52 protein-coding genes and 3 pseudogenes are annotated in these 55895 nt (G+C 68.7%); 22 read left to right on the top strand and 33 right to left on the bottom strand.

Going from position 1 to position 55895, the window contains the following annotated elements; all coding sequences use genetic code 11:
- The 4 genes from PL79_RS13115 to PL79_RS36610 form a co-directional block, all read right to left on the bottom strand.
- The coding region (locus tag PL79_RS13115; RefSeq protein WP_135801052.1) for an aminotransferase class III-fold pyridoxal phosphate-dependent enzyme at nt 1-783 on the bottom strand (783 nt) is incomplete at its 3' end.
- A gap of 37 nt (nt 784-820) precedes the next feature.
- Entirely contained in the window at nt 821-2158 is a 1338-nt protein-coding gene (locus PL79_RS13120) for a glutamine synthetase family protein (RefSeq protein WP_044849097.1), read from the bottom strand.
- Between the two features lie 29 nt (nt 2159-2187).
- The gene (locus tag PL79_RS13125; RefSeq protein WP_044849096.1) at nt 2188-2973 is read right to left on the bottom strand and encodes a gamma-glutamyl-gamma-aminobutyrate hydrolase family protein; all 786 of its coding nucleotides are present in this window, start codon (nt 2971-2973) and stop codon (nt 2188-2190) included.
- 285 nt (nt 2974-3258) lie between these two features.
- Complete coding sequence (locus tag PL79_RS36610) at nt 3259-3441, bottom strand: hypothetical protein (protein WP_006402789.1); 183 nt, start codon at nt 3439-3441, stop codon at nt 3259-3261.
- Between the two features lie 468 nt (nt 3442-3909).
- On the opposite strand from PL79_RS36610, the gene PL79_RS13135 reads away from it, so the two are divergent.
- Nucleotides 3910-4461 (top strand): cupin domain-containing protein, encoded by a 552-nt coding sequence (locus PL79_RS13135; RefSeq protein WP_044849101.1) that lies wholly within the window; start codon nt 3910-3912, stop codon nt 4459-4461.
- A gap of 89 nt (nt 4462-4550) precedes the next feature.
- Nucleotides 4551-6041, top strand: a complete 1491-nt coding sequence (locus PL79_RS13140) for an aldehyde dehydrogenase (protein WP_044849095.1) — start codon at nt 4551-4553, stop codon at nt 6039-6041.
- 60 nt (nt 6042-6101) lie between these two features.
- Here the strand turns inward: PL79_RS13140 and PL79_RS13145 are convergent, their stop codons facing one another.
- Entirely contained in the window at nt 6102-6302 is a 201-nt protein-coding gene (locus PL79_RS13145; RefSeq protein ID WP_044849094.1) for a heavy-metal-associated domain-containing protein, read from the bottom strand.
- 333 nt (nt 6303-6635) lie between these two features.
- Between PL79_RS13145 and PL79_RS13155 the strand changes: the two genes are divergently transcribed.
- Complete coding sequence (locus PL79_RS13155) at nt 6636-6968, top strand: cupredoxin domain-containing protein (protein WP_011353437.1); 333 nt, start codon at nt 6636-6638, stop codon at nt 6966-6968.
- Between the two features lie 12 nt (nt 6969-6980).
- Nucleotides 6981-7817, top strand: coding sequence for an FTR1 family iron permease (locus PL79_RS13160; RefSeq protein ID WP_044849093.1), 837 nt, complete (start codon nt 6981-6983; stop codon nt 7815-7817).
- 73 nt (nt 7818-7890) lie between these two features.
- On the opposite strand, the gene PL79_RS13165 is transcribed toward PL79_RS13160, so the two are convergent.
- The 9 genes from PL79_RS13165 to PL79_RS13205 form a co-directional block, all read right to left on the bottom strand.
- The gene (locus PL79_RS13165; protein WP_040142345.1) at nt 7891-8109 is read right to left on the bottom strand and encodes a hypothetical protein; all 219 of its coding nucleotides are present in this window, start codon (nt 8107-8109) and stop codon (nt 7891-7893) included.
- Nucleotides 8109-8564: a hypothetical protein gene (locus PL79_RS13170; RefSeq protein WP_044849092.1), complete on the bottom strand. Its 456-nt coding sequence runs from the start codon at nt 8562-8564 to the stop codon at nt 8109-8111. Before PL79_RS13170 ends, PL79_RS13165 begins: the two co-directional genes overlap by 1 nt.
- Before the next feature lie 85 nt (nt 8565-8649).
- Nucleotides 8650-8970 carry a helix-turn-helix domain-containing protein gene (locus PL79_RS13175; protein ID WP_044849091.1) on the bottom strand — a complete coding sequence of 107 codons (321 nt, stop codon included), beginning with the start codon at nt 8968-8970 and terminating at the stop codon, nt 8650-8652.
- Complete coding sequence (locus PL79_RS13180; protein ID WP_044849090.1) at nt 8963-9328, bottom strand: type II toxin-antitoxin system RelE/ParE family toxin; 366 nt, start codon at nt 9326-9328, stop codon at nt 8963-8965. Before PL79_RS13180 ends, PL79_RS13175 begins: the two co-directional genes overlap by 8 nt.
- A gap of 106 nt (nt 9329-9434) precedes the next feature.
- On the bottom strand, nt 9435-11252 hold the full coding sequence (glmS, locus tag PL79_RS13185; protein WP_044849089.1) for a glutamine--fructose-6-phosphate transaminase (isomerizing): 1818 nt from the start codon (nt 11250-11252) through the stop codon (nt 9435-9437).
- Nucleotides 11253-11305: 53 nt separating this feature from the next.
- A complete protein-coding gene (gene glmU / locus PL79_RS13190) occupies nt 11306-12667 on the bottom strand; it encodes a bifunctional UDP-N-acetylglucosamine diphosphorylase/glucosamine-1-phosphate N-acetyltransferase GlmU (protein ID WP_044849088.1) in 1362 nt (453 codons plus the stop codon).
- Between the two features lie 135 nt (nt 12668-12802).
- Nucleotides 12803-13798: a tRNA 2-thiocytidine(32) synthetase TtcA gene (gene ttcA / locus PL79_RS13195; protein ID WP_044849087.1), complete on the bottom strand. Its 996-nt coding sequence runs from the start codon at nt 13796-13798 to the stop codon at nt 12803-12805.
- A complete protein-coding gene (locus PL79_RS13200; RefSeq protein ID WP_044849086.1) occupies nt 13795-14199 on the bottom strand; it encodes a dihydroneopterin aldolase in 405 nt (134 codons plus the stop codon). The genes ttcA and PL79_RS13200 overlap by 4 nt, the downstream gene beginning before the upstream one ends.
- A 78-nt stretch (nt 14200-14277) precedes the next feature.
- Nucleotides 14278-15021: an SDR family oxidoreductase gene (locus PL79_RS13205; RefSeq protein WP_044849085.1), complete on the bottom strand. Its 744-nt coding sequence runs from the start codon at nt 15019-15021 to the stop codon at nt 14278-14280.
- 13 nt (nt 15022-15034) lie between these two features.
- On the opposite strand from PL79_RS13205, the gene PL79_RS13210 reads away from it, so the two are divergent.
- Nucleotides 15035-16225 (top strand): class I SAM-dependent methyltransferase, encoded by a 1191-nt coding sequence (locus tag PL79_RS13210; protein WP_044849084.1) that lies wholly within the window; start codon nt 15035-15037, stop codon nt 16223-16225.
- Between the two features lie 12 nt (nt 16226-16237).
- Nucleotides 16238-16432, top strand: coding sequence for a DUF2905 domain-containing protein (locus PL79_RS13215; protein WP_044849083.1), 195 nt, complete (start codon nt 16238-16240; stop codon nt 16430-16432).
- A gap of 91 nt (nt 16433-16523) precedes the next feature.
- On the opposite strand, the gene PL79_RS13220 is transcribed toward PL79_RS13215, so the two are convergent.
- From PL79_RS13220 to PL79_RS13250, 6 genes and pseudogenes are all read right to left on the bottom strand, one after another.
- Nucleotides 16524-16745 carry a hypothetical protein gene (locus PL79_RS13220; RefSeq protein WP_044849082.1) on the bottom strand — a complete coding sequence of 74 codons (222 nt, stop codon included), beginning with the start codon at nt 16743-16745 and terminating at the stop codon, nt 16524-16526.
- A 98-nt stretch (nt 16746-16843) separates the two neighbouring features.
- A pseudogene (locus tag PL79_RS13225) lies at nt 16844-17751 on the bottom strand (carbohydrate kinase family protein).
- Nucleotides 17748-19028 carry an AGE family epimerase/isomerase gene (locus PL79_RS13230; protein ID WP_044846143.1) on the bottom strand — a complete coding sequence of 427 codons (1281 nt, stop codon included), beginning with the start codon at nt 19026-19028 and terminating at the stop codon, nt 17748-17750. The pseudogene PL79_RS13225 and the gene PL79_RS13230 overlap by 4 nt, the downstream one beginning before the upstream one ends.
- On the bottom strand, nt 19025-20044 hold the full coding sequence (locus PL79_RS13235) for a LacI family DNA-binding transcriptional regulator (protein ID WP_044846144.1): 1020 nt from the start codon (nt 20042-20044) through the stop codon (nt 19025-19027). Before PL79_RS13235 ends, PL79_RS13230 begins: the two co-directional genes overlap by 4 nt.
- 348 nt (nt 20045-20392) lie before the next feature.
- A complete protein-coding gene (locus PL79_RS13240; protein ID WP_044846145.1) occupies nt 20393-22231 on the bottom strand; it encodes an EAL domain-containing protein in 1839 nt (612 codons plus the stop codon).
- 343 nt (nt 22232-22574) lie between these two features.
- A complete protein-coding gene (locus PL79_RS13250; RefSeq protein WP_044846146.1) occupies nt 22575-23618 on the bottom strand; it encodes a bile acid:sodium symporter family protein in 1044 nt (347 codons plus the stop codon).
- Between the two features lie 360 nt (nt 23619-23978).
- Here PL79_RS13250 and PL79_RS13255 point away from each other — a divergent pair, with 360 nt between their 5' ends.
- The 3 genes from PL79_RS13255 (at nt 23979) to PL79_RS13265 (ending at nt 27058) form a co-directional block, all read left to right on the top strand.
- Nucleotides 23979-24476, top strand: a complete 498-nt coding sequence (locus PL79_RS13255) for a hypothetical protein (protein ID WP_044846200.1) — start codon at nt 23979-23981, stop codon at nt 24474-24476.
- Nucleotides 24477-24845: 369 nt separating this feature from the next.
- Nucleotides 24846-25922 carry a porin gene (locus PL79_RS13260; RefSeq protein ID WP_044846147.1) on the top strand — a complete coding sequence of 359 codons (1077 nt, stop codon included), beginning with the start codon at nt 24846-24848 and terminating at the stop codon, nt 25920-25922.
- 173 nt (nt 25923-26095) lie between these two features.
- On the top strand, nt 26096-27058 hold the full coding sequence (locus tag PL79_RS13265; protein ID WP_044846148.1) for a LysR family transcriptional regulator: 963 nt from the start codon (nt 26096-26098) through the stop codon (nt 27056-27058).
- A gap of 112 nt (nt 27059-27170) precedes the next feature.
- On the opposite strand, the gene PL79_RS13270 is transcribed toward PL79_RS13265, so the two are convergent.
- The gene (locus PL79_RS13270) at nt 27171-28130 is read right to left on the bottom strand and encodes an NAD(P)H-dependent flavin oxidoreductase (protein ID WP_044846149.1); all 960 of its coding nucleotides are present in this window, start codon (nt 28128-28130) and stop codon (nt 27171-27173) included.
- A gap of 280 nt (nt 28131-28410) precedes the next feature.
- Here PL79_RS13270 and PL79_RS13275 point away from each other — a divergent pair, with 280 nt between their 5' ends.
- A complete protein-coding gene (locus PL79_RS13275; protein WP_044846150.1) occupies nt 28411-29307 on the top strand; it encodes an alpha/beta fold hydrolase in 897 nt (298 codons plus the stop codon).
- A gap of 62 nt (nt 29308-29369) precedes the next feature.
- On the opposite strand, the gene PL79_RS13280 is transcribed toward PL79_RS13275, so the two are convergent.
- The gene (locus PL79_RS13280) at nt 29370-29861 is read right to left on the bottom strand and encodes an Lrp/AsnC family transcriptional regulator (RefSeq protein ID WP_034177375.1); all 492 of its coding nucleotides are present in this window, start codon (nt 29859-29861) and stop codon (nt 29370-29372) included.
- A 112-nt stretch (nt 29862-29973) separates the two neighbouring features.
- On the opposite strand from PL79_RS13280, the gene PL79_RS13285 reads away from it, so the two are divergent.
- Nucleotides 29974-30876, top strand: coding sequence for a DMT family transporter (locus PL79_RS13285; RefSeq protein ID WP_044846201.1), 903 nt, complete (start codon nt 29974-29976; stop codon nt 30874-30876).
- Nucleotides 30877-31094: 218 nt separating this feature from the next.
- Here PL79_RS13285 and PL79_RS13290 read toward each other — a convergent pair whose 3' ends face one another.
- From PL79_RS13290 to PL79_RS13310, 5 genes are read right to left on the bottom strand one after another with little or no spacing between them, the layout of a single operon-like run.
- A complete protein-coding gene (locus PL79_RS13290) occupies nt 31095-31301 on the bottom strand; it encodes a DUF1289 domain-containing protein (protein WP_044846151.1) in 207 nt (68 codons plus the stop codon).
- On the bottom strand, nt 31298-31804 hold the full coding sequence (locus tag PL79_RS13295) for a YbaK/EbsC family protein (RefSeq protein ID WP_044846152.1): 507 nt from the start codon (nt 31802-31804) through the stop codon (nt 31298-31300). Before PL79_RS13295 ends, PL79_RS13290 begins: the two co-directional genes overlap by 4 nt.
- Before the next feature lie 23 nt (nt 31805-31827).
- Nucleotides 31828-32760, bottom strand: coding sequence for a hydroxymethylglutaryl-CoA lyase (locus PL79_RS13300; RefSeq protein ID WP_044846153.1), 933 nt, complete (start codon nt 32758-32760; stop codon nt 31828-31830).
- A gap of 29 nt (nt 32761-32789) precedes the next feature.
- On the bottom strand, nt 32790-33731 hold the full coding sequence (locus PL79_RS13305) for a 2-hydroxyacid dehydrogenase (protein ID WP_044846154.1): 942 nt from the start codon (nt 33729-33731) through the stop codon (nt 32790-32792).
- A 4-nt stretch (nt 33732-33735) separates the two neighbouring features.
- Nucleotides 33736-34173: a VOC family protein gene (locus PL79_RS13310; protein WP_044846155.1), complete on the bottom strand. Its 438-nt coding sequence runs from the start codon at nt 34171-34173 to the stop codon at nt 33736-33738.
- 257 nt (nt 34174-34430) lie between these two features.
- Between PL79_RS13310 and PL79_RS13315 the strand changes: the two genes are divergently transcribed.
- Complete coding sequence (locus PL79_RS13315) at nt 34431-35054, top strand: RBBP9/YdeN family alpha/beta hydrolase (protein WP_044846156.1); 624 nt, start codon at nt 34431-34433, stop codon at nt 35052-35054.
- A 54-nt stretch (nt 35055-35108) separates the two neighbouring features.
- On the opposite strand, the gene PL79_RS13320 is transcribed toward PL79_RS13315, so the two are convergent.
- Both PL79_RS13320 and PL79_RS13325 read right to left on the bottom strand, forming a co-directional pair.
- Complete coding sequence (locus PL79_RS13320) at nt 35109-37229, bottom strand: phosphocholine-specific phospholipase C (RefSeq protein WP_044846157.1); 2121 nt, start codon at nt 37227-37229, stop codon at nt 35109-35111.
- A 57-nt stretch (nt 37230-37286) separates the two neighbouring features.
- Nucleotides 37287-37571: a hypothetical protein gene (locus PL79_RS13325; RefSeq protein WP_044846158.1), complete on the bottom strand. Its 285-nt coding sequence runs from the start codon at nt 37569-37571 to the stop codon at nt 37287-37289.
- A gap of 559 nt (nt 37572-38130) precedes the next feature.
- Between PL79_RS13325 and PL79_RS13330 the strand changes: the two genes are divergently transcribed.
- The 3 genes and pseudogenes from PL79_RS13330 (at nt 38131) to PL79_RS13340 (ending at nt 42122) form a co-directional block, all read left to right on the top strand.
- Entirely contained in the window at nt 38131-38883 is a 753-nt protein-coding gene (locus tag PL79_RS13330) for a (2Fe-2S)-binding protein (protein WP_044846159.1), read from the top strand.
- Between the two features lie 17 nt (nt 38884-38900).
- Nucleotides 38901-39902, top strand: coding sequence for an FAD binding domain-containing protein (locus PL79_RS13335; protein ID WP_044846160.1), 1002 nt, complete (start codon nt 38901-38903; stop codon nt 39900-39902).
- Nucleotides 39899-42122 (top strand): annotated as a pseudogene (locus PL79_RS13340) (xanthine dehydrogenase family protein molybdopterin-binding subunit). Before PL79_RS13335 ends, PL79_RS13340 begins: the two are co-directional and overlap by 4 nt.
- A gap of 15 nt (nt 42123-42137) precedes the next feature.
- On the opposite strand, the pseudogene PL79_RS13345 reads toward PL79_RS13340, so the two are convergent.
- Nucleotides 42138-42785 (bottom strand): annotated as a pseudogene (locus PL79_RS13345) (LysR substrate-binding domain-containing protein); the annotation flags it as partial.
- Between the two features lie 330 nt (nt 42786-43115).
- Between PL79_RS13345 and PL79_RS13350 the strand changes: the two are divergent.
- Nucleotides 43116-45317 carry a TonB-dependent receptor gene (locus PL79_RS13350; protein WP_044846162.1) on the top strand — a complete coding sequence of 734 codons (2202 nt, stop codon included), beginning with the start codon at nt 43116-43118 and terminating at the stop codon, nt 45315-45317.
- A gap of 55 nt (nt 45318-45372) precedes the next feature.
- Here PL79_RS13350 and PL79_RS13355 read toward each other — a convergent pair whose 3' ends face one another.
- Nucleotides 45373-46647 carry an MFS transporter gene (locus tag PL79_RS13355; RefSeq protein WP_044846163.1) on the bottom strand — a complete coding sequence of 425 codons (1275 nt, stop codon included), beginning with the start codon at nt 46645-46647 and terminating at the stop codon, nt 45373-45375.
- 107 nt (nt 46648-46754) lie between these two features.
- Here PL79_RS13355 and PL79_RS13360 point away from each other — a divergent pair, with 107 nt between their 5' ends.
- From PL79_RS13360 to PL79_RS13370, 3 genes are all read left to right on the top strand, one after another.
- Nucleotides 46755-47801, top strand: coding sequence for a LysR substrate-binding domain-containing protein (locus PL79_RS13360; RefSeq protein WP_044846203.1), 1047 nt, complete (start codon nt 46755-46757; stop codon nt 47799-47801).
- 69 nt (nt 47802-47870) lie between these two features.
- Nucleotides 47871-48125 (top strand): type II toxin-antitoxin system Phd/YefM family antitoxin, encoded by a 255-nt coding sequence (locus tag PL79_RS13365; RefSeq protein WP_052664711.1) that lies wholly within the window; start codon nt 47871-47873, stop codon nt 48123-48125.
- On the top strand, nt 48125-48505 hold the full coding sequence (locus tag PL79_RS13370) for a type II toxin-antitoxin system VapC family toxin (RefSeq protein WP_044846165.1): 381 nt from the start codon (nt 48125-48127) through the stop codon (nt 48503-48505). The genes PL79_RS13365 and PL79_RS13370 overlap by 1 nt, the downstream gene beginning before the upstream one ends.
- A gap of 21 nt (nt 48506-48526) precedes the next feature.
- On the opposite strand, the gene dapA is transcribed toward PL79_RS13370, so the two are convergent.
- A complete protein-coding gene (gene dapA, locus PL79_RS13375; RefSeq protein ID WP_044846166.1) occupies nt 48527-49420 on the bottom strand; it encodes a 4-hydroxy-tetrahydrodipicolinate synthase in 894 nt (297 codons plus the stop codon).
- Nucleotides 49421-49872: 452 nt separating this feature from the next.
- On the opposite strand from dapA, the gene PL79_RS13385 reads away from it, so the two are divergent.
- Both PL79_RS13385 and PL79_RS13395 read left to right on the top strand, forming a co-directional pair.
- The gene (locus PL79_RS13385) at nt 49873-50892 is read left to right on the top strand and encodes a sulfate ABC transporter substrate-binding protein (RefSeq protein WP_044846167.1); all 1020 of its coding nucleotides are present in this window, start codon (nt 49873-49875) and stop codon (nt 50890-50892) included.
- Between the two features lie 220 nt (nt 50893-51112).
- Nucleotides 51113-52081, top strand: a complete 969-nt coding sequence (locus PL79_RS13395; RefSeq protein ID WP_044846168.1) for an ion channel — start codon at nt 51113-51115, stop codon at nt 52079-52081.
- A gap of 74 nt (nt 52082-52155) precedes the next feature.
- Here the strand turns inward: PL79_RS13395 and PL79_RS13400 are convergent, their stop codons facing one another.
- Nucleotides 52156-52770: a glutathione S-transferase family protein gene (locus PL79_RS13400; RefSeq protein WP_044846169.1), complete on the bottom strand. Its 615-nt coding sequence runs from the start codon at nt 52768-52770 to the stop codon at nt 52156-52158.
- Nucleotides 52771-53233: 463 nt separating this feature from the next.
- Here PL79_RS13400 and PL79_RS13405 point away from each other — a divergent pair, with 463 nt between their 5' ends.
- Nucleotides 53234-53791: a sugar O-acetyltransferase gene (locus tag PL79_RS13405; RefSeq protein WP_044846170.1), complete on the top strand. Its 558-nt coding sequence runs from the start codon at nt 53234-53236 to the stop codon at nt 53789-53791.
- Nucleotides 53792-55895: the final 2104 nt, after the last annotated feature.

A 55895-nucleotide genomic window follows, 5' to 3' on the forward strand; every position in this document is an offset into this window, starting at 1 on the left:
CGTCGACGGCGGGAAGATCACGCCGCCCGCGCCCTGGAACGGCTCGCCGATGAACGCCGCGACGTTCTCCGCGCCGAGCTCTAGGATCTTCGCCTCGAGCTGCTGCGCGCGTGCGAGGCCGAACGCTTCGGGCGTCTCGCCGGCTTGCGCTTCGCCGAAGAAATACGGCTGGTCGATGTGCACGATGTTCTCGACCTTCGACGGCATCTGCTCGTGCATGTAGCCCATCCCGCCGAGCGTGCCGCCCGCGATCGTCGAGCCGTGATAGCCGTTCTTGCGCGAGATCACGTATTTCTTCTGCGGCTTGCCCTGCACGCGCCAGTACTGGTGCACGAGGCGCAGCACGGTGTCGTTGCCTTCCGAGCCGCTGTTGCAATAGAAGAAGTGGTTGAAACCCGCGGGCGTCACTTCGGCGAGCATCGCCGACAGTTCGATCACCGGCGGGTGCGTCGTCTTGAAGAACGTGTTGTAGAACGGCAGTTCCTGCAGTTGGCGATATGCGGCATCGGCAAGTTCCTTGCGGCCGTAGCCGACATTCACGCACCAGAGGCCGGCCATCCCGTCGATGACCTTGTTGCCGTCCGAGTCCCACAGATAGACGCCGTCGGCCTTTACGATCACGCGGCTGCCCGCGCGATTGAGCGCACCCATGTCCGAGAAGGGATGGATGTGGTGCGCGGCGTCGAGCGCGCGGTATTCGGCGGTCGAGCGTGCCTGCGTCGTGCGCGGTGCGGTGGCCGGCGCGGCCGGCTGGATCCAGGCAGATTCGTTGCGGTACGTCATGTTTCCTCCGTGATTCCGTATTCGGTCGTGTGCACGCTCAGACGTGCAGCAGCAGATGGCGGCGTTCCCACGAACTGATCACGCGGAAGAACGCTTCGTATTCGGTTTCCTTCAGCGCGAAATACGCCTTCAGGAACTTGTGGCCGAGAATCTCGCCGAGCGGCTCGCACGCGGCCATCAGCGTGAGCCCTTCCTCGAGGTTGCGCGGCAGCTGGTACGGCAGCTCGTAGCCGTCGCTGACGAGCGGTTCGGTCGGCTCGAGACGCTGCGTCATGCCGAGATAGCCGGCCGCGAGCGTCGCCGCGAGCGCGAGGTACGGGTTGCAGTCGACGCCCGGAATCCGGTTCTCGATGCGGCGCGCGGCCGGGCCCGAGTGCGGGATGCGGAAGCCGACCGTGCGGTTGTCGTAGCCCCACTGCACGTTGATCGGCGCGGCCATGAAGCGCGACAGCCGGCGATACGAGTTGATGTACGGCGCGAAGATCGGCATCAGGGCGGGCGTGTACTTCTGCAGCCCCGCGAGGTAGTTGTAGAACAGCGAGGTCGCGCCGCCCGTTTCCGGCGACGTGAACAGGTTGCGGCCCGTTTCCTCGTCGACGATGCTCTGGTGCACGTGCATCGCCGAGCCCGGCTCGTTTTCCATCGGCTTGGCCATGAAGGTCGAGTACATGTTGTGGCGCAACGCGGCCTCGCGCACCGTGCGCTTGAACAGGAACACTTGGTCGGCCAGCGACAGCGCGTCGCCGTGCATGAAGTTGATCTCCATCTGCGCGGCGCCGACTTCGTGGATCAGCGTGTCGATGTCGAGGTTCTGCGCTTCGCAGTACTCGTAGATGTCCTCGAACAGCGGGTCGAACTCGTTGACCGCCTCGATCGAATACGACTGGCGTCCCGTCTCGGGGCGGCCCGTGCGGCCGACCGGCGGACGCAGCGGCAGGTCCGGGTCCTTGTTCATGTCGACCAGGTAGAACTCGAGCTCCGGCGCGACGACCGGCTTCCAGCCCTTCGCCTTGTAGAGGTCGAGCACGCGGCGCAGCACGTAGCGCGGCGAGATCTCGACCGGCGAGCCGTCGAAGTGCACGCAGTCGTGGATCACCTGCGCGGTCGGATCGACGGCCCACGGGATCAGGCGAATGGTCGACGTGTCGGGCACGCACACCATGTCGGGATCGGTCACGCCGGTCAGCGAGCCGTCTTCCGGATAGTCGCCGGTGACGGTCTGCACCATCACGGCCTGCGGCAGCCGCATCGATTCGCCGGACGTGAACTTGTTGCGCGGCGTGATCTTGCCGCGCGCGATGCCGGCCATGTCGGGAATGATCGCTTCGATCTCGGTGATCCGGTGCTGCTTCAGAAAGTCTTCGATGTCTTGCATGTCTGTTCTCGTTATGTGGGGCGGCGCGCTCAGGCGAGCGCGGCGGCGGCCGTGGCACGTGTGCGGGCGTCGCGGCGCGCGCGGCAGGCGTCGCCGAAGGCGCGGAAGATCGCGCTCGACAGCGGGTCATGCGCATGCCGCCATTCCGGGTGCCACTGCACGGCGAGGGCGAAGGCCGGGGCATCGACGACGCTGACGGCCTCGATCAGGCCGTCCGGCGCGACGGCTTCGACGGCGAGGCCGGAACCGAGCTGCGCGATGCCCTGCTTGTGCAGCGAGTTCACGTGCACGTCGTCGCGGCCGCCGGCGAGCGTGTGCAGCACGCCGCCGGGCGTCAGGTGCACGACGTGCGCGGGGCCGTATTGCATGTCCATCGGCGCGTCGTCGTCCTCGCGGTGATCGGCGAGGCCCGGCACGTCGTGCACGCGCTGATGCAGCGTGCCGCCGCAAACGACGTTCAGCTCCTGGAAGCCGCGGCACACGGCCAGCACGGGCACGCCCGCGACGATCGCCGCGCGCAGCAGCGGCAGCGTCGTCGCGTCGCGTGCGGGATCGTGCTTCGTGCCGGGCGCGCTCGGCTCGCCGCCATACAGGTGCGGCTCGACGTTCGAATAGCTGCCGGTAAACAACAGGCCGTCGACCGTGGCGAGCACGTCGTCGACCGACTGGCGATCGCCGAGCGCGGGCAGCACCATCGCGAGCGCGTGTGCGCCGTCGACGATCGCCGCGACGTACTTGTCGCCGACCGTGTGCGACGCATGTGCGCCGATCTGCGTGAAGTCGGCGGTGATGCCGACGAGGGGTTTCCTTTCCATGACGTCAATCAGTTGTCCGTAGGGCCGTTGCGTGCATGACGCGAGAAAACCGCAAAATGCAGGCGCGACACGACCCCGCAGCCTCGCGAAACGCGCAAGGCCGCTGGTGAATGGGCGCAACGGGTTCGCATGGCGATCCGCGCTGCGCGCGACGGTCAGGCCATCGTTCGTTTCGTTGTGCCGTGCGACGCGGCAATGAATGCGCGAACGCGTTCCGTCACCGCGCAGACGACGCGGCTGACGAACAGGCAGTTGAAACGAACGACGAGAAAAGGAGGAGAGGCGCTATGGCAGCAGCGACGCGACTTCGTCGGTATCGACGGCCACGAACGCGCGTGCGGAAACGGCGTTGTGACGGCGAACGGAACGACGGGACAGGATGGTGTAGATCGACAGATGCAGCAGGCGAGGACTATGCCAGCCGCAACTGCCATCGGAAGCGGGAGCAGCGCTGCGCAAACTTCGCACATCGCCTCGATCCCACCTCACCAGAGGGCCACGGACTCTCACGATTACACTCGACTGGTTTGTTGAAAGTATTGAACACCTGATCGTTTCGGCGCGCGAGGCGTTTAAAATAATCAAGGTGCCCGGCCTGCGTCATTTACATTGATGGGCATCAATTTTTACGTTGCAATAACGTTTTTCGGTGCCGATGAATGGCCAATGACGCTGACCTGAGAGCCAGCATATACGAGCCAAAAACGGCGTCAAATGTTTTTTGACGGTCTCGTGTCAGGGCTTTCCCGAGGCACTGCGAACAAAATATTCGTAAATGGAATGACGCACGAGGTGTTCATTATTTCGAACGCCTTTCAGGGTTTTCCCCGCTGATGTGCGGCATAAAGTGATTAGAATATTCAACGGCTGCTCAATGCTGTCCAACGCGTCGTTTCACTTTTTCACCGCACTTCTATCGTGTCCGAAACCGAATCGATGTCCACCGAAGTCGCCGAGCGCCTGCGTTTCGTGCGCAACAAGCATGGCCTGTCGCAGCGCGAACTCGCGAAGCGGGCCGGCGTGACCAACGGCACGATCTCGCTGATCGAACAGGGGCGCGTGAGCCCGTCGGTCGGCTCGCTGAAGAAACTGCTCGAATGCATCCCGATGAGTCTCGCGGAGTTCTTCACGTTCGAGCTGGTCGAATCGCGCTCGGTCGTGTCGCGACGTGACGAGATGCCGAACCTCGGCAACGACGCGCTCGCGTTTCACCTCGTCGGCGCGGGCGTGAAGGACCGCAACATGTGCATCATGCGCGAGGTCTACCAGCCGCTCGCCGATACGGGGCCCGAGATGCTCGTGCACGCGGGGCACGAGGGTGGCGTGGTCGTGTCGGGCCGGCTCGAGCTCACCGTCGACGGCGCGACCTGGCTGCTCGACCCCGGAGACGGCTACTACTTCGAAAGCCGTTTGCCGCACCGTTTTCGCAATCCCAGCGCGGAACAGCTCTGCGAGGTCGTGTCGGCCAATTCGCCGGCCACCTTCTGACCGCGCATCACCGCATTCGCCACCGCCGGCAGCGTTGCCGTTGCACGGCGTGCCGCAGCGCGAATGCTACAACCGTTGAGGCATCCTGAATGAACAAGTTGACTTTGGCTGACTGGCAGGACAAGGCGGCGTCGCTCGAGATCGAGGGGCGCGCATTCATCGATGGCGCGTCGCGCGACGCGCACGGCGGCAAGACGTTCGACTGCGTGAGCCCGATCGACGGCCGCGTGCTCGCGAAGGTGGCCGATTGCGGCGAGGCCGACGTGAACGCCGCCGTCGCGGCCGCCCGCCGCGCGTTCGACGCCGGCGTGTGGGCCGGACTGAACCCGCGCGCGCGCAAGGCCGTGCTGCTGCGCTGGGCCGCACTGATGCGCGAGCATCTCGACGAACTGTCGCTGCTCGAGACGCTCGACGCCGGCAAGCCGATCGGCGACACGACGACGGTCGACGTGCCGGGCGCCGCGTATTGCGTCGAGTGGTTCGCCGAAGCGATCGACAAGGTCGGCGGCGAAGTCGCGCCGGCCGACCATCATCTCGTCGGTCTCGTCACGCGCGAGCCGGTCGGCGTGGTCGCGGCCGTCGTGCCGTGGAACTTCCCGATCCTGATGGCCGCATGGAAGTTCGGCCCGGCGCTCGCGGCCGGCAACAGCGTCGTGCTGAAACCGTCGGAGAAATCGCCGCTCACTGCGATCCGCGTCGCGCAGCTCGCGTACGAGGCCGGCATCCCGGCCGGCGTGTTCAACGTCGTGCCGGGCGCGGGCGAACCGGGCAAGCTGCTCGCGCTGCATCGCGACGTCGACTGCATCGCGTTCACCGGCTCCACGGCAGTCGGCAAGCTGATCATGCAGTACGCCGCGCAGTCGAACCTGAAGCGCGCATGGCTCGAACTCGGCGGCAAGTCGCCGAACATCGTGCTGCCCGATTGCCCGGACCTCGACCGCGCCGCGCAGGCCGCGGCCGGCGCGATCTTCTACAACATGGGCGAGATGTGCACGGCCGGCTCGCGCCTGCTCGTGCATCGCGACATCAAGGACGCGTTCATCGAGAAGCTGGTCGCGGCCGCGCGTGCGTACGTGCCGGGCAACCCGCTCGATCCGTCGGTATCGATGGGCGCGATCGTCGACGGCATCCAGCTCGAGCGCGTGCTCGGCTACATCGACGCCGGGCGCAAGGAAGGCACGCTCGTCACGGGCGGTGCGCGCGTGAAGGCGGAGACGGGCGGCTTCTACGTCGAGCCGACGGTGTTCGAGGTGAAGCCCGATGCGAAGATCGCGCGCGAGGAGATCTTCGGTCCCGTGCTGTCGGTGATCGTGTTCGACGATGTCGACGAGGCGGTGCGGATCGCGAACGATACCGAGTACGGGCTCGCGGCGGCGGTGTGGACGTCGGACCTGACGACCGCGCACGACGTGTCGCGCCGGCTGCGCGCGGGCACCGTGTGGGTGAACTGCTACGACGAAGGCGGCGACATGAACTTCCCGTTCGGCGGCTACAAGCAGTCGGGCAACGGCCGCGACAAGTCGCTGCATGCGCTCGAGAAGTACACCGAACTGAAGTCGACGCTGATCCGGCTGCGCTGACGCGGCCGGTGTGCGGGCGCGGTGCCGACGGGCGCCGCGCCCGTGCTGCGCATGCGCGCGTCAAGCCGTGCGCAGCGCCGGGTGAAAGCCCGCGGCTTCGATGATCGACTGCACGCGTTCGGCGCCTTGCGCCGATTCGACCTTGACCGTCTTCGCGGCCACGTCGATGTCGAGCTTCGCAGCGGGGTCGGCTGCCGTCACGGCACGCGTGATGGCGTTGGCGCAGCCGCCGCAGGTCATGTCCTGGACTTCGAATTCCATCGTGTTCTCCTGGGTTGGGTGGCGATTCACAAACGTCGCCAGCATGAAGCTTGCCATGGTGGGAAGGTCAAGCCATTCGTCGCGTTCGGTATCGCACAAGCTGTTTGTAAAGCTGATGTCAGACGAATCGTAATCCGCGGATGTACGTCAGTCCGAATTTTTCCCGATTGACGGTCGCGCATTGTCGGCGAAATCTGGCGGAGCCTTGCACGACAAGGTGCGTGTCGCGTCGACGACGCCCGATGCCCATGCCGACAGTAAGGGTACTTCGGGAGGGAAATGCGAATCGATCTTACTATCGGTTCCCCCTCGATATTTCATTTCGTTACCCATATGAATCGCTTCGCTTTCGGTTTCGCACTGGCCCTGCTGGGCGCATCGGCAACGTCCGCCTTCGCTGCCGACGACGTCGTCAACCTGACCCTGAAGGACCACAAGTTCTCGCCCGACGGCGTGACGATTCCGGCCGGCAAGAAGGTGAAGTTCGTCGTGAAGAACCTCGACGCGACGCCCGCGGAATTCGAAAGCGACGATTTCAAGGCAGAGAAGGTCGTGCCGGCCGGCAAGTCGGTCGAGATCCTCGTCGGGCCGCTGAAGGCCGGCACCTACGAGTTCCACGACGAGTATCACGAAGCGCAGTCGAAGACGCACCTGACCGTCAAGTAAGCGGATATCGCCATGCTGTCTACTGCCCTGATCGTCTTTCGTGAAGTGCTCGAGGCCGCGCTGGTGGTCTCGATCGTGATGGCCGCCACGAAGGGCGTGCCGCGGCGCGGCTGGTGGGTCGGCGGCGGGCTCGTCGGCGGCGTGATCGGCGCCGGCCTGATCGCCGCGTTCGCCGACGTGATCTCGCAGTGGGCATCCGGCATGGGGCAGGAAGTCTTCAACGCGGGCGTGATGTTCGTCGCGACGCTGATGCTCGCGTGGCATTGCATCTGGATGAGCCGCCACGGCCGCGAGATGGCGCTGCACATGGGCGAGGTCGGGCGGGCCGTCGCGGCCGGCAGCCGGCCGCTGACGGGGCTCGCGATCGTGGTCGGCGTCGCGGTATTGCGCGAAGGCTCCGAGGCCGTGCTGTTCCTGTACGGCATCGCGGCGGGCGATCCGGGACAGACGCCGCAGATGATCGTCGGCGGGCTGCTCGGCGTGCTGGGCGGCGCCGGGCTCGGTTATGCGATGTATGCGGGCCTGCTGCAGATTCCGCTCAAGCGCCTGTTTTCCGTCACCAATGCGCTGATCGTGCTGCTCGCGGCAGGGATGGCGAGCCAGTGCGTCGGCTTCCTGCTTGCCGCGGGCCTCGTGCCGTCGTGGGGCGACGCGGTCTGGGATACCTCGTGGCTGCTCAAGGAAACGAGCATCGTCGGCAAGGCGCTGCATACGTTGATCGGCTATACCGCGCGTCCGGCGGGGATCCAGATCGCCGCGTACCTGGTCACACTGGTTGCGATCGTCGTGCTCGCGCGGCTCGTCGGCCGGCCCCGGACGGTCGTGCCGCCGCCGCGGCCCGTCGCCTGAGCGGGCGGGGCCGAATGCAAAAAGGGGCGTCGTGGACGCCCCTTGTTACTTGCGTTGACGGTTCGCGGGCCGTTCAGCGATGGCTGTCGATCCACGCGCGGGCCCATTCGAGCCCCGCTTCGCGCGCTTCGTCCTCGGTATCGAACACGCCGAGCACGCCCGACGCTTCGACGAGCCGGTTGTTCTGCGTGATCGTGCCGCTCGCCGCGAAGCGCTCGGGCTGCAGGATTTCGTCCTGCTGCAGGATCGAATGGCCCCAGATCTGGTAGCCGTGATAGGTCTGCGCTTCCATTATCGCGTCACCTCCGCGGAACGGCGGCTCGCGCCGACGCGCAGCACGTTGCCGTCCGGCGTGTATTGCCGCGGGATATCGGAGTAGCCGAGTGCGTGCGGCGTGTCGGGCACGGTCGGCTGCATCACGGTGAGCCGGCCCGGCGCGGGCTGCGCGACCGGGCGCGGCGCGGCGGGCGCATCGACCGTCGCGGCGGTCGGTCGATGCGGCGCGGTTTTCACGGCTTGTGCGACGCGGCGCTTGTGCGGCTTGACGGCGACCTTCGGCTGCACGCTCGCGTGCTTTTCCGCGGTCTTGTTGCCGGCGTGCGCGTCGGCGGCCGCGCGCGGGGTCGGCGTACGTGCCGCCGGCACGCGCGCCTCGGGCGGGTTCCAGACTTCGACGTAGTGCTCGGTCGCCCAGCCCGTCGACGCGAAGCTCAGCGCCAGCAATCCGCATCCAAACAGTCTTACCATGGTCTCTCCGTCATCTTGCTTGCGGCTTGCGTCGTGTTGCGGTGCCCGGGGCGGCGGCCGCTCATCGGCGTTCGGGGAACGCGGTTCAGGAAAATACCTCGAGCCCGTGCTTCTCGACGATCTGCAGCATGCGCGCGGCGATGCCGCTCGGCCGCTTGTCGCCCTGTTCCCATTGGCGGATCGTCGACGTCGTCGTGTTCAGGTAGAGCGCGAACACGCTCTGGCTGACGTTGACCGACTTGCGGATGCGGGCAATTTCTTCCGGATCGAACTTCGGCGCCGCTTCGATGCATAGTGCGTCGTATTCGCGCATCGTCTTCTTGTCGATCAGCCGTGCGCGATAGAGGCCCGACGCGGCGCTGTGGACCGCCTCCGTCGCGTCGGTCTTGAATCGGCTCTTAGCCATTGCAAATCTCCACCCACTCGTTCAGTGCGACCAGTGTCTCGATGTCGACGTCGGTGCGCCGACCGACGTCCGCAGCGAGCTTTTTGAAGGCGCGCAGTTCGCGAGCGTCGATGTCGTCACGGTCGCGCTTCGCGAACAGGAACACGAACACCCACGTATGCCCGAGCTTGCCCAGCACGATGCCGCGCTGCCGATTTCCGTCCAGGCGCTTTTTCCAGACGTTGCCGCCGAGATCGACGCCCTGGCCCCGCGCCAGCTCGCGCACCGCGCGGCACAGTTCGCCATCGGCGATTCCCGCTTTTCCTGCTGCCTTGTGAAACCACTTCGTCTTGAATACGCGTCGTACGGAAGCAGACATGTCGAGCCAGTCGAGTCAGCACAGGATTATATACCACTATGTGGTACATATTTCGACCTGGCCGAATGGCCTGCTTCCCGCCGCTACGCAGCCCGGCAAGCCGGCGTTACTCCACCGTCACCGACTTCGCGAGGTTGCGCGGCTTGTCGACGTCGGTGCCGCGCGCGCACGCGGTGTGATACGCGAGCAGCTGCAGCGGCACGACGTGCAGGATCGGCGACAGCTGGCCGTAGTGTTCCGGCATCCGGATCACGTGCAGGCCGTCGTCGTTGACGATCTGCGTGTCGGCATCCGCGAACACGTACAGCTCGCCGCCGCGCGCGCGCACTTCCTGCATGTTCGACTTCAGCTTCTCGAGCAGCGTGTCGTTCGGCGCGACCGTGACGACCGGCATCGCTTCCGTGACGAGCGCGAGCGGGCCGTGCTTCAGTTCGCCGGCCGGATAGGCCTCCGCGTGGATGTACGAGATTTCCTTCAGCTTCAGCGCGCCTTCGAGCGCGATCGGGTAGTGCAGCCCGCGGCCGAGGAACAGCGCGTTTTCCTTGCGCGCGAATTCCTCCGACCACGCGATGATCTGCGGCTCGAGCGCGAGCACGCTGTTCAGCGCGGCCGGCAGGTGGCGCAGCTCCTTCAGGAATTGCGCTTCCTGCGCGGCGTCGACGTGCCCGCGCAGCTTGCCGAGCGTCGCGGCCAGCACGAACAGCGCGACGAGCTGGGTCGTGAACGCCTTGGTCGACGCGACGCCGATCTCGGTGCCCGCGTGCGTCAGGAACTGCATCTCGGTGAGGCGCACCATCGCGCTCGTCGCGACGTTGCACACCGCGAGCGTGTGCGTGTGGCCGAGCGACTGCGCGTGCTTGAGCGCGGCGAGCGTGTCGGCCGTCTCGCCCGACTGCGAGATCACCAGCACCAGCTGGCGCGGGTTCGGCACCGACTCGCGGTAGCGGTATTCGCTCGCGATCTCGACCTGGGTCGGAATCTTCGCGATCGATTCGAGCCAGTACTTCGCGGTGAGGCCCGAGTAGTAGCTCGTGCCGCACGCGAGGATCAGCAGGCTGTCGATGTCCGCGAACGCGGCGGGGGCCGCGTCGCCGAACAGCGTCGCGTCGAACGCTTCGGTTTGCGGCACCGTATCGCTGATCGCGCGCGGCTGCTCGAAGATTTCCTTCTGCATGAAGTGGCGATACGGGCCCAGCTCGACCGCGCCGCCGTATGCGCTGACCACGCGGATCTCGCGCTGCGCGAGCGCGCCGTGGCGGTCGACGATCTTCACGCCGTCGAGCGACAGCTCGCACACGTCGCCTTCCTCGAGGAACGTGAAATGGTCGGTGCTGCCGGCCAGCGCCAGTGCGTCGGAGGCGAGGAAGTTCTCGCCGTCGCCGTGGCCGACGACGAGCGGCGAACCCTGGCGCGCGCCGACGACGATGTGCGGCTGGTCCTTGTGGGTCACCGCGATCGCATACGCGCCGTGCAGCTGCTGCACGGCTTCGCGCACGGCCTCGAACAGGTCGCCGCGATACAGGCTGTGCACGAGGTGCGCGATCACTTCGGTGTCGGTCTGCGACACGAATTCGTAGCCCTTCGCGCGCAGCGCGTCGCGCAGCGTCTCGAAGTTCTCGATGATGCCGTTGTGCACCAGCGCGAGCGCGTTCGACGAGAAGATCGGGTGTGCGTTGTGCGTGACGGGCGCGCCGTGCGTCGCCCAGCGCGTGTGCGCGACGCCGGTCGTGCCTTCGAGGTGCGATTCCTGCACCTGCGCGTCGAGATCGGCGACGCGCGCGACGCTGCGTGCGCGCTTCGGCGCGTCCGGCTCGAGCACGGCGACGCCGCACGAGTCATAGCCACGGTATTCGAGGCGCCGCAATCCTTCGATCAGCACCGGAACGATATTACGCTGCGCAACTGCGCCGACAATGCCGCACATGAAAATCTACCCTCTCAATGTGGATACGGACGCCGCGCGGCGCCCGCATGATGTTAATTTTTCTTCTTGACCGGTCGGACGTAGCCGCTCTTCGCGGTCTGCGTCTTCTCGTTCAATGCGAGGACGCCCTCGGCGACGTCCTTCCAGATCGTCGTGCCGGCCGCGATCGTCACGCCACGGCCGACGCGCACCGGCGCGACGAGCTGCGTGTCCGAGCCGACGAACACGTCGTCCTCGATCACGGTGCGGAACTTGTTCGCGCCGTCGTAGTTGCAGGTGATCGTGCCGGCGCCGATGTTCACGCGCGCACCGATGTCGGCATCGCCGATGTAGGTCAGGTGGTTCGCCTTCGAACCGTGGCCGATCACCGCGTTCTTCACCTCGACGAAGTTGCCGACGTGCGCTTCGTCCGCGAGCTGCGCGCCCGGGCGCAGCCGCGCGTACGGGCCGATCACGGTGTGCGCGCCGAGTTCGGCGCCGTCGATGTGCGTGAACGCGTCGATGCGCGTGCCCGCGCCGATCGACGCGTTGCGGATCACGCAGTTCGCGCCGATCGTCACGTTGTCGGCGAGCGTCACGTTGCCTTCGAACACGCAGTTCACGTCGATCGACACGTCGCGGCCGCACCGGAGCGTGCCGCGCACGTCGAGGCGCGCCGGATCGGCGAGCGTGACGCCGTCGACGAGCAGCGCATCGGCGACGTTGCGCTGATGGATGCGCTCGAGTTCCGCGAGCTGCGCCTTGCTGTTCACGCCGAGCGTTTCCCAGTCCTCGTCGGGCTGCGCCGTGACGATCTCGAAGCCGGCCTCGATCGCGAGTTCGACGACGTCGGTCAGGTAGTACTCGCCCTGCGCGTTCTCGTTCTTCAGCGCGCCGAGCCACATCGACAGCTGGGCCGTCGGCGTGACGATGATGCCGGTGTTGATCTCGGCGATCTTCAGTTGCTCGGGCGACGCATCCTTCTGCTCGACGATGCGCGTGACGAAGCCGGACGCGTCGCGCACGATGCGGCCGTAGCCGGTCGGATCGTCGAGCGTGACCGTCAGAATCCCGTAGCGGCCCTCGCGCGCGGCGTCGACCAGACGCCGCAGCGTCGACGCGCGGGTGAGCGGCACGTCGCCGTACAGCACCAGCGTCGGTTGCGCGGGATCGAGCAGCGGCAGCGCCTGGCGCACCGCGTGGCCGGTGCCGAGCTGCTCGGCCTGTACCGCGAACTGGACGTCGGGCGCGGCGACGGCGGCCTGGACCTGCTCGGCGCCATGACCGACGACGACGACGAGCCGCGACGGCTGCAGCGTGCGCGCGGTGGCGATGACGTGGGAGAGGAGCGGCCTGCCGGCCAGGGGGTGGAGCACTTTCGGCAGCGCGGAACGCATGCGCTTGCCGGTGCCTGCCGCCAAAATCACGATATTCATGGCGCCAGCTTGTCAGAGGAGTTCGAAGCCGTCCATTTTAGCATGCGGCCCCTGGCGTTCCGGGCCTGTCGCGACGGGGCGACAGTGCCGGAAAGGGGGCTTGCGCCCCCGCGCCGGCGCATGTTCCCGCCCTGCTCACAGGTCGTCGAACTGGACGATCGAGATCGGTTTCGCGGCCCCCGGCACGGCGGTATCTTCGCCGGACGCGCACGGCTCCTCGTCGAACGCGATGTCGCCCTGCGGATCGGCTTCTCCGGTCGCGCGCAGCGACGCGAACGGGAACTGGGTCGTATCCATCAGGTGCGACGGCACGACGTTCGCGAGCGCGCTGAACATGTTGTCGACGCGGCCCGGGAAGCGCTTGTCCCATTCGCGGATCAGCGCCTTCATTTCCGCGCGCTTCAGGTTCGGCTGGCTGCCGCACAGGTTGCACGGGATGATCGGGAATTCGCGCAGCTCCGCGTATTTCTCGAGATCGGTTTCCTTCACGTACGCGAGCGGGCGGATCACGACGTTCCGGCCGTCGTCCGACTGCAGCTTCGGCGGCATCCCCTTCAGCTTGCCGCCGTAGAACATGTTGAGCAGCAAGGTTTGCAGGATGTCGTCGCGGTGATGGCCGAGCGCGATCTTGGTCGCGCCGAGCTCGCCCGCCACGCGGTACAGGATCCCGCGGCGCAGCCGCGAGCACAGCGAGCAGGTCGTCTTGCCTTCGGGCACGAGCCGCTTGACGATGCTGTAGGTGTCCTGGTTCTCGATGTGGAACGGCACGCCGATCTGCGTCAGGTACTCGGGCAGCACGTGCTCGGGGAAGCCCGGCTGCTTCTGGTCGAGGTTGACCGCGACGATGTCGAAGTCGATCGGCGCGCGCTCGCGCAGGCGCAGCAGCACGTCGAGCATCGCGTAGCTGTCCTTGCCGCCCGACAGGCACACCATCACCTTGTCGCCCTGCTCGATCATGTTGTAGTCGCCGATCGCCTGGCCGACCTGGCGCACGATCCGCTTGAACAGCTTGTTGTTCTCGTACGCTTCCTTCTGCTCGCGGCGCGTCAGCGCGCGGCGGCCGGTGTCGGCGGCGGTGGCTTCGATGGCGGCGCCATCGGCCGCCGTGTCGTTCATGTGGGGGGCGTTCATGCGCGCTCCTCGTCCTTGATGCGAAAGACTTCGACGCCGACGGCGTCGCAGTCCGGATAGGCGTCCGGTTTCTCGGTACAGACGCGTACCGCGCGCACGGTGTCGTGCGCCAGCAGGTTCGCGGCGATCGCGTCGCACAGCGTTTCCTGCAGGTGGATGTGGCCGCGCGCCAGGCACTGCGCGACGCTCTGCTTCATCAGGTCGTAGTCGACGACTTCATGCAGCCGGTCGTCGACGGGGGTGGACAGCGCGAGCGGCACGAACAGGTCGATGTTGATGACGACGCGCTGCTCGCCGCGCTTCTCGTGTTCGAAGGCCCCGATGTTGATGTGCACCTCGTAGTCGCGCAGGTAGAGCCTGCGGCAGTCCGCGAGGCGGGGGTGCAGGAGAGCGGAAAACATGGTCGTCCCAGTCAAATTGGCGTGCACGCACGCAAAGCGGCGCGGGCGGCGGCGGTCGGGCCGCGCGCTCCGCGCAGTTCAGTCATTCGGGCCGGCGGCGGGCGGCACCAGGTGCTCGCCGCCGTCGACGGTCAGCGTCGCGCCCGTGACGCCGGGCGCGCTCGCGAGATAGCAGGCCGCCGCCGCGATGTCGTTCGCGTGCGGCGCGTGGCCGCGCACGAGCGCCGCGACGCGCACCTTCGGCGCCAGCGCCAGCGCGAGCGCCGAGGTCGCGCGGTTCAGCGCGGCCTGCATCAGCGCGTGCGACAGCTGCGCCGGCGCCGGGTGAAACAGGGCCTGATCCAGCACGTGAATCGCGCAGGCGCGCAGCGATTCGTCGTCGCGCGCGGCATCGGGCGTCGCGTCGGCGAGCGCGCGGGCCAGCGCGAGCGGCGCCGTCACGTTGCGCGCGAGCGCGCCGGCGAGCGACGCGCCGTCCACGGTATGCGCGTCGTCGGTGCCGGCGCAAGCGCTCACGAACACCGCACAGGCGGGCCGGCCGAGCGCCGCGCCGCATGCGGCGACGAGCGCGGCCGCATCGGCTTCCAGGGCCAGATCGGCGTCGAGCACGGCCGCGCGGCGGCCCAGTGCGGCGACTTCGGCGACCAGCGCGTCGCCAGCCGCGCGCGGCGCGCCGGGACTGCGCTGCAGCGCGACGTCCCAGCCGCGCTGCGCGAATCCGGTCGCGAGCGCGCGGCCGAGCGACGCGGCGTCGGCCGCGCTGCCCAGCGCGCCCGCGACGAGCGCGATGCGCGGGGGCGACGTATCGGCTGAAACGGTCATTTACAATGCCGGGATGAACCCGAAAGCTCACGAACCCGCTAGTTTACCTGCTCCCGGCCCTGACGCGCTCGCGCAGTCCGAAACCCTCGCCGCGCAACTGCGCGACGAGATCGCGGCGGCCGGCGGCTGGCTGCCGTTCGACCGCTTCATGGAGCGCGCGCTGTACGCGCCCGGCCTCGGCTATTACAGCGGCGGCGCGCGCAAGTTCGGGCGCCGCGCCGACGACGGCAGCGACTTCGTCACGGCCCCCGAGCTGTCGCCGCTGTTCGCGCAGACGCTCGCGAATCCCGTCGCCGACGCGCTCGAGGCGAGCGGCACGCGCCGCGTGATGGAATTCGGCGCGGGCACCGGCAAGCTCGCGGCCGGGCTGCTCGCGGCGCTCGATGCGCTCGGCGTCGAGCTCGACGAATACCTGATCGTCGACCTGTCCGGCGAACTGCGCGAACGGCAGCGCGACACGATCGCGGCGGCTGCGTCGGCGCTCGCCGGGAAAGTACGCTGGCTCGACGCGCTGCCCGAGCGCTTCGACGGTGTCGTGATCGGCAACGAGGTGCTCGACGCGATGCCGGTGCGCCTCTTCGCGAAGGCGGGCGGCGCGTGGCGCGAGCGCGGCGTCGCGCTCGACGCGCGGCACGCGTTCGTGTTCGACGACCGGCCCGTGGGCGCGGCCGGCCTGCCGCCGGTGCTCGCGACGCTCGACGTCGACGACGGCTACGTGACCGAAACACATGAAGCCGCGCTGGCGTTCACGCGCACCGTGTGCACGATGCTCGGGCGCGGCGCGGTGCTGCTGGTCGACTACGGCTTCCCCGCGCACGAGTACTACCACCCGCAGCGCGACCGCGGCACGCTGATGTGCCACTACCGCCACCACGCGCACGACGACGCCTTCCTGTACCCGGGCCTGCAGGACATCACCGCGCACGTCGAATTCACCGGCATCTACGACGCGGGCGTCGCGACCGGCGCGGACCTGCTCGGCTACACGTCGCAGGCGCGTTTCCTGTTGAACGCGGGCATCACCGACGCGCTCGCCGCGATCGATCCGTCCGACATCCACCAGTTCCTGCCGGCCGCGAACGCGGTGCAGAAGCTGATCTCGGAAGCCGAGATGGGCGAGCTGTTCAAGGTGATCGCGTTCTCGCGCGGCATCGACGGCACGCTCGACGCGTTCGCGCGCGGCGACCGCTCGCACGCGCTCTGACGGGAGCACGGGATGCTGCGCTGGCTGATGGCGTCGTTCGTCGCGGTGATGATCCTGACGCGCTGCTGGCCGTGGCTCGGCAAGTTCGGCATCGGGCGGATGCCGGGCGACGTCACGCTGACGCTCGGCGGGCGGCGTTATCCGTTCCCGTTCATGTCGACACTGGTGCTGACGATGCTGGTGTCGGTGGTGGCGCGGCTGCTCTGAGCCGTGCCGGATGCGGCGGCGCGTCGCGGTCCGGCCGCGGCGCGCGCGTGAAGGTTCGGCGCGCGACGGATCGCGCATGACGATTCGCGCGTCAAAGCTCGATTTCGCCGAGGATCCGGTGCGCGAGCGCCTTCGCCTCGTCGAACGCCTCTTCCTCGCTCGGACTCGTCGTGTGGACGTCGTAGCGCACGTTCTCCGTCTCGTCGCCGTCGTCCCGGGCGAGGATCACGTAGCCCTGGAACTGTCCGTTGGCGGCGTGCTGCGTATGCGCCTTGGCCGTGTAGATGCCCTTCGTGAACGTGTTCGTGTCCATCGTGCCTCTCCCGCAATAGGACACTTCATCGTAGCACTGCGGCGCAGCATGTACAGCGCCGCATATCGGCGACCGATCAGCGCGCCGTCATCATCCCGTCACCCTTCGAGCAGCGCGACGACCTCGTCGAGCGTCGGCGCGTGCGCGCCCGTGTGCCGGCATGCGGCGGCGCCCGCCGCGAGCGCGAACGCGAGATGCTCGCGCCACGACCGCTGCGGCGCGGCCATCAGGCTGAACAGCATGCCGCCGATCGACGCGTCGCGGCGCCGACGGTGTCGACCACCTCGACGCGCGGCGGGCTGGCCTCGAGCACGTCGCCGTCCGCGTACAGCGTCGCCGCCTGCGCGCCGCGCGTGACGAGCACGGCCGCGCGCGGATTCAGCGCGCGCACCGCCGCGACCGCGTCGGGGCCGTCGCCGCCGAACAGGTGGCGCAGGTCCTCGTCGGAGACCTTGATCAGGTCGGCGAGCGCGGCCATCTTCTCCAGCGTCGGCCGGTACGCGGCCGTCATCAGGTTCCGGTAGTTCGGATCGAAGCTGATCTTCACGCCGCGCGCGTGCAGGTCGGCCGCCAGCGCGACGAGCGTGCCCGCGAGCGGCTCGCGCACCAGGCTGATGCAGCCGAAGTGCGCCCATTTCACGTGCCCGGCCCAGCCGGCCGGCAGCCGCGCCGGGTCGAACGCGAGGTCCGCGCTCGCTTCGCCGATGAAGAAGTACGCGGGCGGCCGCGTCTCGTGGACGATCGCCAGCAGCGGCGCACGCGGGACCCGCTGCAGGAAGCGCAGGTCGAGCCCGGCGGCCTCGCTGGTGCGCCACAGCACGTCGGAGAAGCAGTCCTCGCCGATCGCGCCCGCGAGCGCGCTCGGCAGGCCGAGCCGCGCGACCGCGCGCGCGACGTTCCAGCCGGCGCCGCCCGGCACCGAGGTCCACTGCGCGTCGCCTGCGCGCACCATGTCGGTCAGGATGTCGCCCGCCGACACGAAGGCCGGAAAGGTGCCGCCGCTCATTGCGTCGGCTCGCTGCGCGCCGCGCGCGCGAGGGTCGCGAGCACGTCGTAGCACGCACCCATCGTGTGATAGTCGGTCTTGCCGGCCGGGCTTTTCTCGTCGCTGTACTTGCGGTTGTCGCAGGTGAGGATCCGGTACCACGCGCCGTAGCGGTGATCGACGAAATGCGCCCAGCTGTAGCGCCAGATCTCGTCGTACCAATCCCAGAAACGCTCGCTGCCGGTGCGCGCGCCGAGCATCGCGGCCGCCGCGAAGGTCTCCGCCTGCACCCAGAAATACTTGTTGTGGTCGCAGATCGTGAAGTCGGGGCCGAAGCCGTAGCAGAGGCCGCCGTGATCGGCGTCCCACGCGTGCGTGAGCGCCGCGTCGAACAGCTCGGCCGCGCGCGGCACGAGCCAGTCGAGCGGGCGGTGCCGCTCCAGGATCAGCAGCAGCTTCGCCCATTCGGTCTGGTGCCCGGGCTGGAAGCCCCACGGACGGAAGATGTTCGAGCTGTCTTCCTTGTTGTAGTCCCAGTCGATCGACCAGTCCGCGTGGTAGTGCTCCCACACGAGGCCGCCCGACAGCGCGGCCTGGCGCTGCGTGATGTGGGTCGCGAGCTTTTCCGCGCGGTCGAGGTAGGTGAGGTGGCCGGTCGCCTCGTACGCCGCGAGCAACGCTTCCGTCATGTGCATGTTCGCGTTCTGGCCGCGGTACGACGACACGATCCAGTTCGGCGTCGCGTCGTCCGCGTAGAGGCCGGCGGCCGCATCCCAGAAGCGGTGTTCGGCGAGCTCGTAGGTCGACGCGATCAGCGCGCGCGCTTCGTCGATGCCGGCCATCGTCGCGTGCGCGGCGGCCAGCAGCACGAACGCGAGCCCGTAGCAATGGCGCGTGCCGTCGAGCGTCGCGTGCTTCGTGCCGTCGCGCCAGTCGAGCTCCCAGTCGTAGCCTTGCAGCGCCTCGTCCCAGTGCGCGTCGCGCAGGAAGCGCAGCCCGTGGCGCGCGTAGTCGAGATGGCGCGGATCGCCGAAATGCCGGTACGCCATCGCGTAGTTGAAGACGAACCGGCAACTGCTGACCAGATGTCGCGACGTGCGGTTGTAGACGCTGCCGTCGTCGCGGAAATAGTGGTGGAAGCCGCCCGTCGGGTCGAACGCGTTCGTCGCGTAGAACCGCAGCGTGTCCTCGACGTGCGACAGCAGGAACGACGGATCGCGGAAGCTCGCGACGAACGGTGCCGCTTGCGCGTGGTTGGCCGGCGTGGCCGTGCGGGATTGGGCCGGGGGCATGTTCATGATTCGGTGACCGTGGCGGTATCGAGCGCCGGTGAGCCGGCGGGCTGGCTGCTGGCCCGTACGATCAGCTCGACGGGCAGGGAGATCTCGGTGCGCTCGGGGGCTTCCGCGAGCAGCAGTTCGACGCCGCGGCGGCCGAGCGCTTCCTTGTCGACGGCGAGCGTCGTGAGCGGCGGGTTCGCGTGCGCGGCGGCCGGGATGTCGTCGAAGCCGACGATCGCGATGTCTTCCGGAATCCGCACGCCGCGCGCGAGGCACACGCGCTGCGCGGCCAGCGCGGCGGCGTCGTTGTACGCGAACACGGCGTCCGGGCGCGGGCCCGGCGCGTCGAGCAGCTGCTGCATCGCCCGCGCGGCGCCGGTGTCGGGGTCGAGCCCGGCGTCGATCGTCACTTCGTACGCGGGATCGAACAGCCGCCCGGCCTCGAAGAACGCGCGCCGGTAGCCGATCGCGCGCTGCGCGATGCTGTAGTGCGCGGCCGAGCCGCCGATGAACGCGATCCGCGAGCGGCCGATCGCGAGCAGGTGACGCATCGCGAGCGCCGCGCCCGTCGCGTTGTCGATGTTCACCGAGCGCAGGCCGGGCGCCCACAGGTCGATCAGCACGAGCGGCCGGCCGGTCGCGGCGAGCGCCTCGATCGTCTCGGGCTCGATGAAGCCGGCCACCGCGATCGCGTCGGGCGCGTGCGGGCGCATCTGGCGCAGCACGTCGTCGTTCGGGCCGACCGTGAGCAGCGTCGGCACGATGCCGCGCTCGCGGCACGCGTCCTCGACGCCGTGCAGCACGTGCGAGAAGAACGGGCTGGCGGGAAAGCGGTTGTGCTGGCGGTGCAGCAGGAAGGTGAGCCGGCGGATGCGCGGCCGCAACTGGGCCGGGTCATAGCCGAGCCGCTGCGCGATCTCGACGATGCGCGCTCGCGTGGCTTCGGACAGGCCCGGCTGGTTTTTCAGCGCGCGGGAGACGGTGCCGATCGAGACCTCTGCCGCCCGCGCTACGTCGCGAATGGTGGTGCCCATCGTTCGGGATCCGGTTTGTTTAGGGTGACGGCGATTGTATAGTAAACGCGGCGCCTAATTCGGGCCGGATAACCGGGGAATACCCGGAAATAGCGGGTTTTTGCGAGCTAATCTGCGAAAACGCCGTTACTAAAAATACTAAACAAAACGCGGAAAAGGCAAGGTGATCACGCGGAATGTGGCGGTGCCGGCAGGTGGAGCGTCGGGCACGTTCCGCTGCCCGGCGTGAACGGGGGCGGCGGGCGATCGCCGGCGCTTGCCGGGGCGCGGCCCGGCCCGGCCGGCGCGGCACCGCAACGTCGCTCGGGCGGGCTGGCGACCTGCCTGCGACCGGCAACCGCCCGCCACTCAGCCTGCCGCCGCGTGCGGCGGCTCGCCGCGATCGCGCAGCGCCGCGCGGCCCGCGTCCAGATCGACGACCGCGAGCCCGCCCGGCTGCTGTTTCGCGCGCCGCTTCGCGAGCGCCGCGACCGATGCGATCTCGTCGCTGCCGTAGCGTATCGCGCCGTTCGCGCCGGCCGGCACGCCGACCACACCGATCGCCATCGTCACGAAGCCGAAGAACGCGGGGTTGCCGTAGCGGTCCTCGCCGCGCAGCCCGCCCGCCAGCCGGTCGGCCTGCGTATAGAAGCGCTGCGCGCCGTCGTTGAAGCGCGCGATCGCGTCGGCCGCGCGCGCGTGCCAGTCGTCGCGCTGGAACAGCACGAGGAAATCGTCGCCGCCGACGTGTCCGAGAAAGTCGCGTTGCGGATCGCACACGCCGGCCAGCACCGTCGCCGCGAACTTCAGCACTTCGTCGCCTTGCCAGTAGCCGTACTGGTCGTTGAACGGCTTGAACTGGTTCAGGTCGACGTAGCACGCGTGGAAGCCGGCGTCGCGCGCCAGCAGGCGCTCGATATGCGCGCTGATCGGGATGTTGCCGGGCAGGAACGTCAGCGGATTCGCGTAGCGCGCGGCCTCGATGCGCATTTCGGTCACCGCGCGCACGAGGCTTTCGCCGGTGCCGAGCCCGACGTAGCGGCCGTGTTCGGTGATCACGAAGCCGTCCGCGAGGTAGCGCTGGTCGTGGCTCGCGAGCAGCATCGCGAGCTGCTCGACCGTCGTCGCGTTGTCGATCATCAGCGGCGCGTCGTTCGCGAACTGCAGGCACGGCTTCTTCCCGAACACCTCGCGGTGGTACGGCAGCGCGAAGCGGTCGATGAAGCCGCGCCGGTTCACGAGCGCGACCGGCCGGCCGCGTTCGACGAGTGCGACCGCGTGCAGCGCGGGCATCCGGTTGAACAGGTCGAGCACGTCGTTGCTGGTCGCGTCGCGCGGCAGCGCCGGCGCGGCGACGAGCATCTTCGCCGCGATCGTGCCGGCCGGCCGCACGGCGCGGGTCGCACCGGGAAACACCGCGATGTGAGGGGCGCGGATCGCGTCGCGCGCGGCCGGCGCGACGACCGGCGAGGGTTGCGCGTCCGGCCGGCCGAGCAGGAAGCCCTGCACGCAGCCGATGCCCATGTCGCGCACGACGAGCAGGTCGCACTCGTTCTCGATCCCTTCCGCGATCAGTTGCGCGCCGCTTGCCTGCGCGAAGTGCTGCATCGCCCTGACCGCCTCGAACTTGAGCGGATCGCGCGCGATGTCGTGGATGAAGAAGCGGTCGATCTTCACGACATCCGGGTGCAGGCGCAGCCACAGGTTCATGCTCGCGTTCGCGGTGCCGTAGTCGTCGAGCGCGAACTGGATGCCGGCGTCGCGCAGCGAGGCGACCGCCGGCCCGATGCGCGCGACGTCCGGCAGCGCGGTCTGCTCCGTCAGCTCGATCACGATGCGCTCGGCGCCGATCCGCGCGCGCACGAGCAGTTGCCGCGCGCGCTCGCGTTCGCGCGCGAGTTGCAGGATCGTGCCCGCGCTGAAGTTGAGGAACAGCTTGCCGTCGCAGCCGAGCGCCGCGAATGCGTCGAGGCAGGTGCGCGCGGCCGCCTGTTCGAGCGCGACGGTCGTGCCGTCGCGGGCGGCCTGCGCGAACAGTGCGGCCGGCGGCTCGAGGTCGGTGCCGCGCGGGCCGCGGATCAGGCCTTCGTAGCCGACGACCGTGCCCGACCCGAGATCGACGATCGGCTGGAACACGGCCGCGAGCGCGCGTTCCGCGATCAGGCGGGTGGTGGGGGCGGCGGGCGAGTCGGGATGGGGCGCGGGCATGGACGAAGGCGGCCGAGACGACGGGACGCCCGACTTTAACGGCAGTGCGCGCGGAGAATTGAATGAAGATTTCGTGACGCGATGCGCGTCGATGGTGCATGCGTCGCGGCGGGCTGCGCGGCGGGGAGGCGGGAAGTGGGAAGCGGGAAGCGGGAAGCGGGAAGCGGGAAGCGGGAAGCGGGAAGCGGGAAGCGAGAAGCGAGAAGCGAGAAGCGAGAAGCGAGAAGCGAGAGGCGAGAGGCGAGAGGCGAGAGGCGAGAGGCGAGAGGCGAGAGGCAGGGACGAAAGGAACAAGACGAACACCCCAGCGCGGCCAGCCATGCCGGCCGCGCAGCCTCCCGCGTCAGCGCTTGCCCGCGCTCAGCGCACCGCGCCCGCGTGCGGCACCGGCCGCACCCGCGTCGCCGTCGCGCTCGCCGCTCGTGTCGCGCGCGCCCCAGCGTTGCGCGAGCGCCGCGCAGGCCATCAGCTGGATCTGGTGGAACAGCATCAGCGGCAGCACGATCGCGCCGACCGCCTGCGCGGAGAAGATCACCTTCGCCATCGGCACGCCGGCCGCGAGGCTCTTCTTCGACCCGCAGAAGATGATCGTGATCTGGTCGGCCCGGTTGAAGCCGAGCCGCTTGCTGACGAACGCGGTCAGCCCCAGCGCGATCACGAGCAGCACGACGTTGACGACCAGCAGGCCGCCGAGCGCGCGCGCCGGAATCTGGTGCCACAGCCCCTGGTTCACGGCCTCGCTGAACGCGACGTAGACGACGAGCAGGATCGAGCCCTGGTCGACGAAGCGCAGCACGCCGCGGTTGCGTTCGATCCAGCCGCCGATCACGGGCCGCAGCAGCTGGCCGGCGATGAACGGCACGAGCAGCTGCATCACGATGCTGCCGATGGTGCTCCACGGCGACGCGGCCGCGGCCGACTGCGACGTGATCATCAGCCCGACGAGCGCCGGCGTCACGAAGATCCCGAGCAGGCTCGACGCCGATGCCGCGCACACGGCGGCCGGCACGTTGCCCTTCGCGATCGACGTGAACGCGATCGACGACTGGACGGTCGACGGCAGCGTGCACAGGAACAGCACGCCGGCATACAGCGTCGGCGTGACGAGCGGCTGCAGCACGGGCTTCAGCGCGAGGCCGAGCAGCGGGAACAGCGCGAACGTGCTGAGCAGCACGACCGCATGCAGCCGCCAGTGGGTCGCGCCCGCGACGACGGCTTCGCGCGACAGCTTCGCGCCGTGCAGGAAGAACAGCAGGCCGACCGCGATGTTGGTCGCCCAGTTGAACGCATGGGCGGCCGGGCCGCGGCACGGCAGCAGGCTCGCGAGCACGACGGTGCCGACGAGCGCGAGCGTGAAGTTGTCGGGAAGGAAACGGGGACGGGCCATCGGGGAACTCGCTTCGGAAACGGCGGGCGCGCATGTCGCGCGCGCGCGAAGCCGGTATTGTCCCGGTTGGTCATTCAATAAACAAATTCATTGTACGAATCCATTGATGAATCGATTGCATGATGCGGCTGCGCAACACGGCACGCCCACGGCGGCCCGGCGCCGCGCGAAGCGGCAGAAGAATGTTCTGTCGCGATCCCACCCTGAAGTGAAAAAACCTAGCAGTAACATGGTGTTACACCGATGCCCGCGACATAACACTTTTTGGCTCGACACCGTTTGGGACCGCTCATAAATTACTGCTGAAAGGCTTGCGTCGGCCGGAAACAGCCGGCGGCGAGCGGCAACAGGCACTGAATGATGACGGAACGGGTGAAACTGAAGGTCGGACGATGGGTGGCAGGCGTGCTCGGCGCGCTGCTGATGCCGCTCGCGCTCGCGCAACCGCCGCATGGCGGTCAGGCGTTCGGCGGCGGTCATGGCTTCGGTCACGGTTTCGGTGGCGGCGACATGCGCATGTACGGCCAGCCGGCCGGCAACGCGCAGGTATGGCGCCGGGCGCTGCCGCCGGGCGGCGCGCGTGCCGGCGGCGTGAGCGGCTATGGTTCTCGCTGGGGCCTGCGTCCGACGCCGTCTTACGGGCATTACGCCGCGCAGAGCCCGTATCGTCCGATCAGCGCCGAGTCCCGCCAGATGCCGCGCCCGCCGGGCGGCGGCAACGTTCCGTTGCGGGCCGGCTCGATCCGCGCCGACGTCGCGCGCTACAACGAAGAGCGTGGCGGCCGTCCGATGCCGCCGCCCCGCGCGCAGGAAGAGCCTTCCCACTCGCCGTTTTTCTCCCCGTTCTACCGAAACTGAGCGCCCCGCGCGTTCGCCGAGCGCGCCCCGCGCGTTCGTTCCCCCGCCGGCTGTGATGCGAATTCGCCACAGTCGCGCATAGATTTCCGCTGATTTTCCCGTCGCATTGCGCTATCTTTCGCGCCCGGCACGCGCGCCCCCCGCGGCCGTCCCGTCGCGTGCCCGCACCGCGCGGGGCCGCTGCGGCGCGCCTGGCCATGTGCCGATTCCGCGAAGTTAATGCTGCCGCTATACCCGCAATAAGTGTGCGCAATTTTGACGGGACGCAGGTTCCGTAAAGATGGCTGCGCCCCATACGACGCAAGCAATCGGCTCCAAACAACAACGCTCGCGCCACTTATCGACATTCGACAAAACCCTGGAGATCCCATGAAAGCATTCGCTCGCCGTGCGTCGCGCACGTCCGTCAAGCTGATCGCCGCGGCCGCCTGCGTGGCCGCAACCGCACCCGTTCACGCGCAGTCGAGCGTCTCGCTCTACGGTCAGGTCGACGAATGGGTCGGCGCCACCAAGTTTCCGGGCGGCGATCGCGCATGGAACGTGTCGGGCGGCGGGATGTCGACGTCCTACTGGGGCCTGCACGGCGCCGAGGATCTCGGCGACGGCTACAAGGCGATCTTCACGCTGGAGAGCTTCTTCCGTGCGCAGAACGGCCAGTTCGGCCGCTTCCAGGGCGACACGTTCTTCGCGCGCAACGCATACGTCGGCGTCAGCTCGCCGTACGGCACGGTGACGGCGGGCCGCCTGACGACGCACCTGTTCCTGTCGACGATCCTGTTCAACCCGTTCTACGATTCGTACACCTTCTCGCCGATGGTGTACCACGTGTTCCTGGGCCTCGGCACGTTCCCGACCTATCCGAGCGACCAGGGCGCGGTCGGCGATTCGGGCTGGAACAACGCGCTGTCCTACACGTCGCCTTCGTTCGGGGGCCTGAATTTCGCGGCGATGTACGCGCTCGGCAACACGGCCGGCGACAACCGCTCGAAGAAGTGGAGCGCGCAGTTCAACTACGCGAACGGCCCGTTCGCGGCGACCGCCGTCTACCAGTACGTGAACTTCAACAACGGCCCGCAGGACCTGAGCTCGCTCGTGACCGGCATGAAAAGCCAGGGCATCGGGCTGGTCGGCGCGACCTACGATCTGAAGTACGTGAAGCTGTTCGGCCAGTACATGTATACGAAGAACGACCAGGTCGCCGGCAGCTGGCACGTGAACACCGCGCAGGGCGGCGTGTCGGTGCCGCTCGGCGTCGGCAACGCGATGGCGTCGTACGCGTACTCGCGCGACGGCGGCGGCCTCGACCAGACGCGCCAGACCTGGGCCGTCGGCTACGACTATCCGTTGTCCAAGCGCACCGATGTCTACGCTGCGTACATGAACGACCACATCAGCGGCCTGTCGAGCGGCAATACGTTCGGCGCAGGCATCCGCGCGAAGTTCTGACGATTCGTCGGTTCGGACGCGCACGCAACGCGCGTCGCGTCTGCCGGCATTCCGCCCCGAAAAACGGCGCCGCTTTTCGCGGCGCCGTTTTGCCTTTGTTGACCTTTTTGTTTCCTCGCCTTTGTTACCCTATCTCGTAATTGCATAATTCCCAGGAATTGCGAGCTAGTTCGATGGATACCCTCGTCAGCATGAATGTGTTTCGCTACGTCGTCGAAGTGGGCAGCTTCGTCGGCGCGGCCGAGCGCATGCAGATGTCGGCCGCGATGGCGAGCAAGCACGTGATGCATCTCGAGCAGCAGCTCGGCGCGCGGCTGCTGCATCGCACGACACGACGTGTCGCGCCGACCGAGGCGGGACGCGAATACTATGAGCGCCTCGTGCAGGCGCTGTCGGAACTCGACGAAGCCGGACAGGCGGTCGGCGCCGCGAGCGTGGTGCCGCAGGGCCGCCTGCGCGTGACGTCGCTGTCCGCGTTCGGATTGCGGCACGTGATGCAGGCCGTCACCGATTATGCGGGTCGGTTCCCGGACGTGACCGTCGACGTGACGCTGTCCGATCGCGTGGTCGACCTGATCGAGGAAGGCTACGACGTCGCGGTGCGCGCGGCGCCGAACGGGCTGAAATCGTCGTCGCTGGTCGCGCGGCAGATCGCGACCGCGCACATCCTGCTGGTCGCGTCGCCCGAGTATCTCGACAAGCACGGCACGCCCCAGACGATCGCCGATCTCGCGCATCACAACTACCTGCGTCGCGATTCGAATTCGACGATGCTCGATTCGCTGGTGATCGACGCGGCCGCCGCGTCGCGCGTGAACCTGAACGGCAACCTGATCGTGAACCATCTCGAGGGGCTGCGCGCGGCCGTGCTCGCGGGCGCGGGCATCGCGCTGCTCGGCACCGAGGTGGTCGGCGACGACATCGAATCCGGCCGGCTCGTGCCGGTGCTGCTCGACGCCGTGCCGCCGCACGAGGCGCCGATCTATGCGGTGTACGCGAGCCGTCGCCACGTGTCCGCGAAGGTGCGCTCGTTCGTCGACTTCCTCGCGGCACGATTCGAAGGGCAGTCGCTGTGCCCGTCGATCGAGTCGCGCCTGCGCGTGCTGCCGATCACGCGGATCAAGCGCGCGGGCTGACCGGCGCCGGCCGCCCGCGTGGCGGACATGAAAAAAGCGCGAGCCGTTGCGGTTCGCGCTTTTTTGTTTGGTCCGACGTCGTGCGCGCCGGTGGCGCAACCCGCCGCCCGCGTCAGCGCGCGATGCCGAGTCGTGCCTTCGCGTCGTCGTACTCGCGCTTCAGGCGCTCGACGAGCGCGCCGACGCTCGGCAGGTCGTCCATCAGGCCGACGCCCTGGCCGGCACCCCAGATGTCCTTCCACGCCTTCGCCTTGTCGCCGCCGAAATTCATCTTCGACTTGTCCGATTCCGGCAGTGCGTCCGGATCGAGGCCGGCCTTCTCGATGCTCTCGCGGATGTAGTTGCCGTGCACGCCGGTGAAGAGGTTCGTGTAGACGATGTCGGACGATTTCGCGTTGAGGATCGCGTGCTTGTAGTCCTCGACCGCGTGCGCCTCCTGCGTCGCGATGAAGCGCGTGCCCATGTACGCGAAGTCGGCGCCCATCGCCTGCGCGGCGAGGATCGAGCCGCCGTTGGCGATCGCGCCGGACAGCACGATCGGGCCGTCGAACATCTTGCGCACTTCGCCCACGAGCGCGAACGGCGACGTCGTGCCCGCGTGGCCGCCGGCGCCGGCCGCGACGAGGATCAGCCCGTCGACGCCGGCTTCGAGCGCCTTCTGCGCGTGGCGCAGGTTGATCACGTCGTGCAGCACGATGCCGCCGTAGCTGTGCACCGCGTCGACGATCTCGCGCGCCGGCGCGCGCAGGCTCGTGATGAAGATCGGCACCTTGTGCTCGACGCACACGCGCACGTCGTGCTCGAGCCGGACGTTCGACTGGTGGACGATCTGGTTGACCGCGATCGGGCCGATCACCGCGTCCGGGTGCTTCGCCTTGTGGTCGGCGAGTTCGGACTGGATCTGCGTCAGCCATTCGTCGAGCAGTTCGGCCGGACGGGCGTTGAGCGCGGGAAATGATCCGACGATACCCGCCTTGCATTGCGCGAGCACGAGTTCGGGGTAGCTGACGATGAACATCGGCGACGCGATGACGGGCAGCGTCAGGTTCTGCAGGACGGCGGGCAATGCCATGTTGATGTCTCCAGTCTCGAGGGGCGGCCGGGCCCGGCGCGGGCGCGCCGACGCCGGCATGCATGCTTGGCGGTCGAACGGTGCTTCGAGTGTAGCGGTACAGCCGCGCGTTCATATTAATACGAACGGTCGTGCGATTCTACGCGAGCTTAACAAACTGCGCGGCGTGGCGACAATCGAGTGAGTGTTCTCTTTCTACGTATTCGGGCATCTGGCGCGCGCAGCAGCCGGCCGGGCGCTCCTACAATATCCGCCATAACAAACCAACGAGAAACAAACCATGTCGTTTGAGGCGTTTGCTCCGTTTCGCGTGACGGTGCAGGACACCGACATCTTCGGTGTCAAAGGAGGCGCGGGGCCGCCGCTTCTGCTGCTGCACGGCCACCCGCAGACCCACATGATCTGGCATCGCGTCGCCGCGACGCTGGCGAATCACTTCACGGTGATCGCGACCGACCTGCGCGGCTACGGCACGTCGGGCAAGCCGCCGAGCGACGCGCGGCATGCGCCGTATTCGAAACGCGCGATGGCGGCCGACCAGGTCGCCGTGATGCGCCATTTCGGTTTCGAGCAATTCCATGTGTGCGCGCATGATCGCGGCGCGCGCGTCGCGCACCGGCTCGCGCTCGATCATCCGGCGGCCGTCGAGCGGATGATGCTGCTCGACATCGCGCCGACGCTCGCGATGTACGAGCAGACCGACCGCGCGTTCGCGACCGCGTATTTCCACTGGTTCTTCCTGATCCAGCCGGCGCCGCTGCCCGAAACGCTGATCGAAGGCCGCACCGATGCGTACATCGAGCGCGTGATGGGCAACCGTTCGGCCGGGCTCGCGCCGTTCGCGCCGGAGGCGCTCGCCGCGTATCGCGCCGCGCTCGCGCAGCCGGGCGCCGTGCACGCGATGTGCGAGGACTACCGCGCATCGGCGACGATCGATCTCGAACACGACCGCGCGGATCTCGAGCGCGGCAACAAGGTCGCGTGCCCGCTGCGCGTGCTGTGGGGCGAGCACGGGATCGTCGGCCGCTGCTTCGATCCGCTCGACGAATGGCGGCGCGTCGCGCGCGACGTCAGCGGCCGCGCGCTCGATTGCGGGCACTACATTCCGGAAGAGGCGCCCGTCGCGCTGATCGACGAGCTGCTCGCGTTCTTCGAAGCGCGCGACGCGGCCGCGTGAGCGGGGCCGGCCGCGGCGGGTCGCGCGGCGCTTACCGCGCGTCGACGATCGGCGCTCGCGGTTCAGCGGCGCGCGGCGTCGTCTTCGACCAGCGGCGGCAGGCGGCGCGGCACGGGCGTCGATTTCACGATCGCCGTGCTCGTTTCCGCGCGCTCCGTCACCTTCGACAGGATGTCGTCGAGGTGCTCGATCGTGCGCAGGTAGAGCCGGCAGATGAAGCAGTCCTCGCCGGTCACCTTGTCGCATTCGACGAATTCCGGAATCCGCCGCAGCACCTCTTCGACCAGATGCAGCTGCCCTGGCAGCGGCTTCACGCGGACGATCGCCTGCAGCGTGTAGCCGAGCGCGCGCGGGTCGAGCTCGACGGTGAAGCCCGCGATCACGCCCTGCGCTTCGAGCCGCCGCACGCGGTCGGCTGTCGCGGGCGCCGACAGCCCGATCTGCCGCGCCAGCTCGCTGGTGGCGATGCGCGCATCCTCGGCGAGCGCCGCGAGGATCGCGCGGTCGGTCGCGTCCAGCGACGCGACGGCGGGCGGGGAAAGGCGTTTCGACATGATCGCTTTGCTTTCGAAGGTGAATCGGTCGTTTCGCTTCAGTTTAGCCGTGGATGCACGGAAAGCAAGTTTCTAGAATGAAGTCATCTTCTCTCGCCAAACGGAGTCCATGATGGCCTCGAACGAAATCCGCCGCGGTGCCGCCGAGATGGTCGTCGCGATGCTGATGTCCGGCACGATCGGCTGGCTCGTGATGTCGTCGCAGCAACCGCTCACCAATGTCGTGTTCTTCCGCTGCCTGTTCGGCGCCGCAACGCTCGCGATCGTCTGCGCGGCGCTCGGCTTGCTGCGCCGCGCGCTGTTCTCGCCGCGCATGCTCGCGCTCGCGACGCTCGGCAGCGTCGCGATCGTCGCGAACTGGCTGCTGCTGTTCGCCGCGTATTCGCGCGCGTCGATCTCGATGGCGACCGCCGTCTACAACACGCAGCCGTTCATGCTCGTCGCGCTCGGCGCGCTCGTGTTCCGCGAACGGATCAGCGCGTCGACGATCGCGTGGCTCGCGCTCGCCTTCATCGGGCTCGTCTGCGTGGTGCGGGTCGAGCCGGCCGTGCTCGCGGTGCCCGGCGAATATCTCGAAGGCGTCGCGCTGTCGCTCGGCGCGGCGTTCCTGTACGCGGTGTCGTCGATCGTCACGAAGCACCTGAAGGGCACGCCGCCGCATCTGCTGGCACTGCTGCAGGCCGGCCTCGGCATCGTGCTGCTCGCACCGTTCGCGCACTTCGACACGCTGCCGGCGACGGCCGCGCAGTGGCTCGATCTCGTCGTGCTCGGCGTCGTCAACACCGGCCTGATGTACGTGCTGCTGTACGGCGCGATCCAGAAGCTGCCGGTCGCGATGACGGGCGCGCTGTCGTTCGTCTATCCGGTCGTCGCGATCATCGTCGATCGCATCGCGTTCGGGCAGACGCTCGCGTGGACGCAGGTGCTCGGCGCGTTGCTGATCCTGCTCGCGGCGGCCGGCGTGAACCTCGGCTGGCGCATCGTGCCGGCGCGTCGCGCGGCGGTCGGCAACTGAAACGGTTGTGCGATTCGGCTTGCCGCTACGGCTTGCCGCCAGGCCCGTCGGCGTCGCCTCCGGGCACGCGGATTGCGCGCCAGACAGGCCGTAAGGAGTTGTAGGGAAACACCCGATGCGACGCTGCAGCGTCGCTCGTATGATGCGGCTGTGACGTTGATCACGTTCACAGGATTCCGATCTCATGCCGTTCGCCAAGCAGGCCGAACGGCATTTTTTTATGCGCCGCTCCGCGCGAGCAGGCGCCGCCGCGCGTCGAGCCGCGCGAGTAACTCGCGTCTCGCGTCGTCGTCCGACGCGCGCCATCCCTTGATCTCGTCACGCGTGCGCAGGCAGCCCGCGCACCAGTCGGTGCGCGGATCGATCCTGCAGACGTCGGTGCACGGCGAGGCGACCGTGCCGACCGGTACCGGCACGTCGCTCATGCGTCGTTACGCAATGCGACGTCGGCGACCGGCGCACCCGTCAGCGCGACGAGTTCCTGCGGCGACAGGTTGAACACCGCGTGCGGATGGCCGGCGGCGGCCCACAGGCTGTCGAGCTCGAGCAGGTCGGCGTCGATCAGCGTGACCGGTTCGACGAGATGGCCGATCGGGCACACGCCGCCGATCGCGTAGCCGGTATGGTCGCGCACGAACTTCGCATCGGCGCGGCCGACCGCGCCGACCTGGGCGGCGACCTTCTTCTCGTCGACGCGATTCACGCCGCTCGCGACGACGAGCACCGGCAGGCCGTCGGATTCGCGGCGAAACAGGATCGACTTCGCGATCTGCGCGACCGAGCAGCCGAGCCCGGCCGCGGCTTCGGCGGAGGTCTTGCCGGTTTCGGCGAGCATCACGATCCCTTTCGCATGCCCGCGTTCGCGCAGCAGCAGCGCGACGCGTCGCGCGGAATCGGGGAGAGAGTCGAATGAAGCGGGTGTCGTCATGGGGAGTCCGGTGAGTGTCGGGGTCACGCGCAGCTCGGCGCGTCGGCCGCGCTCTGCGCCTTGGCGAGCAGCGCGCGACCGGCGCGCGACACGTTCGCGCGGCCGATCGCGTTCGAGATGAAGTCGCCGGCGGCGACCACCTGCGCGAGATCGATGCCGGTGTCGATGCCGAGGCCCTGCATCAGGTACAGCACGTCCTCGGTCGCGACGTTGCCGGTCGCGCCCTTCGCGTACGGGCAGCCGCCGAGGCCGGCGACCGACGCGTGGAAGATCTCGATCCCTTCGAACAGCGCCGCGTAGATGTTCGCGAGCGCCTGGCCGTAGGTGTCGTGGAAGTGGCCCGACAGCCGTTCGCGCGGGAACACGCGCGTGACGGCCGACAGCACTTCGCGCGTGCGCTTCGGCGTGCCGACGCCGATGGTGTCGGCGATGTCGATCTCGTCGCAGCCGAGCGCGGCGAAGCGTTCGACGACGTCGACGACCGACGCGACCGGCACCTCGCCCTGGTACGGGCAGCCGAGCGTGCACGACACGCTGCCGCGCAGCCGCAGGCCGGCATCCTTCGCGGCCTTCGCGACCGGCTCGAAGCGCGCGATGCTCTCCGCGATGCTGCAGTTGATGTTGCGCTGCGAGAACGCCTCGCTCGCCGCGCCGAAGATCACCACTTCGTCGGCGCGTGCGGCGAGCGCGTTCTCGAAGCCTTTCAGGTTCGGCGTGAGCACCGAATACACGGTGCCCGGGCGACGCTCGATGCCGGCCATCACGTCGGCGCCGTCGGCCATCTGCGGCACCCATTTCGGCGACACGAACGATGCGGCCTCGATATTGCGGAAGCCGGCGCGCGACAGCCGGTCGACGAGCGCGATCTTCACGTCGGTCGGTACGAAGGTCTTTTCGTTCTGCAGCCCGTCGCGCGGGCCGACTTCGACGATCTTGACGGCGGTGGGGAACGTCATGGTTGTCTCCGGTCTCGTGTAGGTGGAATTCAGTAGCCGCGCGCGTAGTCGACGATGCCGCCGACGCGCTCGCCGCGCTCGAGCGCGCGGATCTTGCCGGCGATCTGCTCGACGGCTTCGTCGCGCAGCGTCTCGGCCGAGCTGTGCGGCGTGATCGTGATGCGCGGCGCGTGCCAGAACCGGTGGTCGACCGGCAGCGGCTCGTGCTGGAACACGTCGAGCGTCGCGGCGGCGACCTGGCCGCTCGCGAGCGCGTCGAGCAGGTCGGCTTCGACGAGATGCGCGCCGCGTGCGACGTTCACCAGGTATGCGCCCGGCGCCAGCTTCGCGAAGGTCCGCGCCGACAGGATCCCGTCGGTATCGTGCGTGCTCGGCAGCAGGTTGACGAGCACCTTCGCGCCGTCGACGCACGCGTCGAACGCGTCGTCGCCCGCGAAGGTCGCGACGCCGTCGAGCCGTTTCGGGCTGCGGCTGTAGCCGCGCACCGGCAGGCCGAGCGCCGCGAGCGCCTGCGCGACCTGCGCGCCGAGCACGCCGAGGCCGAGCACCGCGACGGTGAAGCTCGCGCGCGGATGCGGCTCCAGCACCTGCCAGCGGCGCTCGCGCTGCAACGCGTCGTATTCGTCGAAGCGGCGCAGGTAGCGCAGCACCGCGTGCGTCACGTATTCGATCATCTGCCGCGCCATGCCCGAATCCTCGAGGCGCACCAGCGGCACGTCGCGCGGCAGCGTGCCGGGATGCGCGCGATCGAGCGCGAGCAGCGCATCGACGCCCGCGCCGAGGTTGAAGATCGCGCGCAGGCCGTCGCGCGGCGCGAACAGCTCGCGCGGCGCGCGCCACACGAGCGCGTAGTCGGCGGCAGCCGTGTCGCCCGGCTGCCACGCGCGCAGCTCGGCCTCGGGCAGCGCCTGCGCGATCGCGTCGCGCCAGGCGCCGGCTTCCTGGTGCGGCGAGTAGAACAGGATCTTCATGCGCTTACTTCGCGAACAGCTGGCCGATGTCGGCGAACGCCTTGAACTCGAGCGCGTTGCCGCACGGATCGAGGAAGAACATCGTCGCCTGCTCGCCGACCTCGCCCTTGAAGCGGATATGCGGCTCGATCACGAAGCGCGTATGCGCGGCCTTCAGTTTGTCGGCGAGCGCATGCCATTCGTCCATCGACAGCACGACGCCGAAATGGCGCACGGGCACGTCGTCGCCGTCGACCGGGTTCACCGCGCTTTTGCCGGTTTCGTCCGGCGCGAGGTGCGCGACGAGCTGATGGCCGAAGAAGTCGAAGTCGACCCAGTGCTCGGAGCTGCGGCCCTCGGGGCAGCCGAGCAGGCCGCCGTAGAACGCGCGCGCGCCGGCGAGGCTCGACACGGGGAAGGCGAGATGGAACGGGCGCAGCGCGCCGGCGGGCGTAGCGGACATCGGGCGTCTCCTGTCGATCGGAACCGGCGCGGGGCGCCCCGGTTCGATCCGATGTAAGGCAAGCGGGAAGCCCACATTCTACGGTTTCGCGGCGCATTGCGCCGCCGCGAGGCTGCCGGCCCGCACCGCGGGGCCCGCGCCGGCGGTCGCCCGGCTACCGTCGCGCGCAAAAGCAAAGCACAAAATATTGGTTCGGCCGCCGCGCACACCACGCCACAATCGAACCTCGTCTCCAAGCAAAGCAAGCGAGGGCAATCATGCGCGCATGCAGCAAATCGGCGTGGCCGCCGCGGCTCGTGACCGTTCCGGGCCTGCACGGCAGCGAAGGCGCCCACTGGCAGACCTGGCTGGAGCGGCAGTTCCCGCGTTCGCTGCGGGTCGAGCAGGCCGACTGGGACGCCCCCGATCTCGCGCGCTGGGCGCAGTCCGTGCGCGTGCTGCTCGAACGCGAGCGCGGCCCGTTCGTGCTGGCCGCGCACAGCTTCGGCTGCCTCGCGGCCGCGCATGCGCTCGCGCAATGGCCGCAGGCGGCCGACGTCGCGGGCGTGCTGCTCGTCGCGCCCGCCAGTCCGAAGAAATTCACGTTCGCCGGGCCGTTCGACGCGCGCCGGCTCGCGGTGCCGTCGATCGTGATCGGCAGCGAAACCGACCCGTGGATGCCGCTCGCCGATGCGCGCACGCTCGCGCAGCGGCTCGGCAGCGCATTCGTGAACCTCGGCGACGCGGGCCACATCAACACCGCGGCCGGCTTCGGGCCGTGGCCGCGCGCGAAGTATTTCATCGACACGCTGGTGCATTGCGCGGCGCCGCTGCGCTTTCGCGACGCGGACGACGGCTTCGACGTCGCACCCGTCGAGCGCGCGCTCGCGCACGCGATCTGAGATTCGACGGCACGCGCCGCGCGGCCGACGCCGCGCACCGTCGTGCCGCCGCGCTTACGACGCGGAGACCGGGCGCACCGCGGCCGGATCCGAGTAGCTCGACCGGCCGTTCTCGACGTGGCCCGCGAAGCGGCGCGAGAACGTGCCGTTCACGCCGTCGCTCACCGTCACGTCATACCAGTGGTGGCTCGACGCGAGCGCCCATTGCTCGACGCGTTCGTCGCCGCCGTGCAGGGTCACCTGGCGCGCGGGCGTGCCGTACGCGTTGTCGGTCAGCGTCAGCGTCACGTGACCGCTGCCGTGGTTGCGCAGCTTCAGGTACAGGTTGCCGTTCGCGATGTCGTAGCCGGCTTTCACCTCCGGCTGCGCCTGGTTGCGCCGGCGCGCCGTCGCGGCCGACACGTTGCCCGCGAACATCCGCACGAAGCCGTTCGGCCCGTACACCGAGAACGCATACGCGCCGTTCGTCTCCGTCAGGTCGAAGTCCGCGTGCAGCACGCGGCGCGCGCCGACCGTGTAGCGCCACGGGCCGTCGGTGCGGTTGGTCGCGTACACCTGGAAGTGCGCGCCCTGGTTGCCGCGGTTCGCGAACTCGATGCGCAGCGTGTTGCCGCCGTAGAGGCTCGCGTTCACGTGCAGTTCGTACGGCAGCGCACGCGCCGGGCGCACGCCCGGTTCCTGCGGGTCGATCGGCGACGGCGTCGCGGGCACGCTCGGCGCGGGTTGCGACGTGCATTGCTGGTCGGCGATCGAGCGGTACTGGCTCGTATCGGGCAGCGTCGGGAACGTCGCGTCGGACGAGCGGAAGTCGAACGCGGCGGTGAGGTCGCCGCAGACGGTCCGGCGCCACGGCGTGATGTTCGGCTCGTCGATGCCGAAGCGCTCGCCGATGAAGCGGATCACCGACGTGTGGTCGAATACCTGCGAGCACACGAAGCCGCCCTTCGACCACGGCGACACGACCGTCATCGGCACGCGCGGCCCGAGGCCGTACGGCAGCCCGTCGGCCGTGTAGCTGCCGCCGCGGCCGGGATTCACGACCGTATGCAGCTCGCCGTCGGTGGTCACGGTCGATGCGCCCTGCGCGGCCGAGGTCGGCGGCTGCGGCGGCACGACGTGATCGAAGAAGCCGTCGTTTTCGTCGTACATGATGAACAGCACCGTCTTCGCCCAGACGTCCGGGTTCGACGTCAGCGCGTCGAGGATCTGCGACGTGTAGTTCGCGCCGTACGCGGGCGTGTATTTCGGATGCTCGGAGAACACGGCGGGCGGCAGCAGCCACGACACCTGCGGCAGCCGGTCGTTGATCACGTCGTCCTTCAGGTTGTCGAGCGTGCGCACCGTCTGCGCGCGCTGGTACAGCGACGAGCCCGGCTTCGCGTTGATGAAGTTCGTGAAGTTCTGCAGGATGTTCGTGCCGTAGTTGCCGTTGTACGGGTCGGCCCACGTGAGCCCCTGCTGGTAGATCTGCCACGACACGCCGTGCGCCTCGAGCCGTTCGGGGAAGGTCGTCCACGACAGCAGCTGGTACGCGGGCGGCAGGTCGCCGTCGACGTAGTCGGCGTTGTCGAGCAGCGGGCCGCCGAACTTGCCGGTCGGGTCGACCGTGCCCGTCATCAGGTACGAACGGTTCGGGTGCGTCGGCCCCGGCAGCGAGCAGAAGTAGTTGTCGCACACGGTGAACGCATCGGCGAGCGCGTAATGGAACGGGATGTCCTCGCGCACGTGATAGCCCATCGTCATGTCGGTCTTGTTCGCGGGCCACTGGTCGTAGCGGCCGCCGTCGATCGCCGCATGGGTCTTCGCCCACGAGTGGTCGAGTGCGCCCAGGCACTGCGCGCTGGTCGTCTTCGTGTCGAGCCGGAACGGCAGCACGGGCTTCGCCGGGTCTTCCTTCGACGGCTGGTACCACACCGGCTTGCCGTTCGGCAGCGGAATCGGGAAGCGGTCGTTGTAGCCGCGCACGCCGCGCAGGTGTCCGAAGTAATGGTCGAACGAGCGGTTCTCCTGCATGAACACGACGATGTGCTGGACATCGCGGATCGTGCCGGTGCCGCGCGCGGCCGGAATCGCGAGCGCGCGGCGGATCGATTCGGGGAACGCGTTGAGCGCGACGGCCGCGCCCGCCGACTGTGCGACGGTATGCAGGAAACGGCGGCGGCTGGATGACGTCATGTTATTTCACCTCGGTTCTGCGATCGGGGACTGGGGACACCAACAGGAACGGCGGGATCAGTGCGGCGACGATGCGGCGACGCTTGACGCGCCCGCGTTCGTCGCGGGCTTTGCGTCGTCGTCATCGTCGGGCGGGTAGTGGACGACGGGCGGCGCGAGCGGCGCGGCATCGGACGCGGCGGCTTTCGCGCCCGCGCCGCTGTTGAACGCGCTCGCGGCGCCGGACGATGCGCCGGCCTGTTGCGAGGCGTCGGTTGCGTGCGCGTCGTGCGGCGCGTCGTCGCTGCAGGCGGCGGCGAAGGCGGCGGCACATAGAACGACGACGAGGGCAACACGACGCATCACTTCTCTCCTGGCAGGCGGATCGGGAAACGTTTTCGAGTATGCCCGTGCGATGCGACGATTCGGTGAATCGTTTGCGACCGGCGCGTGATCGCGAACGGCTTTCGTGATGCTGACCATATGCTTTCACGGCGGCGGAGCCGGGTCGACCCGCCGAATTTTCATGGCGGATGTAGTGGCCGCGCGCATTTACACGCGCGTGCAACGCAACGAACCATGTACGCGATGCGACGTGTCGTGCACGGCGGTGCGGACGCTTTTGGCCAGCGTCGGTCGATGTGTCGCCCGCGCCACTGCCGAATGCGTGTTTTTTACCGCATCGACAGCCGGCGGTCAGCCACGCGCCAGCGTAGCGGCACGCACGTGACAGGAGCGGCAACCGATACCTGCGTGCGGTCCGTTCGCAACGCATGAACGCAATCTGCCCGGCGCAGGCGAAGACCCGTGTCGGCTTGCGGCACCGGAATTGCTCGCAGCGCCGATGCACGCGCTGTCCCGCGCGGCCAACCGGGCACGGGCGGCGTATCCGCATCCATCAACCAGGGAGCGAGCAGAAGCCATGTCCAGCGATCGACCCATCCCCCCGTCCACCGGACCCGCAAGCGATGCTGCCCCGTCGCCGCTCGCGGCCGGCCATGCGGCGTCGCCGCCGTTGCCGCACGATACGCCGTCCAGCGCCGCACGGCGCCGCTTTCTGCAATCGGCGGCGGCCGCGACCGTCGGCGCCGCATCGCACGTTCATCCGCAGCAGCCGCACACGACATCCACGCCTGCGGCGACACATCGCGATACGGTCCCGGCGCGGCCCGTGCGGCTCGACATCAACGGGCGCGAATACACGCTGCAGCTCGAACCGCGCGTCACGCTGCTCGACGCGCTGCGCGAATACGCGGGCCTCACCGGCACCAAGAAAGGCTGCGACCGCGGGCAATGCGGCGCGTGCACGGTGCTCGTCGACGGGCGGCGCATCAACGCGTGCCTGACGCTCGCGGTGATGCACGAAGGCGAGCGGATCACGACCGTCGAGGGGCTCGCGCGCGGCGGCGTGCTGAGCCCGATGCAGCGTGCGTTCGTCGATCACGATGCATTCCAGTGCGGCTACTGCACGCCCGGCCAGCTGTGTTCTGCGACCGCGCTGCTCGACGAGTTTTCGGCGGGCGCGGCGAGCGCCGTCACCGACGACGTGCGACGCCGGCCCGCACAACTGTCGGACGACGAGATCCGCGAGCGCATGAGCGGCAATCTGTGCCGCTGCGGTGCGTACCCGAACATCGTCGCCGCCGTGCGCGCCGCGCACGCGGCGAACGGCTAGCGCGGGAGGACCCGGCCATGGAAGCGATCTCCTACGAACGGGCAACCGACGTCGCGGGCGCCGTGCGGGCGGCGCAGCGGCCGGGCGCGGCCTTCATCGGCGGCGGCACGAACCTGCTGGACCTGATGAAGGGCGGCGTCGCGCGGCCCGTCACGCTCATCGACATCACGCGCATCGCGGGCCTCGATACGGTCGACGCGTTGCCGGATGGCGGACTGCGTATCGGTGCGCTCGTGCGCAACAGCGATGCGGCCGCTCATCCGCGTATTCGCGCGGACTATCCGCTGCTGTCGCTGGCGCTGCTCGCCGGCGCGTCCGCGCAATTGCGCAACATGGCGACCGTCGGCGGCAACCTGATGCAGCGCACGCGCTGCCCGTATTTCTACGATCCCGCGTTCGCGCAATGCAACAAGCGCGAGCCGGGCAGCGGCTGCGCGGCGATCGGCGGGCACAACCGGATGCACGCGATTCTCGGCGCCAGCCAGCAGTGCGTCGCGGTGAACCCGTCGGACATGAGCGTCGCGCTCGCGGCGCTCGACGCGGTCGTACAGGTGAGCGGCCCACGCGGCGCGCGGCAGATTCCGTTCGCGTCGTTTCACCGGTTGCCCGGCGATCGGCCCGATCTCGACACGACGCTCGAACCGGGCGAACTGATTACGTCGGTGGATCTGCCGCCGCCGCGCTTTGCGGACCATGCGCACTACCTGAAGGTGCGCGACCGCGCGAGTTACGCGTTCGCGCTGGTCGCGGTGGCCGCCGCGTTGCGGCTGGACGGTGCGCAGGTGACGGAGGCGCGCATCGCGCTCGGCGGCGTGGCGCACAAGCCGCTGCGCGCGACGGCCGCGGAACGGCATCTCGTCGGCCGCGCGCCGACGGATGCGGCGCTGCGCGAGGCGGCTGCGCTCGCGTTGCGCGACGCGCGGCCGCTCGACGGCAATCGATTCAAGGTCGCGCTCGCGCAGCGCGCGATCGTCCGTGCGGTGCATGCGGCCGCTGGCACGACGGGAGATGCGGCATGAACACGGTGACCGGACAGCCGCTCGACCGTGTCGACGGCGTACTCAAAGTGACGGGCGGCGCGCGCTATGCGGCCGAATTCGCCGATACGCGCCTCGCGCACGCGGTGCTCGTGACGAGCACGATCGCAGCGGGGCGCATCGAATCGATTGACGCGGCACGCGCACGCGCGATGCCGGCGTGCTGCTCGTGATGACGCACGAGAACGCGATGCGGTTGCCCAACGGCGGCCGCACGCCGCTGTCGCCCCGGCCGGCGCCGGCTCACGCTGTTGCAGGACGACACGGTGCGCTACAGCCAACGAACCTGTCGCGGTCGTCGTCGCCGAAAACGCTCGAGCAGGCGACCGACGCCGCGAATGCCGTGCAGGTGCGCTATCGCGCGAGCGATGCCACGCTCGATTTCGCGCGCGCGAAGCGCGGCGCGCGCGTGCCGCCGAAGCAGCAGGGGCGCGCGATGGACACGCAGCGCGGCGACGTCGATGCAGGCCTGCGCGAGGGCGCGGTGCGCATCGACGCCACCTACACGACGCCGATGCAGCATCACAACCCGCTCGAGCCGCACGCGACGATGGCGCACTGGGACGGCCCGACGCTCACGCTGCACGACGCGACGCAGGGCGTGTCGGGCGCCAGCACGGCGGTGGCCGCGGTGTTCGGCATCGCGCCGGAGCAGGTGCGCGTGATCTCGCCGTTCCTCGGCGGCGGCTTCGGCTGCAAGGGATCGTCGTGGTCGCACGTGTCGTTGTGCGCGATGGCCGCGCGCCAGGTGGGGCGCCCGGTGCGCCTTGCGCTGACGCGGCCGCAGATGTTCGGCCCGGTCGGCGGCCGCCCGTTCACCGAGCAGCGCGTCGTGCTGGCCGCGCGCGCCGACGGCACGCTGACCGCGCTGCGCCACGACTCGATCGTCACCACGTCGACGTTCGAGGACTGGACGGAGATGTGCGGGATGCCGTCGCGGATCATGTATGCAGTGCCGAACCAGGCGACCACGCACCGGATCGTGTCGCTGAACGTCGGCACGCCGACGTTCATGCGCGCGCCCGGCGAGGCGTCCGGTTCGTTCGCGCTGGAATCGGCGATGGACGAGCTCGCGTGGCGGCTCGGCATGGATCCGGTCGCGCTGCGGCTCGCGAATTACGCGGAGGTCGACCCGGAGGATGGCAAGCCGTGGTCGAGCAACAAGCTGCGCGAGTGCTACCAGGCCGGCGCGCAACGCTTCGGCTGGTCGCGGCGCACCGGCGGGCCGCGCACGATGCGCGACGGCGACACGCTGGTCGGTCTCGGGATGGCCGCCGCGACGTATCCGGCGAATCGCAGCGAGGCGTCTGCGCGTGCGCGCATCCTGCCGGACGGCACGGCCGAAGTCGCGTCGGGCACGCAGGACATCGGCACCGGCACCTACACGGTCATGACCCAAGTCGCCGCCGACGCGCTCGGCTTCGCGCCGCAGAACGTGCGCTTCGTGCTCGGCGATTCGAGCCTGCCGCGCGCGCCGGTGTCGGGCGGTTCGCAATCGGCGGCGAGCGTCGCGCCGGCCGTGCGTGACGCCGCGCTGCGGGCGCGCGCGATGCTGATCGCGCTGGCGATCGCCGATTCGGGCTCGCCGCTGCACGGCGTCGCGGCGGACGACGTGACGGTCGACGACGGCTGGCTCGTGCATCGCGGCGAGCCGTCGCGGCGCGATCCGGCCGCCGCGGTGATCGCGCGGCGGGCGGACGGCCGCTCGAAGCGCAGGCGACCGCGAAGCCGGGCGACGAGAAGTCGCGCTATGCATCTCATTCGTTCGGCGCGGTGTTCGCCGAAGTACACGTCGATGCCGAACTCGGCACGATCCGGGTGCCGCGCATCGTCGGCGTGTACAGCGTCGGCAGCCTGCTGAATGCGAAGACCGCACGCAGCCAGCTGATCGGCGGGATGGTGTGGGGGCTCGGCACCGCGCTCGAGGAAGGCTCGTTCCTCGACGTGCGGCATGGCCGCTTCACGAATGCGAACCTCGCCGAATATCACGTACCCGTGAACGCGGATATCGGCGATCTCGACGTGAGCTTCGTCGACGAGCGCGACACGCATTTCAACCCGCTCGGCATCCGCGGCATCGGCGAAATAGGCATCACGGGCGTGCCGGCGGCGATCGCGAATGCGATCTATCACGCAACGGGCGTGCGCGTGCGCGATCTGCCGATCACGCTCGACAAGGTGGCGATGCCGACGCGCGCGTGAGCGTCAGCCGCAGCGTCAGCGGCGCGGCGTTCTGCGCCGCGCTTCGCTGCGCAGCCAGTCGAGCCACGTGCGGATCGCCGCTTCCTGCGGATGGCCGGGGCGCCATACGACGTAGTGCGCATACACGTCGGTCACGCGCACCGTCGATACGCGCACGAGCGTGCCGTCCGCGAGCTCGGGCTCGATCAGCGAGCGGCGCGCGAGTGCGACGCCACGCCCTTTCAGCGTCGCGTCGATCAGCGCATTCGCATCGGTGAAACGCGGCGCGCGAGCGGATTCGGTGAGGTCGAGCCGCGCAGCCTGGAGCCACGGTTCCCATGGCTGCGCGGGATGGCGCAGCAACGTCGCGCGCACGAGATCGGCCGGCACGCGCGGCGCAATGCCGTCGCGATTGCGGTACGCGGGGCTCGCGACCGGGAAGATCGTCTCGTTCATCAGCTTTTCGGCGACGACGCCCGGCCAGCTGCCGGGCCCGTAGCGCAGCGCGACGTCGATGCGGTCGCGCTTGCGCAGCGGCGCGAGCGCCACGTCCGGGTGCAGCGCGATCGCGATGTGCGGATGCGCGGCGGTGAAGCGCGGCAGGCGTGGTGCGAGCCAGCGCTCGGCGACACTCGGCAGCACGCTGACGTTCAGCGTCACGTCGCAGGTACGCGGCCGGCCGCGCGGCGCGCGCTGGCGCGCGAGGCGGCCTGACGGATGCGCGGGCGCCGTGGGGCGTGCTGCGCCCGCGTGTGACGAACGGCTGCCATTTCACGGTGCCGCGCATCGGTGGCGTGTACAGTCGGCGGCCTCCGGAACGCGAAGACCGCACGCAGCCAGCTGTCGCACGCTCCGTGCGAATGATCGAGACGCCACACTGCGTCATGCTGGCCTGCGCCATGCCCGCGTCGTTCGACGATTCATTCGGATCCCGAAGTTCGTACGTGTCCAATTGCCACGTCGACTCCATTTCTATTGAATGAGAACCATTCTCGTTAATGGGGTGGAGTGAACATGAGTCGTTGCATTCTGTCGAGCGCGACGCCGCCGCGTCGCGCGACCGCGTCCGTTGCGTTCGCAATGGTGACCTGTGCCGCCGCGCCTGCGTGCGCGGAAGAGGACGAGCCGCGCCACGCGCCGCACCTGAGCCCGATCTTCGTCCACGGCAATCGCGACGCCGGTACGCGCGTCGACCGGTCGGGTTCCGCCAAATACGCGACGCCGCTGCTCGACGTGCCGCAGACGATCACCGTCGTGCCGCGCGCGGTGCTCGACGAACAGCAGGCGCTGAGCCTGCGCGACGCGCTGTCGAACGTCGCGGGCATCACGTTCAACGCGGGAGAGGGCGGCGGCGGGTCGGGCGACATGTTCAATATCCGCGGCTTCGGCGCGAACGCGAATATGCAGCTCGACGGGTTGCGCGACAGTGCGCAGAACAATCGCAGCGACCTGTTCAACATCGAGGCGGTCGAGGTGATCAAGGGGCCGAACTCGGTATTCGGCGGCGCGGGCACGACGGGCGGCTCGGTGAACCTGATCAGCAAGACGCCGAAAGCCGGCGCGCTCACGGAGGCCGGCACGATGCTCGGAACGTCCGGCTACCGCCGCGTGACGCTCGATGCGAACCGGCCGGTGCCCGGCACCGAAGGCCGGGCCGCGTTCCGCCTGAACGCGATGGCGCATGTGAACGACGTGCCGGGCCGCAACGACATCCGCAAGCGCCGCTGGGGCGTCGCGCCGTCGCTCGCATTTGGCCTCGGCACGCCGACGCGCGTCACGCTCGGCTATTTTCACCAGTACGACAACAACCTGCCCGACTACGGGCTGCCTGCGCACAACGGCCAGGTGCTGGCCGGCATGTCGCGCGACCGCTATTTCGGCTGGCGCAATCTGGATCGCGAACGGATCGCTGCGGATGCCGTCACCGTGAAGGCCGAGCACGACGTGTCGTCCAGCCTGAAGGTGCAGAACCTGAGCCGCTACGCGCACCTGAATCGCGATACGGTGATTTCGGGAGCGCGCGTGAGCCTGGAAGGGCTGCCGCCCGGGCGTTACAAGCCGGCCGGGCCGCAAGGCTACGGCCGCGACGCGTCGACCGCGATGTGGGCGAACCAGACGAACGTGACGAGCACGTTCACGACGTTCGGCGTCGGGCATACGCTCGTCACGGGCTTCGAGATCTCGCGCGAAACGTACGGCCGCACGACCTATTCGTACGGGCTCAACCGGTTCTACCCAGCCGACGGCTTTGCGCTCGCGGCGCCGCCCGGCGTGTGGCGCGGCCCGGCGCAGCGCGAGGACAGTGCCCGCCAGGACACCGCGCTGGTCGTGAAGGCGCTGTACGCGTTCGACACGATCTCGGTCGGCCGCCACTGGGACATCGACGTCGGGCTGCGGCATGACTGGATCGACGGCTGGGCGAAAGGGGCCGCGGCCGGCAAGCCCGCCGAGCGCGCGGACAGTTCCGACCGTCACCTGAGCACGCGCGCGGGGCTCGTGTTCAAGCCGACCGACAACGGTCGCGCGTATTTCGCGTATGGCACGTCGTTCAACCCGTCCGCCGAATTTCTCGTGACCTCCGGCTCCGGCGTGAGCGCGGCGACCGGTGCGCTCGCGCCCGAGAAGAACGAGAGTTTGGAGCTCGGCGCGAAATGGGAGGGGCTCGCGGGCGTCGCGCTGAACGGCGCGCTGTTCCAGACCGAAAAGAACAACGCGCGCGAACGCATGGCCGACGGCAGCTACGCGCTCGTGGGCCGGCAGCGCGTTCGCGGCATCGAGCTCGGGGCCGCGGGCAAGGTGACGCCGCAGTGGGACGTGTTCGCCAACTACACGTATCTCGCGAGCGTCACGCTCAGTTCACCGGCCACGCCGCGCCGCGACGGACAGGCGCTCGGCAACACGCCGCGGCACGCGTTCAACCTGTGGACGACCTATCGGTTGCCGGCCGGCTGGACGGTCGGCTACGGTTCGCACTTCGTCGGCCGGCGCAACGTGACGTCGCAAGGCGACGGCAAGCTCGGCGCGTACTGGGTGCACAACCTGATGGCGTCGTACGACGTGAGCCGCAGGCTGCGCTTCCAGCTGAACGTCGACAACCTGTTCGATCGCGCCTATGTCGAACGCGTGCGGCAGGTGGTGGGAAACGCATCGCAATCGTCGGCCGTCGAGTTCGGCGACGGCCGCTCGGCGATGCTGTCGGCCGTGTACAAGTTCTGAATGCCGCGCCATGCGGTCGGCAGGACGGGCGTCGCCGCTGGCGCCCGCTTGCTGGCTAGCGGGCAAACAACGGGTACGTTGCCGCCGCGATCAGCGCGGTCGCGAGCCACACCACGCTCCACGAGCTGACGGCGAGCAGCGGCGGAATCGCGAGCGGCGTCGCGAACAGCCCGAGATAGACGACCGTGTTCGCCATCCCGAGGGCGGTGCCTGCGTGGTTCGCGCCCGCGAGCGTCGCGAGTTCGGTGTACGCGACGCCGTGCCAGGCCGACACGCAGATGCCGGCGAACACGAGGATCGCGACGATCGCGGCGAGCGGCACGTGCGGGCTGCCGGCGGTCGCGGCCGCGAGCAGCGCGAACGATCCGGACGCGACGCAGACCGACCCGCGCAGGTACGCACGCCGGTTGCCGTGCCGGTCGGTATGGCGGCCGCTCCACACGCGCATCACCATCGCGCCCAACTGCAGCGCGACCATCGCCGCGCTGATGCCGGCGAGGCCGAGCCGGCCGAAATCGTGCAGGAACACGGTCGCGAACGTGAGTACCGCGAACTGCGGCGCACACAGCGCGCCGATGCCGAGCACGATGCGCCAGACGCGGCCGCTCGCGAGCGGACTGCGCGCGGGCGCGGCCGGCGGTTGCTGCCCGACGGCGCGGTTCGCGGCGGCGGGCGCGGTGGCCGCCGTGTCGGGCGGTTCGTGCAGCCAGCGCCACGTGAGCGCGGCCGATCCGGCACACAGCAGCATCAGCGCGCCGTACACCGCGGCAAAGCCCGCATGCGACGCGAGCGACGGCAGCAGCGCCGCGCCGACGCCGCCACCGAGCGGCACGGCCGTCTGGCGGATGCTCATCGCGAGCCCGCGTTCGCGCTCGCCGAACCAGCGCATCACCGCGCGTCCGCTCGAGCCGTTCACGCTGCCGCCGAGCAGGCCGACGCAGCCCATCGCCGCGACGACGCGCATGAGCGGCGGCACCGCGTGCGCGGCCGGGACGATCGTGGCCACCATCAGCGCCAGCATCGCGGCGGTCGCGACGAGGCCGGTGAGCAGTACGCGGCGATCGCCGAAGCGGTCGGCGGCGATCCCCCACGGCAGTTCGGACAGTGCGACGCCGAAGCCGAGCGCGCCGAGCACGAGGCCCAGCGCGCCGTTGTCGAGGTGATAGGCCGAGCGCATCCACACGGCGGTGGTCGGAATGCCCGCCGCGGCGGCGGAAAAGCTCATGTTCGCGGCGACGCCGGCCGCGAGCACGCGCCAGCGATGGGCCGGGCCGCGCGCGTCGCGCGCGGGCAAGGACAGGGACAGGGATGCTAGGCAGGAGGTATCCATGGCGACAGGGCCCGTGTGGAAATTGACATCGCCAGTGTGGCGACCTACATTCATCCTGAAAATCGGAAAGTTTTTGATGAATCGTTCGATAAAACGGGATGATTGAGATGTCCGGACAAGACCCTGCCCCCGGCGAGGCGTCGCTCGTGGCACCCGACGCCACGCTGGCCCGGCCGAACTTCGACGTCGCGGCGTTGCGCAGCCTGGTCGCGGGTGTGGATCTCGGCAGCTTCGCGAAGGCCGCCGATCGCGTCGCGCGTTCGTCGTCGGCGGTGAGCGCGCAGATCCGCAAGCTCGAGGAGCAGGCCGGCACGCCGCTGTTCGTGAAGGCCGGCCGCGGGCTCGCGCTGACCGACGCCGGCGACGCGATGCTGCGCTATGCGCGGCGGATGATCGAGCTGAACGACGAAGCGGCCGCGGCCGTGCGCGGCGTGAATCTCGACGGCTGGGTGCGGGTCGGCCTTCAGGAGGACTTCGGCGAAGCGATCCTGCCCGACGTGCTCGGGCGTTTCGCGCGTGCGCATCCGAAGGTGAGGATCGAGGCGCGCGTCGCGCGCAATGCCGAGTTGCTCGAGCGGCTCGACGCGAACCAGCTCGATCTCGCGCTCGTGTGGGGCGACCCGGCGTCGGCGGCGCTGGTGTCGCGCGCGGGCATCGACAGCGACGCGATCGCGCAGGTGCCGATGCAGTGGATCGCGGCGGGCGGCGCGAGCGGTTTCGGCGTGCCGGACGCGGACGGACCGGCGGATGCGGTCGACGACGGCGCCGCGCGTCTGCGTGCGATGCGCGCATCGGGCGAGCCGTTGCCGCTCGTCGTGTTCGACCGGCCGTGCCGCTTCTTCGGCGCGGCGACCGATGCGCTCGACCGCGCGGGCGTGCCGTGGCGCGTCGCGTTCACGACGCCGAGCCTGGCCGGGCTGTGGGCGGCGGCGGCGGCCGGCCTCGGGCTGACCGTGCGCTCGCACTACGGGCTGCCCGCGTCGGTGCGTGTGCTCGACGCGGTGTCGTCCGGGCTGCCGGCACTGCCGGGCCTGCCGCTGATGCTGCTGCGGCGGACGTCGTCGGCGACGCCGACCGTCGAGCGGCTCGCGCGGATCGTCACGCAGGCGGTGCGGGACGCGACGCGAGGGGAGGCTGGAGCGCTGGCGGCGTGATGGCGATCGACACGCCTGCGCCCGGCTGGGCGTTCGGCCTATTGGAGGGACGCGGCGAATGTCGTGACAATGGTGGATCACTCAACGGAGGCCATCATGCAAGTTGCCACTGTCCCGGAAGCCGCGCTCGATCTTCAGCGGCTTCTCGATGCCGCGATCGCCGGCGAACGCGTCGTGATCATGCAGGACGGCAAGCAGTCGGTCCGGCTCGTGCCGCTCAAGCCGATTCATCCATTCGGCGCCCTCGAGGGCGAGATCTGGATTGCGGACGATTTCGATGCACCGCTTTCCGCCGAGGAGCTCGCGGCGTTCGAAGGTGAGTAATGCGGCTGCTGTTCGACACGCACATCTTTCTCTGGGCGGTGGCGAATGATCCGAAGTTGAGCGCTCGGGCGCGCAAGCTGATCGTCGCAGCCGACGAAGTGTTCATCAGCAGCGCGAGCATCTGGGAAGTCGCGATCAAGGCCGGGAAAGGGAAGCTGGACGTCGATGTGGATCGGTTGGTCGACAAACTGAACGCGAGCCAATATCGCGAACTGCCGGTTCGGGCCGCACATGGTGCGGCCGTACGTCATCTTCCCCATTACCATGGCGACCCATTCGACCGCTTGCTGGTCGCACAGGCCTGGTCCGAACCGATGCTGCTCATCACCGCCGACGGCCATCTTGCGCAGTATGGCGCGTCGCGGATTCTGACGGTCTGAAACAGTTTCGGGAGCGAAATCCTACGCTGCCGCGACCGTCTGCGTCGACGCCTCCAGCGCCGCGCACAGCTTGCCGAGCCTCTCCCGCAACCCCGCGCTCGCCGGCACGAACGGCAACCGCAGCCCGTCCTCGCACCACCCCTGCGCAGCCAGCACCGCCTTCACCGGCGCCGGATTCGGCTCGGCGAACAGCGCCGCGACGAGCGGCTGCAGCGCGACCGACAGCCGTCGCGCGTCGGCGAGCCGGCCGTCGCGCAGCAGCGCGTGGATGCGCACGTGCCATTCGGGCAGCACGTGCGCGCTGCTGGCGATCGCGCCATGCGCGCCGGCACACAGCGCGGCGAAGTTCTGGTTGTCGTCGCCGGAGAGGATCGCGAGCGGCGTCTCGTGCACGAGCCGGCTCAACCGGTCGAGCGTCCCGCCGCATTCCTTGATGCCCGCGACGCGCGGATCGCGCGCGAGCGCCTGCAGCGTCTCCAGTTCGACGTTCACGCCGGTGCGATACGGGATGTTGTAGACGAGGACCGGCAGGTCGGCCGCCTCGACGATCGCCTCGACGTGGCGGCGGATCCCGTCCTGCGTCGGCCGAACGTAGACGGGCGGCGTGACGAGCAGCCCGTCGGGCCGCAGCGCGGCGAGTTCGCGTGCGCGGGCGGCCGCGAAGTGCGTCGCGCTCGCGGTGAGCCCGACGACGATCGGCAGGTCGGGCACCGCATCGCGCAGCGTCGCGAACACGGCGTCCTGTTCGCGCGCGTCGAGCAGCACGCCTTCACCGGTCGTCGCGCCCGCGACGAACCCGGCGACGCCCGCCGCCGCATAGTGACGCGCGAGCCGCGCGAGCGCGCCGTGGTCGACCTCGCCGTCGTGGAACGGCGTGACGAGCGGCAGCCAGATACCTTCGAAACGTGTGTGCATGCAAAGCCTCATGGTGGAAACGGAGTGGGAAGGAACCGTTCCGCCGGCGGGGTGCCGGAGCGAGGCGTGCGAGCAAGGAGAAAGAAACGACCTGCGGGCATCCCGTCCGGCATTCGCCTGACGGGACGCGACGCCCCCGTCAGTCGAGGTGTCGTTTTTTCAGTTTCAGCCCGGCCGCGCGCGCGCCTGCCGCGATGGCGGCAAGGATCGACGGCGAACGCGGGGCAACGGACATGGATGAACCGTGAAAGGGGCTGAACGGCGATCTTAACACCGGATCCGGCGCGTACGCGAGCGACGCGCGCCGCTTAGCAGAATTAGAGATTTGCTTTCCACGACAGATTGGAAAGTGCGTCGCGCCCGGCCGTTAAAATGCCCGCTTACGTTTCGATGACAGCGCGTACGCGTGCCGTCACGCATATCCACCACCACTGGAAACGGGGCATATCACGATGGCAAGCATCAAGGGGATCGGCCGCTGGCTGCACACGGGCGCCGCGGCGGCGCTGGTCGTGGCGGCCACGGCCGCGCATGCGGACACGTCGATCCTGAACGTGTCGTACGACGTGACGCGCGAGCTGTACAAGGACATCAACACGAGCTTCGCCGCCGCCTACAAGCAGCAGACGGGTGAAACGGTGACGATCAAGCAGTCGCACGGCGCGTCGAGCGCGCAGGCGCTGTCGGTGTTGCAGGGGCTGCAGGCCGACGTCGTGACGATGAACCAGCCGAACGACATCGACCTGCTCGCCGAGCGCGGCCAGCTGCTGCCGAAGGACTGGCGCGCGCGCTTCCCCGACGGCAGCTCGCCGTACTCGACGACGATGGTGTTCCTCGTGCGCAAGGGCAATCCGAAGGCGATCAAGGACTGGAGCGATCTCGCGAAGCCGGGCGTGCAGGTGATCATCGCGAACCCGAAGACGTCGGGCAACGGTCGTTACGCGTACCTCGCCGCGTGGGGCTACCAGAAGCAGAAGGGCGCGACCGACCAGCAGGCGCTCGACTTCGAGAAGGCGATCTTCCGCAACGTGCCGGTGCTGGACTCCGGCGGCCGCGGCGCGACGACGACCTTCACGCAGCGCGGCATCGGCGACGTGCTCGTCACGTTCGAGAACGAAGTCGCGCTGATGGACACCGGCGCGTCGGGCGCGGAATTCGACGCCGTGTACCCGTCGGCGAGCATCCTCGCGGAGCCGCCCGTCGCCGTCGTCGACAAAGTCGTCGACAAGAAGGGCACGCGCAAGGTCGCGCAGGCGTATCTCGACTACCTGTACACGCCGCAGGCGCAGGAGATCATCGCGCAGCACCATCTGCGCCCGCGCGACGCGACCGTGCTGAAGAAGCATGCGGCCGAGTTCAAGCCGCTGAAGACGTTCAGCGTCGAGCAGGTTTTCGGCAGCTGGGCGAATGCGCAGAAGACCCACTTCGCCGACGGCGGCACGTTCGACCGCGTGATCGTCGACCGCAAGTAAGTTCGGCGGCAGGCCGCAAGCCGCAAGCCGCAAGCCGCAAGCCGCAAGCCGCAAGCCCCAGGCCGCGCCGCGAGCACGCCGAACGACCGCGAAGCCGGCCGCCCATGCGGCCGGCTTTTTTTCGCGCCGCACGCGCGAGCCCGCTCCGCATCGCTGCGCATTCCCGGCCGCCGCCCGCGCGTGCTACGCTCATCGCCTCCTTGCTCCAGGCCCTTGCGCGATGAACGTCGATTCGTCCTCCCCAGCCACCCGCGGCCGCGGCCGCAAGATCTGGTCGGGCACCCGCCCCGTGATCGCGTACGGGATGCCGCCGCTCGGCTGGCGCGACCTCTATCACCGCGCGCTGACGGTGAGCTGGCCCGTATTCTTCCTGTCGCTCGCGGTGCTGTTCCTGCTGCTCAACGGCGGCTTCGCGACGCTCTACCTGCTCGGCCACGCGCCGATCGCGAACCAGTCGCCGGCCGGGTTCGCCGGCGCGTTCTTCTTCAGCGTCGAGACACTCGCGACGGTCGGTTATGGCGACATGCATCCGCAGACCGTCTACGCGCACGTCGTCTCGACCTTCGAGATCTTCATCGGGATGTCGGGCATCGCGCTCGCGACCGGCCTCGTGTTCGCGCGCTTCTCGCGGCCGCAGGCGAAGATCCTGTTCGCGCGTTACGCGATCGTGCGTCCGCTGAACGGGCGGATGACGCTGATGGTGCGCGCCGCGAATGCGCGCCAGAACGTGATCGCCGAAGCGCAGGCGAAACTGCGGCTGATGCGCGTCGAAGGCACGCACGAGGGTTATATGCTGCGCAAGATCCACGACCTGCCGCTCGTGCGCAACGAGCATCCGATCTTCCTGCTCGGCTGGAACCTGATGCACGTGATCGACGAAACGAGCCCGCTGTTCGGCGAGACGGCCGAGTCGCTCGCCGCGCGCGACGCGTCGCTGCTGATCACGATCGAGGGCTCCGACGAGACGACCGCGCAAGTCATGCAGGCGCGCTACTCATGGACGCATGCGGAGATCCGCTGGCGTCACCGCTATGTCGACCTGATGCACGACGAAGGCGGCATCACGCACATCGACTACACGCATTTTCACGAAGTCGTGCCGGTCGACACCGATACGGACGAGCGCGGCTCGCCGGGCGTGGTGGTCGAGGCCGGCACGGCCGCGCATACGCCCGGGCCGGCTGCATGACGGCCGTGAACGGCGCGAACGGGCGCCGGCCTTCGGGCGCGGCTGCCGCGACGGAAGGCCGTGCCGTTCACGCGTCACGCATGCAGCAGGCGCGCCGCTTCGCGCTGTTCGACCGCGACCGCGCGGCGATGGCCGTCGCGATCCTCGGCGCGCGCGACGTAGTCGCCGAGCACGCCTTCGTGCGGCAGCAGGTGCGCGTCGAACGCGATCTTCAGCGTGCTGGCGAGCAGCAGGTCGGCCGCGGTGAAGTGATCGCCGACGAGCCAGCGGCTGTGGGCGAGCGTTTGTGCGAGCGCACGCTGCACGCGCGTGATGTTGCCCCAGCCGAAGGCGACCGGATTGCCCGACGCGCCGGTGAATTTCTCGGCCATCGCCGGCTCGAGGCAGGTGGGCGTGAAGAACATCCACTGCAGGAAGCGGCCGCGCAGCGGATCGTCCGGTGCAATGCCGAGCCCGGCGCCCGGGCAGCGATCGGCGAGATAGAGCAGCACGGCGCCGGATTCGGCGAATGGTTCGCTGCCGTCGTCGAGCGCGGGCAGCTTGGCCATCGGATTGACCTGGACGAACGCGTCGCTGCCCTGTTCGTGCGATCGCAAGTCGATCGGCACGAGCTCGTAGACGGCGCCGATTTCCTCCAGCATCCACAGCGCCCGGAATGCCCGGGTCTTCGGCCAGTAGTAGAGCTTCATCGCGCCTCCGCGTATGGGTGTGCGTGTCGGGTCGGTGGATGCTCAAGCGTACCCGAGCGGGAGAGGTTCGGACAGGGGCGGACGGCGAGAATGGCGGAGCCTGGCGCGGGCGCGTGTCGTGCGTGTCCGGGCGGATGCGGGCGGGTAGGGAATTTCCCGCAAAGCCTTGTATGGCGGAAGTTCATGAATTAACTAGTCATTAAAGAACTAGTTTGAGATTGACGTATGCGTGCTCGGCTGAAGCGGTCACGACCGTGCTGTTCCACGGCTTTGCAGCAGCGTCGTCGGCTGCCCGCACGAGCCCGGACGATGGCCGTCGGCGGGGCGCGAAACGTGGAAACCGGGTGACCCTGCGCGGGTCGACCGAATGACTGAATTCAAGGCGATGCGATCGTATTCGGCGAGTCAGGCGCTGCGTGATGCGCGGCGTGCCGGTTCGAGCGCGCACGGAGAACGGCAACGAATGGCGAACGACGATCGCACCACGATCATTCCCCGGCGCACGCCGGAATCGGCCGCGATGCGCGCCGAGCTCGAGCGGACGATGGCGATCACCGCGCGGCTCAACCGTCTGACGTTCGACGATGCGGACGACGTCCGGACATTGTTCGGAGAACTGATCGGAAGGGCGATGGACGACGGTTTTCTGCTGATCCCGCCGTTTTATGCGACGGGCGGCGCCGATACGCGGATCGGCCGCAACGTGTTCATCAACCAGAACTGCACGTTCTATGACCTCGGCGGCCTCGACATCGGCGACGACGTGATGATCGGGCCGAACGTCAGTCTCATCACGTCGGGCCATCCGGTCGAGCCGTCCCGCCGGCGCGACGCCGTCGTCGCCCGGCCGATCGTGATCGGGAGCAACGTGTGGATCGGCGCGGGTGCGACGATCATCGGCGGCGTGACGGTCGGCGAGAACTCGGTTGTCGGCGCGGGTGCCGTCGTGAAGCGCGACGTCCCGCCGAATACGCTGGTTGGCGGAAACCCGGCGCGGATCATCCGTTCGATTGCCGAGTGACGGCGCTTGCGGGCGCCGTCCGCTTCGGCGCGGATGTGGACAACCGGGTTTCCGCCCACTCGAAACGCTGTGGATTCGAACGGTGAGCGTGCGTCCGGAGGCCGAATTTGCGGGGCTTTCCGGCATCCGGCGCCGATCGCGGGCAGGTGCGTGAACCGACGTTGCCGCAGCGCCCGCGATGAATTTTTTCGCCGCGTCGGTTGTGGATATCCCGGCCTCGAAACCACTCGGCAGACTGTGCATTTCACCGGTGAGTGCGGCCGGATGCGCGATGCAGGGTGTGGACAACCGGGAATCGCGACGACGAAAAATGCTGTGCCTTTGACCGGTGAGCGCCGCCGACCGATCGCGCGTGAGACTTGCCTGGTGCGGACTTCCGGGCGTCGCACGAAATCCGGAGCGCCGCGCATTCTAACGGCGAGTGCGGATCGGCGATAGAGCCGCGCACGCATCGCGGTGTGGATAACCTGCCGGGGAATTCACTCGAAGCGCTGTGTATTTCAATGGTGCGCGTCGGTACCCGGACGGGCCAGGTGTCGACTTGCGTGCCCGTTCCCGATCTTCGACGCGGCTTCGGGGTCGCGCATTCTAACCGCACACGCGATCGCGCGTGCCATTCGCGTGCTTGCCGCGATGTGGATATCCGGTCGCCTAAAGCAGTCGACGTGCTGTGTCTTTCGGTGGAGAGGGCGCGCGCGTGCTGCTCTGCCGCGTCGGTGCGACTGCGGATGCGTGGGCTTCGGCGTGGTTTGCATGTGCTGCCGGTCACGCCTGAATCGGCGCTTTCGTGCGACACCGTGCCTTCGCTCACCATCGAATTTCACAGTGTTCCGAGTGGTCGCGGGTCGAGCTATCCACACCCGAATCGGCACCCTCGTTCGACTGCCGTGCCGTCGCTCACCGTCGAATTTCATAGGGTTCCGAGTGGTCGCGGATCGAGCTATCCACACCCGAATCGGTACCCTCGTTCGACTGCCGTGCCGTCGCTCACCGTCGAATTTCACAGTGTTCCGAGTGGTCGCGGATCGAGCTATCCGCGCCCGAATCGGCGTCCTCGTTCGACTGCTGTGCTGTCGCTCACCGTTGAATTTCACAGCGTTCCGAGTGGTCGTGGATCGAGCTGTCCACACCCGAATCGGCACCCTCGTTCGACTGCCGTGCCGTCGCTCACCGTTGCAAGTCACAGCGTCTCGAGTGGTCGCGGATCGAACTATCCACACCCGAATCGGCACCCTCATTCGATCGCCGTGCCGTCACTCACCGTTGCAAATCACGGCGTTTGGCGTTGTCGTGGGGCGGCCTGTTCGCATCCGGATCAGCGCTCACCGTCGAAATGCACAGCGTTTCGAGTCGTCGCGGGTTGGGCTGTCCACCCCCGGATCGGCATCCTTGTTCGATTGCGTGCCGATGCTCATCATCGAAATTCACTGGATTTTCAGCGCCTGGTTGGGACGATATCCCACCCGTGCCGGCACCTCGTCCGGCGACGCGACTGCATGCGCCGATGAACGCCAAGGCCGTGCGGGCGCTTGCGGAGGCGGGCCCATCCACACTGAAGTGCGCTGTCCCGCGTCGCCCGGACGCTCCGAAACGTCGCGAGGGCGGACGGCGGTGTGGATATCGCGCTGCCGAATCGAATCGCAAACCTGTGCATCCCACAGGTGAGGACGAACGCCGCGTCGTCGGGGCAGGAATCCGACGGTGTGGATATCTCCCGCCAACATCGACTCGCCGCGCTGTGAATTTCGACGGTGAGCGTCGGCATCCGCTCGAACCGCGGACCGATCGAGGTGTGGACATCCGGCCTCCGGCTCGACTCGAAACCCTGTGCAACCGAATGGTGAGCGCGCGGGCCAGCCCGAAACGCAGCCCCGGCATTGTGGACATCCCACACCCGCGACCAATCCGAACGCTGTGCATTCGATGGGTGAGGGCTCGCCCGTTCCGCCACCCGAGCCCTTGCCGCACGGCCTGCGAGCGCCCGCCGCCGCGCCCGCGGTCCGCCTCCCGCGCATTCCGGCCTTTTCGAGGCAACCCGCCTGCCCACCCCGACACGCCCCGAACAGCCGCCCGCCACCCCGCGCGAAAAATCTCTCGATTTCCG

It is taken from the genome of Burkholderia sp. USMB20 (assembly GCF_000949135.2).
Taxonomy (GTDB): domain Bacteria; phylum Pseudomonadota; class Gammaproteobacteria; order Burkholderiales; family Burkholderiaceae; genus Burkholderia.

Coding starts and splice junctions, on each gene's coding strand:
- PL79_RS13120 (WP_044849097.1), bottom strand. CDS start 2,158: ATGCAAGACATCGAAGACTTTCTGAAGCAGCACCGGATCACCGAGATC.
- PL79_RS13125 (WP_044849096.1), bottom strand. CDS start 2,973: ATGGAAAGGAAACCCCTCGTCGGCATCACCGCCGACTTCACGCAGATC.
- PL79_RS13135 (WP_044849101.1), top strand. CDS start 3,910: ATGTCCACCGAAGTCGCCGAGCGCCTGCGTTTCGTGCGCAACAAGCAT.
- PL79_RS13140 (WP_044849095.1), top strand. CDS start 4,551: ATGAACAAGTTGACTTTGGCTGACTGGCAGGACAAGGCGGCGTCGCTC.
- PL79_RS13145 (WP_044849094.1), bottom strand. CDS start 6,302: ATGGAATTCGAAGTCCAGGACATGACCTGCGGCGGCTGCGCCAACGCC.
- PL79_RS13155 (WP_011353437.1), top strand. CDS start 6,636: ATGAATCGCTTCGCTTTCGGTTTCGCACTGGCCCTGCTGGGCGCATCG.
- PL79_RS13160 (WP_044849093.1), top strand. CDS start 6,981: ATGCTGTCTACTGCCCTGATCGTCTTTCGTGAAGTGCTCGAGGCCGCG.
- PL79_RS13165 (WP_040142345.1), bottom strand. CDS start 8,109: ATGGAAGCGCAGACCTATCACGGCTACCAGATCTGGGGCCATTCGATC.
- PL79_RS13170 (WP_044849092.1), bottom strand. CDS start 8,564: ATGGTAAGACTGTTTGGATGCGGATTGCTGGCGCTGAGCTTCGCGTCG.
- PL79_RS13175 (WP_044849091.1), bottom strand. CDS start 8,970: ATGGCTAAGAGCCGATTCAAGACCGACGCGACGGAGGCGGTCCACAGC.
- PL79_RS13180 (WP_044849090.1), bottom strand. CDS start 9,328: ATGTCTGCTTCCGTACGACGCGTATTCAAGACGAAGTGGTTTCACAAG.
- glmS (WP_044849089.1), bottom strand. CDS start 11,252: ATGTGCGGCATTGTCGGCGCAGTTGCGCAGCGTAATATCGTTCCGGTG.
- glmU (WP_044849088.1), bottom strand. CDS start 12,667: ATGAATATCGTGATTTTGGCGGCAGGCACCGGCAAGCGCATGCGTTCC.
- ttcA (WP_044849087.1), bottom strand. CDS start 13,798: ATGAACGCCCCCCACATGAACGACACGGCGGCCGATGGCGCCGCCATC.
- PL79_RS13200 (WP_044849086.1), bottom strand. CDS start 14,199: ATGTTTTCCGCTCTCCTGCACCCCCGCCTCGCGGACTGCCGCAGGCTC.
- PL79_RS13205 (WP_044849085.1), bottom strand. CDS start 15,021: ATGACCGTTTCAGCCGATACGTCGCCCCCGCGCATCGCGCTCGTCGCG.
- PL79_RS13210 (WP_044849084.1), top strand. CDS start 15,035: ATGAACCCGAAAGCTCACGAACCCGCTAGTTTACCTGCTCCCGGCCCT.
- PL79_RS13215 (WP_044849083.1), top strand. CDS start 16,238: ATGCTGCGCTGGCTGATGGCGTCGTTCGTCGCGGTGATGATCCTGACG.
- PL79_RS13220 (WP_044849082.1), bottom strand. CDS start 16,745: ATGGACACGAACACGTTCACGAAGGGCATCTACACGGCCAAGGCGCAT.
- PL79_RS13230 (WP_044846143.1), bottom strand. CDS start 19,028: ATGAACATGCCCCCGGCCCAATCCCGCACGGCCACGCCGGCCAACCAC.
- PL79_RS13235 (WP_044846144.1), bottom strand. CDS start 20,044: ATGGGCACCACCATTCGCGACGTAGCGCGGGCGGCAGAGGTCTCGATC.
- PL79_RS13240 (WP_044846145.1), bottom strand. CDS start 22,231: ATGCCCGCGCCCCATCCCGACTCGCCCGCCGCCCCCACCACCCGCCTG.
- PL79_RS13250 (WP_044846146.1), bottom strand. CDS start 23,618: ATGGCCCGTCCCCGTTTCCTTCCCGACAACTTCACGCTCGCGCTCGTC.
- PL79_RS13255 (WP_044846200.1), top strand. CDS start 23,979: ATGACGGAACGGGTGAAACTGAAGGTCGGACGATGGGTGGCAGGCGTG.
- PL79_RS13260 (WP_044846147.1), top strand. CDS start 24,846: ATGAAAGCATTCGCTCGCCGTGCGTCGCGCACGTCCGTCAAGCTGATC.
- PL79_RS13265 (WP_044846148.1), top strand. CDS start 26,096: ATGGATACCCTCGTCAGCATGAATGTGTTTCGCTACGTCGTCGAAGTG.
- PL79_RS13270 (WP_044846149.1), bottom strand. CDS start 28,130: ATGGCATTGCCCGCCGTCCTGCAGAACCTGACGCTGCCCGTCATCGCG.
- PL79_RS13275 (WP_044846150.1), top strand. CDS start 28,411: ATGTCGTTTGAGGCGTTTGCTCCGTTTCGCGTGACGGTGCAGGACACC.
- PL79_RS13280 (WP_034177375.1), bottom strand. CDS start 29,861: ATGTCGAAACGCCTTTCCCCGCCCGCCGTCGCGTCGCTGGACGCGACC.
- PL79_RS13285 (WP_044846201.1), top strand. CDS start 29,974: ATGGCCTCGAACGAAATCCGCCGCGGTGCCGCCGAGATGGTCGTCGCG.
- PL79_RS13290 (WP_044846151.1), bottom strand. CDS start 31,301: ATGAGCGACGTGCCGGTACCGGTCGGCACGGTCGCCTCGCCGTGCACC.
- PL79_RS13295 (WP_044846152.1), bottom strand. CDS start 31,804: ATGACGACACCCGCTTCATTCGACTCTCTCCCCGATTCCGCGCGACGC.
- PL79_RS13300 (WP_044846153.1), bottom strand. CDS start 32,760: ATGACGTTCCCCACCGCCGTCAAGATCGTCGAAGTCGGCCCGCGCGAC.
- PL79_RS13305 (WP_044846154.1), bottom strand. CDS start 33,731: ATGAAGATCCTGTTCTACTCGCCGCACCAGGAAGCCGGCGCCTGGCGC.
- PL79_RS13310 (WP_044846155.1), bottom strand. CDS start 34,173: ATGTCCGCTACGCCCGCCGGCGCGCTGCGCCCGTTCCATCTCGCCTTC.
- PL79_RS13315 (WP_044846156.1), top strand. CDS start 34,431: ATGCGCGCATGCAGCAAATCGGCGTGGCCGCCGCGGCTCGTGACCGTT.
- PL79_RS13320 (WP_044846157.1), bottom strand. CDS start 37,229: ATGACGTCATCCAGCCGCCGCCGTTTCCTGCATACCGTCGCACAGTCG.
- PL79_RS13325 (WP_044846158.1), bottom strand. CDS start 37,571: ATGCGTCGTGTTGCCCTCGTCGTCGTTCTATGTGCCGCCGCCTTCGCC.
- PL79_RS13330 (WP_044846159.1), top strand. CDS start 38,131: ATGTCCAGCGATCGACCCATCCCCCCGTCCACCGGACCCGCAAGCGAT.
- PL79_RS13335 (WP_044846160.1), top strand. CDS start 38,901: ATGGAAGCGATCTCCTACGAACGGGCAACCGACGTCGCGGGCGCCGTG.
- PL79_RS13350 (WP_044846162.1), top strand. CDS start 43,116: ATGAGTCGTTGCATTCTGTCGAGCGCGACGCCGCCGCGTCGCGCGACC.
- PL79_RS13355 (WP_044846163.1), bottom strand. CDS start 46,647: ATGGATACCTCCTGCCTAGCATCCCTGTCCCTGTCCTTGCCCGCGCGC.
- PL79_RS13360 (WP_044846203.1), top strand. CDS start 46,755: ATGTCCGGACAAGACCCTGCCCCCGGCGAGGCGTCGCTCGTGGCACCC.
- PL79_RS13365 (WP_052664711.1), top strand. CDS start 47,871: ATGGTGGATCACTCAACGGAGGCCATCATGCAAGTTGCCACTGTCCCG.
- PL79_RS13370 (WP_044846165.1), top strand. CDS start 48,125: ATGCGGCTGCTGTTCGACACGCACATCTTTCTCTGGGCGGTGGCGAAT.
- dapA (WP_044846166.1), bottom strand. CDS start 49,420: ATGCACACACGTTTCGAAGGTATCTGGCTGCCGCTCGTCACGCCGTTC.
- PL79_RS13385 (WP_044846167.1), top strand. CDS start 49,873: ATGGCAAGCATCAAGGGGATCGGCCGCTGGCTGCACACGGGCGCCGCG.
- PL79_RS13395 (WP_044846168.1), top strand. CDS start 51,113: ATGAACGTCGATTCGTCCTCCCCAGCCACCCGCGGCCGCGGCCGCAAG.
- PL79_RS13400 (WP_044846169.1), bottom strand. CDS start 52,770: ATGAAGCTCTACTACTGGCCGAAGACCCGGGCATTCCGGGCGCTGTGG.
- PL79_RS13405 (WP_044846170.1), top strand. CDS start 53,234: ATGGCGAACGACGATCGCACCACGATCATTCCCCGGCGCACGCCGGAA.